Below are 57671 nucleotides of genomic sequence, written 5' to 3'. Positions count from 1 at the left end.
CTGGCTGATATCGGCATACAAATAGAACGCGCCTTCCGGCTCTACGGCAATGTTGAAACCCAGTTCACGCAATGCCGGCAGCAGGAAGTCGCGACGACGGCCGAATTCGGCGCGGCGCTCTTCAAGAATCGCGATGGTGTCCGGCTCGAAACAGGCCAGCGCCGCATGCTGGGCCATGCTTGGCGCGCTGATGTAGAGGTTCTGCGCGAGTTTTTCCAGCTCACTGACCGCCGCATCCGGCGCCACCAGCCAGCCAAGACGCCATCCGGTCATGCCGAAATATTTGGAGAAACTGTTGAGGACAAATGCACTGTCGTCCACTTCCAGCACACTGGCTGCGTCGGTGCCATAAGTCAGGCCGTGGTAGATCTCGTCCACCACCAGATGCCCGTGACGCGCCTTGATGGCTGTGGATAACCCGGCCAGTTCATCGCGGGTCAGAATCGTACCGGTCGGATTGGCCGGCGAGGCGACCAGCGCACCGACGCTGTCTTGGTCCCAGTGGCGCGCTACCAGATCCGGCGTCAGTTGATAGCGAACGTCCGGGCCCACCGGTACAAGCTGCGCCGCGCCCTCGACCAGTCGCAGAAAGTGCCGGTTGCAAGGATAGCCCGGGTCGGCCAGCAGCCAGTGTTTGCCCGGATCCACCAGCAACGCGCTGGCCAGCAGCAGCGCGCCGGAACCGCCGGGCGTGATGAGAATCCGGCGAGGATCGATGCTCAGGCCGTAGCGCGTTTGATAGAAGCCGGAAATCGCCTCGCGCAGCTCGGGAATGCCACGGGCCGCGGTGTAGCGGGTTTTGCCCGCCGTCAGGGCTTGTTGCCCGGCGCGGATGATCGGCTCGGCGGTGGTGAAGTCCGGTTCGCCGATTTCCAGGTGGATCACGTCGTGGCCAGCGGCCTGCAATTCATTGGCCCGCGCCAGCAGCGCCATCACATGGAACGGTTCGATCGCACGACTGCGCGCACTGTAGGGCTGAGCCATTGGCCTTCCTTCAACGAGGGAAAAGAAACGATTCTACCCATCTGCCGGAACGAGCGAGAACCCGCAGCGGTCACAGCCTCAAGAACACTGGACTGTAACGACCCGAGCGTACATTCCAGGATTGACTAAAATCAGTGATTGAGCAGGTCTGCAACATTGCCCGACATGGCTTGGCAAACATTTGCAAGCCCCACCGGCCGCACCCTCGACATCCGGGAGTAGCGCGGGCCGAATTGATCTGGTAAGTTCGCCCGCTTGCAGCCGCAGGGCCGGCAGGTGTCGGTGATGGAGCAATCCTGCGCAATGGATTACAAGAGTAGAGGCGGTCCATTTCATGCCCACCCAAGCAAAGCAACAGGCAAGTCAGACACTCAGCGGTTTCGAACCCTACGTCCCGGAAGCGGGCGAAGAGTACATGGGCGCTCCAATGCGCGCGCACTTCACCAAGATCCTGACCAAGTGGAAACTGGACTTGATGCAGGAAGTCGACCGCACTGTTGATCACATGAAAGACGAAGCGGCCAACTTTCCTGATCCGGCCGACCGTGCCAGCCAGGAAGAAGAGTTCGCCCTCGAGCTGCGCGCCCGTGATCGCGAGCGCAAACTGATCAAGAAGATCGACAAGACCCTGCAACTGATCGAAGACGAAGAGTACGGCTGGTGCGACTCTTGCGGCATCGAGATCGGCGTCAAGCGCCTTGAGGCCCGTCCGACTGCCGACATGTGCGTCGACTGCAAGAATCTGGCGGAAATCAAGGAAAAGCAGGTCGGCAAATAATCCCGGCCTGAACGAAAAACGGAGCGTGCGAACGCTCCGTTTTTGTTTCTGCTGTTTTTGGACTCTCAAGTAACATCGCCCTCATGACTGCCAACACCTCCCCCGCCTACATTGGCCGCTTCGCCCCGACCCCCAGCGGGCACCTGCATTTCGGTTCGCTGGTTGCCGCCCTGGCCTCTTATCTGGACGCACGCTCGGTGGGCGGCCGCTGGCTGGTGCGCATGGAAGACCTCGATCCGCCCCGCGAAGAGCCGGGCGCGCAAGCGGCGATTCTCAAGGCACTGGAAAGCTATGGCTTCGAATGGGACGGCGAAATGGTCCGCCAGAGCGATCGGCACGAGGCCTACGCTCAAGTGCTCGACAGCCTGTTCAATCACGGCCTGGCCTACGCCTGCACCTGTTCGCGCAAGCAACTGGAGCCGTACCACGGCATTTACCCGGGACTGTGCCGCAACGCCGGCCATGGTCAGGAAGACGCGGCGATTCGCCTGCGCGTGCCGGAGCTGGAATATCACTTCATCGACCGGGTGCAGGGCGAATACCGTCAGCATCTGGGCCGCGACGTGGGGGATTTCGTGATCCGCCGCCGCGACGGTCTTTACGCCTATCAACTGGCGGTGGTACTGGACGACGCCTGGCAGGGCATCACCGACATCGTGCGCGGTGCCGATCTGCTCGACTCCACACCGCGCCAGCTCTATCTGCAGGAATTGCTGGGCCTGCGCCAACCGCGCTATCTGCATCTGCCACTGATTACTCAGCCGGACGGCCACAAGCTCGGCAAGTCCTATCGCTCGCCACCGCTGGAAGCCGATCAGGCCACACCGCTGTTGCTGCGGGCCCTGCGCGCACTGGGGCAAAACCCTGGGCCCGAACTGGCCCACGCCTCGCCGCAGGAACTGTTGAACTGGGGCAGCGGCCACTGGGATGCCTTGAAAATCCCGCGCACACTGACCCTGCCCGAAGCGCAACTGCTGTGACGACACTTGCAGTGGCGCGCCCATCCGTTACCATCGCCGCACGTTTTCGGGCACGCGCATAAAAAAGAGAGGCCGGGATGTACATCTATCGCTTGGTCCTGCTTCTGGTCGTGGGGATCTACCTGTTTTCTCCCGCCATCATGGATTGGTGGATCGACGCTACGGGCGCCTGGTATCGCCCTTATCTGCTCTGGCTGATCCTGATTGTCGTGACCTTCATCCTGCAGAGCCAAAAAGATGCCGATGAGCTTTAGCCTGACCCAGATGCTGCTGATCAGCGCCGCCTACCTGGCCGCGCTGTTCGGCGTGGCGTGGATCAGTGAACGAGGCATGATCCCGCGGGCGATCATTCGCCATCCGTTGACCTACACCCTGTCGCTGGGGGTCTACGCCAGTGCGTGGGCGTTTTATGGCACGGTGGGGCTGGCCTATCAGTACGGCTACGGCTTCCTGTCCAGTTATCTCGGGGTATCCGGCGCGTTTTTGCTGGCGCCGGTGCTGCTGTATCCGATCCTCAAGATCACCCGCACTTATCAACTGTCGTCGCTGGCGGACCTGTTCGCCTTCCGCTTCCGCAGCACCTGGGCCGGTGCGCTGACCACGATATTCATGCTGATCGGCGTCTTGCCGTTACTGGCGTTGCAGATCCAGGCCGTGGCCGACTCGATCGGCATCCTCACCGGCGAGCCGGTGCAGAATCGCGTGGCCCTGGCGTTTTGTGCGCTGATCATTCTGTTCACGATTTTCTTCGGCTCCCGGCACATCGCCACCCGTGAAAAGCACGAAGGACTCGTGTTCGCGATTGCTTTCGAATCGGTGATCAAACTGGTGGCCCTTGGCGGCGTCGGCCTCTACGCGCTGTACGGCGTATTCGACGGCCCGCAACAGCTTGAACTGTGGCTGTTGCAGAACCAGACCGCACTCGCCGCCCTGCACACGCCATTGCAGGAAGGCCCGTGGCGCACGTTGCTGTTGGTGTTTTTCGCCTCGGCGATCGTGATGCCGCACATGTATCACATGACCTTCACCGAAAACCTCAACCCGCGCTCGCTGGTCAGCGCGAGCTGGGGCCTGCCGCTGTTCCTGCTGTTGATGAGCCTGGCGGTGCCGCTGATTCTCTGGGCCGGCCTGAAACTCGGCGCCACCACCAATCCGGAATACTTCACCCTCGGCATCGGCATCGCCGCCAACAGCAAATCGCTGGCATTGCTGGCGTATGTCGGCGGCCTGTCGGCGGCCAGCGGCCTGATCATCGTCACCACGCTGGCCCTGTCGGGCATGGCCCTGAACCATCTGGTGCTGCCGCTCTACCAGCCGCCGGCCGAAGGCAATATCTATCGCTGGCTGAAATGGACCCGCCGGGCGCTGATCGTCGCGATCATCATGGCCGGCTTCTGCTTCTACCTGATGCTCGGCGCCGAGCAGGACCTGGCCAACCTCGGCATCGTCGCCTTCGTAGCGACCCTGCAATTCCTGCCGGGTGTACTGTCGGTGCTGTACTGGCCGACCGCCAATCGCCGCGGCTTTATCGCCGGTCTCCTGGCGGGAATTGTGGTGTGGGTCGTGACCATGCTGTTGCCGCTGGTCGGTAATCTGCAGGGTTTCTATATTCCGCTGCTGAACATGATCTACGTGCTGGACGATACGAGCTGGCACATGGCGGCCATCGCCTCGCTGGCGGCCAACGTCCTGATGTTCACGCTGATTTCGCTGTTCACCAATGCCAGCCCGGAAGAGGCCAGCGCTGCCGAAGCCTGTGCTGTGGATAACGTGCGCCGTCCGCAGCGCCGCGAATTGCACGCCGCCTCTCCGCAGGAATTCGCCACGCAACTGGCCAAGCCGCTGGGCGCCAAGGCTGCGCAGAAAGAAGTCGAACAGGCCCTGCGCGACCTTTATCTGCCGTTCGACGAGCGCCGCCCTTACGCCTTGCGCCGCCTGCGCGACCGGATCGAAGCCAACCTCTCCGGCCTGATGGGACCGAGCGTCGCCCAGGACATGGTGGAAACCTTCCTGCCGTACAAGGCCGGCGGAGAAAACTACGTCACCGAAGACATCCACTTCATTGAAAGCCGCCTGGAGGACTACCACTCGCGCCTGACCGGTCTGGCCGCCGAACTCGATGCACTGCGCCGCTACCACCGCCAGACCCTGCAGGAATTGCCAATGGGCGTCTGCTCGCTGGCCAAGGATCAGGAGATCCTGATGTGGAACAAGGCCATGGAAGAATTGACCGGGATTGCTGCGCAACGGGTGGTCGGCTCGCGCCTGAGCACCATCGCCAATCCGTGGAAAGACCTGCTGCAAGGCTTCATTCACCTGCCCGACGAGCACTTGCACAAACAGCATCTGGCCCTTGACGGCCAGACCCGTTGGCTGAACCTGCACAAAGCCGCGATCGACGAACCGCTGGCACCGGGCAACAGCGGCCTGGTGCTGCTGGTGGAAGACCTGACCGAAACCCAGATGCTCGAAGACAAGCTGGTGCACTCCGAGCGTCTGGCCAGCATTGGCCGGCTCGCGGCCGGTGTGGCCCACGAAATCGGCAACCCGATCACCGGCATCGCCTGCCTCGCACAAAACCTGCGGGAAGAGCGCGAAGAAGATGGTGAGCTGACGGAAATCAGCGGTCAGATCCTCGAACAGACCAAACGCGTGTCACGCATCGTCCAGTCGCTGATGAGTTTTGCCCATGCCGGCAGTCATCAGCACAGTGACGAGCCCGTCTGTCTGGCGGAAGTGGCTCAGGACGCCATCGGCCTGCTGGCCCTGAACCGGCGCAATTTCGAAGTCCAGTTCTACAACCTGTGCGATCCCGATCACTGGGTCGAAGGCGACCCGCAGCGGCTCGCCCAGGTGCTGATCAATCTGCTCTCCAACGCCCGTGACGCCTCGCCTGCCGGCAGTGCAGTGCGGGTCAAGAGCGAAGCCGGCGAACACACGGTCGATCTGATCGTCGAAGACGAAGGCAGCGGTATTCCGTCGAGCATCATGGACCGATTGTTCGAACCCTTCTTCACCACCAAGGATCCTGGCGAAGGCACCGGTCTGGGCCTTGCACTGGTCTATTCCATCGTTGAAGAGCATTATGGACAAATCACCATCGACAGCCCGGCTGATGTTCAGAGCCAGCGCGGCACCCGTATCCGGGTGACATTGCCGCGCCATGTCGAAGCGACGTCCGCTGTGAACTGAGACCGTCGAGAGTATCGAATCAATGCCGCACATTTTGATCGTCGAAGACGAAACCATTATCCGCTCCGCCTTGCGCCGCCTGCTGGAACGTAACCAGTACCAGGTCAGCGAAGCCGGTTCAGTGCAGGAAGCACAAGAACGCTTCAGTATTCCCACGTTCGATCTGATCGTCAGCGACCTGCGACTGCCGGGCGCTCCGGGCACCGAGCTGATCAAGCTCGGCGAGGGCACGCCGGTGTTGATCATGACCAGCTACGCCAGTCTGCGCTCGGCGGTCGACTCGATGAAGATGGGCGCGGTGGATTACATCGCCAAGCCCTTCGACCACGACGAAATGCTTCAGGCTGTCGCGCGGATCCTGCGTGATCGCCAGTCGGCGCCTGCCGCCGGCGAAGCAGCTCCCGCCAAATCGGCCAATGGCAGCGGTAAATCCGCCATCGACAACAGCAACGGCGAAATCGGCATCATCGGCTCGTGTCCGCCGATGCAGGACCTTTACGGCAAGATCCGTAAAGTCGCGCCAACCGATTCCAACGTGCTGATCCAGGGCGAGTCCGGTACCGGTAAAGAACTGGTGGCCCGCGCTCTGCACAATCTGTCGAAACGCGCCAAAGCACCGATGATCTCGGTGAACTGCGCAGCCATTCCGGAAAGCCTGATCGAGTCCGAACTGTTCGGTCACGAAAAAGGCGCGTTCACCGGCGCCAGCGCGGGTCGCGCCGGCCTGGTGGAAGCGGCGGACGGCGGCACGCTGTTCCTCGACGAGATCGGCGAATTGCCACTGGAAGCCCAGGCCCGGTTGCTGCGCGTACTGCAGGAAGGCGAGATTCGCCGGGTGGGCTCGGTTCAGTCGCAGAAAGTCGATGTCCGGTTGATCGCCGCGACCCACCGGGATCTCAAGAGTCTGGCGAAAATCGGCCAGTTCCGCGAAGACTTGTACTACCGCCTCCACGTGATCGCGCTGAAACTGCCCGCCCTGCGCGAGCGCGGCGCCGACGTCAACGAAATCGCCAATGCGTTCCTCGCTCGTCAAAGCGCCCGCATCAACCGCACCGACCTGAAATTTGCCGCCGATGCCGAGCAGGCAATCCGTCACTATTCCTGGCCGGGTAACGTGCGGGAGCTGGAAAACGCCGTTGAGCGCGCGGTAATTCTGAGCGAAAGCCCGGAAATCTCTGCCGACCTGCTGGGCATCGACATCGAACTGGGCGATCTGGAGGACGACGAATTCATCGGCCTGCCGGCGCAAACGCCCGGTAACGCCAGCAGCAGCCACGAGCCGACCGAAGACCTGTCGCTGGAAGACTACTTCCAGCACTTCGTGCTCGAACATCAGGACCACATGACCGAGACCGAACTGGCGCGCAAACTGGGCGTCAGCCGCAAATGCCTGTGGGAACGCCGTCAGCGTCTGGGCATTCCACGGCGCAAGACCGGGGTCGCCAGCGAGAGCTGAACGTGACCTGTCGAGTGTGCGGGTTACCGTTGAAGATGTGAAAAAACTGTTACCTCAGTCTTTTCACGTAACAGAAGCCGGGGTTATCGGTAACGAAACCCCGGCTTTTTTTCGCCCTGCGAAAACGGTCATATCGACCTAACCCCTTGTTTTATTGGGGTTCACAAAAGTTGGCACGGCACCTGCTATATGTTTGGTACAAGAACAATAACAAGCAATGCACAAGACAATAAAAATAAGACGAATCGACTCACGCACAATAAAAACAAGACGGCGAGAGGCGCAGCTAACTGATTCTTTTGGAGAGGCGTTGTATTTGGGGCCAGCCCCACGACCAGGCCGAGAACAACAAAAACTGTCTTAAGACAGAGCCTGTACTGGTTGGATCGCAAGATCACTGCAACACAGCGACCAAAGCAATCCGTTTGCTCTTGGCTCCCGATTGGGAGGGTCATGAAGAAAAAGCTTCATGGCGAGGGCACTCAACAAAAACAAAAAGCCCGAATCAATAATAAAAAGAGCACGCAACTACTTCTTGGGGAGCTTCGGCTCCCCTTGTAGTTTCTCCTTCACGGAAAATCTTCCTTCCGATACATCTTCCCCCCCTCTAGCCTGCGGCTTGCAGCGCAAATCGGCAGCGTCCTACACCATCCCTCGACTAAATGCTAGAATCCCGGCCCATCATGCGGTCATTCTCTGGTATGGCCGAACATTCCTTCAAACAGTGCATCCCATGCTGAAGAAGCTGTTCCAGTCATTCCGAACTCCCCTGCGTCGTACGCAACACATCCGTAGCACGCCTGAAGTCCTCAACAGCGGCCAACATTCGCTGCAGAAGGCGCAATTCAGCCGTTATGCGGTCAACATCGTCGAACGTCTGCAGGGCGCCGGCTACCAGGCCTACCTGGTTGGCGGTTGCGTGCGAGACATGCTGCTGGGCATCACGCCCAAAGACTTCGACGTCGCCACCAGCGCCACCCCCGAGCAGGTGCGTGCCGAATTCCGCAATGCGCGAATCATCGGTCGCCGCTTCAAGCTGGTACACATCCATTTCGGTCGCGAAATCATTGAAGTCGCGACCTTCCGCGCCAATCACCCGCAAAACGAAGACGACGAAGACAGCAACCAGTCTTCGCGCAACGAGAGCGGGCGCATTCTGCGTGACAACGTTTACGGCACCCTGGAAGAGGACGCGCAACGCCGCGACTTCACCATCAATGCTCTGTATTACGATCCGGTCAGCGAGCGCATCCTCGACTACGCCAACGGCGTGCACGACATCCGTAACCAGTTGATCCGTCTGATCGGCGATCCGACGCAGCGTTATCAGGAAGACCCGGTGCGGATGCTGCGGGCCGTGCGTTTCGCCGCCAAGCTCAATTTCGGCATCGAGAAGCACACCGTCCAGCCGATCCGCGAACTGGCGCCGATGCTGCGCGAGATCCCGTCGGCCCGCCTGTTCGAGGAAGTGCTCAAGCTGTTCCTCTCCGGTCATGGCGCCATCACCTTCGAGATGCTGGTCGACCTGCAACTGTTCGCGCCGCTGTTCCCGGCCAGTGCCGATGCGCTGGAACACAACCCGGAATACACCCACACGCTGATCAGCGAAGCGCTGACCAACACCGACCTGCGGATCAAGCAGAACAAACCGGTGACCCCGGCGTTCCTGTTCGCCGCCCTGTTGTGGCCAGCCCTTCCCGCTCGCGTGTTGCGTCTGCAGGAACGTGGCATGCCGCCGATTCCGGCCATGCAGGAAGCCGCTCACGAACTGATCGCCGAACAGTGCCAGCGCATCGCGATCCCAAAACGCTTCACCATGCCGATCCGCGAGATCTGGGACATGCAGGAACGCCTGCCACGCCGCAGCGGCAAACGCGCCGACCTGCTGCTGGACAATCCGCGCTTTCGCGCCGGCTACGATTTCCTGCTGCTGCGTGAGAGCGCCGGTGAACAGACTGATGGCCTGGGCGACTGGTGGACCGATTATCAGGACGCCAACGACAGCGAACGCCGCGACATGATCCGTGACCTCAGCGGTAAGGGTGATGACGCCAGTGGTGCACCGCGCAAGCGTCGCCGCAGCAGCGGTTCCAAGCGCAAGCGCGCCGGCGCACCGAGTGCTACGGGCGAATAAGCGATGGAACGCATCTACATCGGCATGGGCAGCAACCTGGCTGACCCGGCCGAACAACTGCGCAACGCGGTCGACGCGCTGGGGCAATTGCCCGACACCAAACTGGTCGGCGTGTCTGCCTTCTACCAAAGCGACTCGTTGCTGCCGGGCCAACCGCGTTACACCAACGCGGTCGCCGCACTCGACAGCGCGCTCGCCCCGCTGGATCTGCTCGATGCCTTGCAGGCGATCGAAAACGATCAAGGCCGCGAACGCCTGGAACGCTGGGGCCCGCGCACACTGGATCTGGACATTCTGCTGTTCGGTGATCGACTGATCGACGAGCCGCGCCTGAAAGTCCCGCATTACCACATGCAGGAGCGCGCGTTCGTTCTCTATCCCTTGGCCGAACTGGCTGCCGAGGATCTGCGCCTGGCCGATGGCCGCACCCTTGCCGATCTTCTCGCATCATGCCCGTTCGTCGGCCTGGAACGCATTACCTCAAACTGATACCACACCCTGTGGGAGCGAGCTTGCTCGCGAAGGCAATCTAACCGTCAATGTCTGCATTGGCTGACTGACCGCTTTCGCGAGCAAGCTCGTTCCCACAAGTGTTTTTGTAGGACAAAAAAGCGCGAATCTCCCGGCCCGGCCCGCTGAATCGCATCAGTAACGCAGGTAACACTCCCCTCGTAACAATGCGGTAACACACGCAATTGACTTCCTGAGGCCTCATCACGACTATAGGCGTCCCGCTGCCGCCAACCCGGCATACAAGGGCGCAATCCAGGCCTTATAAGCACGACAAAAGAGCGTGCGCCTGAATAGATGACGAATCACGCGCGTTACTCGCAGTAGTTTCCAGAGCGCCTGAACGAGGATTTCTTACATGCCAGCCATCACCCTGACCACGCTCCAGAGCCTCAAGCAGAAAGGTGAAAAGATCACCATGCTGACCTGCTATGACGCGACCTTCGCCCACGCCTGCAACGAGGCCGGTGTCGAAGTGCTGCTGGTGGGCGACTCCCTCGGCATGGTTCTGCAGGGTCATGACAGCACCCTGCCGGTGACCACCGCAGAAATGGCCTACCACGTTGCCAGCGTCAAACGCGGCAACTCTGATGCACTGATCCTGGCGGACCTGCCGTTCATGGCCAACGCCACCCTCGAGCAAACCATGGCCAACAGCGCTCTGCTGATGCAGGCCGGCGCGCACATGGTCAAGGTCGAAGGCGCCTTGTGGCTGGCGGATTCGATCCGCCTGCTGGCCGAGCGCGGTGTGCCGGTCTGCGCCCACATGGGCCTGACCCCGCAAGCCGTGAACATTCTTGGTGGCTATAAAGTGCAAGGTCGCAACGAGAACCAGGCACGCCAGATGCGCGCCGACGCGATCTCCCTGGAGCAGGCCGGTGCAGCCATGCTGTTGCTCGAATGCGTGCCGAGCGAACTGGCGGCTGAAATCAGCCAGGCGGTGAAGATTCCGGTGATCGGCATTGGTGCCGGCAACGCCACCGACGGTCAGGTGCTGGTACTGCACGACATGCTCGGCCTGTCGATCAGCGGCCGTGTGCCGAAGTTCGTGAAGAACTTCATGCAGGGTCAGGACAGCATCCAGTCCGCGCTGAAGGCTTACGTCAGTGAAGTCAAAGCCACCACTTTCCCCGGAATCGAACACGGATTCTCTGCATGAACACCGTCAAAACCGTACGTGAACTGCGCGCCGCCGTGGCGCGCGCCCGCAGCGAAGGCAAACGCATCGGCTTCGTGCCGACCATGGGCAACCTGCACAGCGGCCATATTGCCCTGATCACCAAGGCCACCCAGCGCGTGGACTTCGTGGTCGCGAGCATTTTCGTCAACCCGCTGCAGTTCGGCGCAGGCGAAGACCTCGACAAGTACCCGCGCACCCTGGCGGCGGATCAGGAAAAACTGCTGGAAGCCGGATGCGATCTGCTGTTCGCCCCGACCGTCGAAGAGATGTACCCCGACGGCATGGCCGGTCAGACCCGGGTCAGCGTGCCGCAACTTTCCGAAGGCCTTTGCGGCGCCAGCCGTCCGGGGCACTTCGAAGGCGTGGCGACGGTGGTCAGCAAGCTGTTCAACATGGTCCAGCCGGACCTGGCGATCTTCGGCCAGAAAGACTTCCAGCAACTGGCGGTAATCCGCGCACTCGTGCATGACCTGAACATGCCGATCCAGATCATCGGCGAGCCGACCGTACGCGCCGCCGACGGCCTGGCGCTGTCCTCGCGCAACGGCTTCCTCAGTGAAGAGCAACGCGCCGTGGCGCCGGTGGTCTATCGCACCCTGAACAGCATTGCCGAGTCTATCAAGCAGGGTGAACGCGACTTCCCTGCCCTGATTCAGGCGCAACGCCAGCAACTGGAAGCCGCCGGCCTGCGTCCGGACTACCTGGAAATCCGCCACGCCCTGACCCTGCGTCCGGCCACGGCGGAAGATCGTGATCTGGTGATTCTGGTTGCAGCATTCCTCGGCACCACCCGGTTGATCGACAACCTGCACCTGAACCTCGATACCCCCGCCTGAACACTGCAACAGCAGCATGTGGGAGCGCGCCTGTTCGCTCCCACATTCGTGCCAACTCCCCTTCCTGATCGCATTGCTGAGCACCTGACCATCGGGCAAACTGCCCGCCGGTCCACTGCGCGCGAACGCAGGAACTTGCTCGCATGACTTGCCGTCCGTCGGCCCCCGTCTGTTATCAATGTTAAAAAAGTACCGAAAACAGGTCAGACAAAGCCAAGACAGATCGCGGCGCTGGGTTTACTGTATTCGCCCTGCGCCAAAGTAATCGTGTCGACGCAGTTGCCCCCTCGCCCAAACCTGGCGGGGAGGTCTTTTCAGTGTTCAAAAGGCCGTTCAAGTAAAAAGGAAAACCGCAGCGATGGCGTACTACCGCACTCCTCATGACGTTACCGCTCTGCCTGCCTGGCAAGCGTTGAAAGATCACCGCCAAGCCATGCAGGATTTCAGCATGCGCGAAGCCTTCAACGCCGATCCGCAGCGCTTCAATCAGTTCACTCTCAGCAGCTGCGGACTGTTTCTCGACTATTCGAAGAATCTGATCAACGCCGAGACCCGCAACCTGCTGGTGGGTCTGGCCAATGAAGTCGATCTCAAGGGCGCGATCAAGGCGCTGTTCGACGGCGAAATCGTCAATTCCTCCGAAGGCCGCCCGGCGCTGCACACCGCCCTGCGTCGCCCGGTCGGCGACAAGCTGTCGGTCAACGGCGTCAACGTGATGCCTGAAGTACACAAGGTGCTGAACCAGATCACCGATCTGGTGGGCCGCATCCACGACGGTCTGTGGCGTGGTTACACCGAGAAGCCGATCACTGACGTTGTGAATATCGGCATCGGTGGCTCGTTCCTCGGCCCCGAGCTGGTCTCCGAAGCCCTGCTGTCCTACGCCCAGAAAGGCGTGCGTTGCCACTATCTGGCGAATATCGACGGCAGCGAGTTCCACGAGCTGACGCAAAAACTGCGCGCCGAGACCACGCTGTTCATCGTGTCGTCGAAGTCGTTCAACACCCTCGAAACCCTGAAAAACGCCCAGGCCGCCCGTGCCTGGTACCTGGCCCAGGGTGGTTCGGAAGCCGAGCTGTATCGCCACTTCATCGCCGTATCGAGCAACAACGCGGCAGCCGTGGCCTTCGGTATCCGCGAAGAAAACATCTTCCCGATGTGGGACTGGGTCGGCGGTCGTTACTCGCTGTGGTCGGCCATCGGCCTGCCAATTGCGCTGGCCATCGGCATGTCCAACTTCAAGGAACTGCTGTCCGGTGCGTACACCATGGACCAGCATTTCCAGAGCGCGCCGTTCGAACAGAACATGCCGGTGCTGCTGGCGCTGCTCGGCGTGTGGTACGGCAACTTCTGGGGCGCGCAAAGCCACGCGATCCTGCCGTACGACCACTACCTGCGTAACATCACCAAGCACTTGCAACAGCTGGACATGGAATCCAACGGCAAGAGCGTGCGTCAGGACGGCACCGCCGTATCGACCGACACTGGCCCGGTGATCTGGGGTGGCGTCGGCTGCAACGGTCAGCACGCTTACCACCAGTTGCTGCACCAGGGCACCCAACTGATTCCGGCCGACTTCATCGTGCCGATCGTCAGCTTCAACCCGGTCTCCGACCACCATCAGTGGCTCTACGCCAACTGCCTGTCGCAGAGCCAGGCACTGATGCTCGGCAAGACCCTGCCGGAAGCCGAAGCGGAACTGCGCGACAAGGGCATGAGCGAAGACCAGGTGCAGAAACTCGCGCCGCACAAGGTGATCCCGGGCAACCGTCCGAGCAACACCCTGGTGGTCGAGCGAATCAGCCCGCGTCGTCTCGGCGCACTGGTGGCGATGTACGAACACAAAGTCTTCGTGCAAAGCGTGGTCTGGGGCATCAACGCCTTCGACCAATGGGGCGTGGAGCTGGGCAAGGAACTGGGCAAGGGCGTCTACAACCGCCTGGTCGGCAGCGAGGAAACCGCCGCCGAAGATGCATCCACCCAAGGCCTGATCAACTACTTCCGCGGCCGTCACCGCGGCTGATTTGATCGCTCTGCAGTCACCCTGTGGGAGCGAGCTTGCTCGCGATTGCGGTTATTCACTCAACATCCACGTTGACTGACATTCCGCCTTCGCGAGCAAGCTCGTTCCCACAGTCGTTTGTGGATGACTTGAACCTGTTGGACTCTCGGCGCATCTTTATCCTTGTCGCACAACAAGAATAAGGAACCGTCATGTTCGATATCAGCACGTTCCCCAAAGCCGATGCCGTCCGCCGGGCTGCACAGTTGAGTCAGGACGACTACCAGCGCCTGTACCGCGAATCCATTGAACACCCCGGCACCTTCTGGGCCGAACAGGCCACCCGCTTCCTCGACTGGAGCACACCGTGGCAGACCGTCCAGCGCTATGACCTGAAGACCGGTGAAGCCGCCTGGTTTGCCGGCGGCAAGCTGAACGTCAGCTACAACTGCATCGACCGCCATCTGGAAACGCGCGGCGATCAGACCGCCATCCTCTGGGAAGGCGACGACCCTGCCGAATCGACGCAAATCACCTACAGCAAACTCCATCACCACGTCTGCCGCCTGGCCAATGTGCTGAAAAGCCGTGGCGTGAAGAAAGGTGACCGAGTGTGCATCTACATGCCGATGATCCCCGAAGCGGCCTACGCCATGCTCGCCTGCGCGCGGATCGGCGCGATTCACTCGGTGGTGTTTGGTGGTTTCTCCCCGGACTCCCTGCGCGACCGCATTCTCGATGCCGACTGCCGCACCGTGATCACCGCCGACGAAGGCGTGCGCGGTGGCAAGTTCGTGCCGCTGAAACAGAACGTCGACAAGGCCCTGCAGAGTTGCCCGAATGTCAGCACCGTCGTGGTGGTCGAGCGCACTCAGAACAAAGTTGACTGGGTCGAAGGCCGCGACCTCTGGTATCACCAGGCCGTGCGTGATGTCAGCGACGATTGCCCGCCGGAACCGATGGACGCCGAAGACCCGCTGTTCATCCTCTACACCTCCGGCAGCACCGGCAAACCCAAGGGCGTGCTCCACACCACCGGCGGTTACCTGTTGCAAGCGGCGATGACCTTCAAGTACGTGCTCGACTACCGCGACGGCGAAGTGTTCTGGTGCACCGCCGACGTCGGCTGGGTCACCGGCCACAGCTACATCGTCTACGGCCCGCTGGCCAACGGCGCAACCACGCTGATCTTCGAAGGCGTACCGAGTTACCCGAGCACTTCGCGATTCTGGCAGGTGATCGACAAACACAAGGTCAACATCTTCTACACCGCGCCGACAGCGTTGAGGGCGTTGATGCGTGAAGGCGCCGGCCCCTTGCAGGAAACGTCACGCGAAAGCCTCAGATTGCTCGGCAGCGTCGGTGAGCCGATCAACCCGGAAGCGTGGGAATGGTATTTCAACGTGGTCGGCGAACAGCGCTGCCCGATCGTCGATACGTGGTGGCAGACCGAAACCGGCGGCATCATGCTCAGCCCGCTGGTCAGCGCCCAGCGAATCAAACCGGGCTGCGCCACCCAACCGATGTTCGGCGTGCAACCGGTGCTGCTCGATGAACACGGCAAGGAAATCAAGGGCGCCGGCAGCGGCGTATTGGCGATCAAGTCGAGCTGGCCGGCGCAGATCCGCAGCGTCTACGGCGATCCGCAGCGCATGGTCGACACCTACTTCAAGCCCTACCCCGGTTACTACTTCACCGGCGACGGCGCCCGCCGCGACGAGGATGGCGATTACTGGATCACCGGGCGCATCGATGACGTCATCAATGTCTCCGGCCATCGCATCGGCACCGCCGAGGTGGAAAGTGCGCTGGTACTGCACGACAGCATCGCCGAGGCCGCCGTGGTCGGTTATCCCCACGACGTCAAAGGCCAGGGGATATACGCGTTCGTTACACCGATGAACGGCACCGAGCCCACCGATGAACTGAAGAAAGAACTGCTGGCCCACGTCAGCAAGGAAATCGGCAGCTTCGCCAAACCGGACCTGATCCAGTGGGCCCCGGCCCTGCCGAAGACCCGCTCGGGCAAAATCATGCGGCGGATCCTGCGCAAGATCGCGTGCAACGAACTCGACAGCCTCGGAGACACCTCGACGCTGGCGGATCCGAGCGTGGTGCAGGGCTTGATCGATAAACGCTTGAACCGGTAAGGGCGCAAAAGCATCGCGGGCAAGCTTGCTCCCACCAGGACTTTTGATCGTCTGCGGGAGCGAGTCTGCTCGCGATGGCTACCCTCGACTGCCTGCCAAACTGCTAAACTCCCGCGCCCCGATTCCCTCCAGCAAGGCGCCCGCATGTCTTCCTTGAACCTGGCGCTGCGCGCCGCACTCGATCAACGCCAGGATCTGCTCGCCGAGCTGCACCGCCAGGGCACCGACTGCTATCGGCTGTTCCACGGCAGCCAGGAAGGCGCCGGCGGCCTGACCATCGATCGCTACGGCCCGCAACTGATGGTGCAAAGTTTCCACCAGACGCTGGCGCGCGAAGACCTGCTGCAACTGCACGCCATGGTCAACCAGACCCTGGGACTGGAAACGCTGCTGGTCTACAACGACCGCTCCCGTGGCAACTCGCGGATCGACCGTGAAGACAGCGTCTACCGCGCCGAAGACGCGGCGCTGGTCGATCTGGTCGGCCACGAATGGGGCCTGAACTATCGTGTACGCGGACGCCATGCCGGGCAGGATCCGCTGCTGTTCCTCGACCTGCGCAACACCCGCGGCTGGGTCAAGGATCACGCCAAGGGCAAAAGCGTGCTCAACCTGTTCGCCTACACCTGCGGCGTCGGTCTCAGCGCAGCGGCCGGCGGTGCGCGCGAGGTGTGCAACCTGGATTTCGCCGAGGGCAATCTGGCGGTCGGCCGCGAGAACGGTCAGCTCAACCCGCACCTGCCGACCATGGAATTCATCCAGTCCGACTACTTCCCGGCGATCCGCCAACTGGCCGGCCTGCCGATCAGCCAGCGTCGCGGGCAGAAACTGCCGAGCTATCAACGCCTGGAACAGCGCCAGTACGATCTGGTGCTCCTCGACCCGCCCGCGTGGGCCAAGAGTGCGTTCGGCACCGTCGACCTGCTGCGTGATTATCAAAGCCTGCTCAAGCCCGCCCTGCTGACCACCGCCGAGCATGGCGTGCTGATCTGCTGCAACAATCTGGCGAAAGTCAGCATGGACGACTGGCGCGAACAAGTGCTGCGCTGCGCTGAAAAAGCCGGGCGGCCGGTGCGCGAATGGAGCGTGATGACCCCGGGCCGGGACTTCCCGTCGATGGATCAGCAGCCACCGCTGAAGACCCTGATTCTTCAGCTCTGATTGCTGCGAAGGAAATTTCCCACGGAAAAATCTGAACAATCCTGAGCATGGGCATTTGCTTCGGAACCGGAATCGCGTGCCATACTCCAAGGCACTCCGATTCAGACAGATGAAGCCGCACATGCCCAAAGGATTGATTCGCGCGATTGGCGCCCTGTTGACTGCTCTGGCCCTCTACAGCCTGCTGGGCTTCCTGATTTTGCCGGGCATTGCGCTCAGGGTGGTGAATCAGCAACTGGCCAACTACGCCACGGTGCCCGCGCATCTGCAGCGCATCGAGCTCAACCCGTTCAGTCTTGAGCTCACGCTATGGGGCCTGGTGATCGGCGAGCCGGGCAAGGAACAGGTCGGATTCGAACGTCTGTACGCCAACCTGCAACTCGACAGCCTGTGGACCAAAGCCCTGCATCTGTCGGACATCGAACTGGAAAAATCCAAGACCGAGATCCTGTTCGCCAAGGACGGCCAGCTCAATCTGCTGGGCCTGTTCAAGCTCCCGGCCAGCGAACCCGCCCCGGCCGATCCGGACGCCAAACCATTTCCGCTGCGCATCGACCGGATCCAGCTGGCCGGCGGCAACCTGCATTTCGTGGATGCACGCCCCAGCGAGCCGATCGAATTTCTTTACGACAAACTCGATTTCGAACTGAAAAACCTCAGCACTCTGCCCGAAGACAACGCCGACATGACCCTCGTCGCGATCGGACCGGCCGGTGGACAGATCGACTGGAAAGGCAACTTCAGCCTGGTTCCGATCGCCTCTGAAGGCACTCTCAAGATCACCGACGGCCAGATGAAAGCGTTCTGGCCTTACGTGCGCGACGCCGTGCCACTGGTGCTGGAAAACGGGGTGGTCAGCCTGAGCACCGATTACAAGCTCAACCTGTCCAAGGAAACCGAACTGCTGCTGAGCAACGTGGCGGTCAACATCGCGCCGTTCGCCATCAAGGCGCCGGACGGGCGTCAACTGGCGAAACTCGAGCGCCTCGACGTCAGCGACACCACCGTGGATCTGGCCAAACAGCAAGTGGTGGTCGGCAAGATCCGCAGTCAGAAACTGGAGACCTGGGCAGCGCTGGAAGCGGACGGACAGCTGGACTGGCAAAAACTGTTCGCCAGCCAGCCATCGAAACCCGCCGCCAAAGCTGCGGCAGAACCGAAAAGCGCTCCAGCGGCCGCCGACTCGCCGAAACCCGAGCCGACCGCGCCGAGCAAACCGTGGCAAGTGCTGCTCAAGGACGTGCAACTGCGTGACTATAAGGTGCATCTGGCCGATCGCTCGGCGAAGCCGGAAGTGACTCTGGATGTCACCCCGCTGAACGTCGATCTGCAGAATTTCGACAGCCTCAATGGCTCGCCCTTCAACCTCAGGCTCGACACCGGGCTGGGCAAGCAAGGCAAGATCAGCGCCGACGGCGTGGTCAATCTGGCCCCTGTCACCGCGCAGCTCAACGTGAAAACCCAGGACATCGACCTGCGGGTCGCGCAGTCCTACATCAACCCGTTCATTCGCCTCGAACTGCGCAGCGGCATGCTCGGCAGCGACCTGAAAGTGAACCTGAAAAGCACCGCCCCCCTGGCCCTCAGCGTCACCGGTCGTGCTCAGGTCGATCAGTTGCACACCCTCGACACCCTGAAAACCCGCGACTTCCTCAAGTGGCAGCAAGTGGTGGTCGAAGGCCTCAACTATCAGCACGGCGACAGCCTGTCGATCGACAGGATCAACCTGTTCCAGCCGTACGCACGGTTCATGATCAACGATGACCGCACCACCAACATCGACGACCTGCTGATCCCGCAGCCAGCCGATTCCGGGGCGAAGACCGCTGCGGCGAAACCGGCGAGCAATGACAAACCTCTGGGCATTCACATTGGTGGCATCGCGATCAATGACGGCTCGGCCAACTTCGCCGACTTCAGCCTGACCCCGAACTTTGCCACCGCAATCCAGCAGCTCAACGGCCAGATCGGCACCATCGACAGCCGTCAGGCGAAACCGGCCAGCGTCGACGTCAAGGGCAAGGTCGACCGCTATGCGCCGGTAACCATCAAGGGCGCGGTCAATCCGTTCGACCCGATGGCCAGCCTCGACATCGCCACCAGTTTCAAACGCGTCGAACTGACCACCCTGACCCCCTACTCCGGCAAGTTCGCCGGCTACCGGATCCGCAAGGGCCGGCTCAACCTCGACCTGCATTACCTGATCACCAAAGGCCAGCTCAAGGCCGAGAACAAAGTGGTGGTCGAACAGCTGCAACTCGGTGAGAAAGTCGACAGTCCGGATGCCGTGAGCCTGCCGCTGAAACTGGCGATCGCGCTGCTCAAGGATGTCGACGGCAAGATTTCCATCGAGCTGCCGGTGACCGGCGACCTGAACAATCCGCAATTCAGCGTGATGCCGATTGTCTGGCAGACCCTGCGCAACCTGATCGTCAAAGCCGCCGCCGCACCGTTCAAGCTGATTGGCGGTCTGGTCAGCGGTGGTGGTTCCGAAGACCTCGGCACCGTGTCCTTCGCACCGGGTTCCAGTGACCTGAGCAAAGACGCCGAAGCGGCGCTGGTGAAACTGTCGCAAGCGCTGAAAGAGCGTCCGGCCCTGCGTCTGGAAATCGAAGGCACCGCTGCGAAAAGCAGTGACGGCCCGTTACTCGCCGAACAGCGTCTGGAACGTGAATACCAGTACAACTACTACAAGATGCTCCAGCGCCGGGGCGACAAGGTGCCGGCTCAGGCTTCGCTGATCCAGGTACCGGATAACGAAAAAGGTCCGCTGCTCGAGGGCATCTACCGTACCCGTCTGAAAACCCAGCCACCGGCCGAATGGAAGGATCTTGGCAAGGAAGAACGCACGGCGAAAATGCGCGCCGACGTGATCAAGTTCTGGAGTTCCAGCGACGTGCTGTTGCGCCAGCTCGGTCAGGACCGGGCCAGCAGCATCAAGGATTACCTGGTGGACAAGGGCCAACTGGCCGACGATCGCGTGTATTTCATCGACGCCAATCTCGGCGAAGCGGAGAGCGACGGCCGCGTGGTGACACAAATGCATCTGGATGCCGAGTGATGAACGGCAAATGGTTGACGGCACTGGGGCTGGCGTTGATCGCCAGCCAGGCTGCGGCGTCCGATACCTTGCGCTGCGGCAGCCAGCTTGTAAGCCTCGGCGACCGCGCCAGCGAGGTGCTGCAAAAATGTGGAGAGCCGGTCAGTCGCGATCTGCTCGGCTACAAGCGCAGCGCCAACCGCCGGGAAGAGTTTCAGGTCGAGGAATGGACCTATGGCCCGAGCAACGGCATGTATCAGTACCTGCGCTTTGAAGGCAATCGTCTGAAACAGATCAACAGCAAACGCGGCAACTGACCTTCCACTTTTTCTGCCCCTGAAATAGAACAGGCCCCGACATGAATGCCGGGGCCTGTAATGGCCACAATCCGTGTGGCCGTTCGCATGAACTCTAAAGTGCGGCAGACGTATTGCTCGGCCCGCCTGTCGCGTCTTCTCCCGGTCCAGGCGAGAAGTCTTGCCTTACTCGGCTTTCAGGCCGTCAGCGGAGACCGCTTTAACGCCTTTGATTTTCTTGGCGATGGCAACGGCCATTTCTTTTTGCGAGTCGGTCACGGCAACCGTGGAGGACAGCGACACGACGCCTTTGTTGGTTTCTACTTTGATATCAGTGCCTGGAATACCTTTTTCGGTGACCAGATCCGCTTTTACTTTGGTCGTGATCCAGGTATCGGAAGTAGCTTCTTTCGCTTTGGTGACTTCACCGGCAGCCAGGGTCATCGGCGCCTGAGTGGTTTGAGTCGATTGAGCAAATGCACCGGAAGCCATGGTCAGGGTCAGCGCGGTAGCAGCAGCGGCAGTGATAGCGAACTTCTTCATACGAGTAACTCCTGTTTTTTCTGGAAAGTCTGCTGGTTGTCTTGTCAGCAGGGTTACTGGAGATATTGCGAACGCTGTGCCAACTTTGAAGTACAGAATAAAACTATATAAATCAAATAGTTATGAAATAAAGATTTTTTCGAAATCATGCATATTGCATGACTGGTGATTTAACTGCATGCAACTTGCAGACAATAGCTGGCGGCTTAAGACCATGAATCCAGTAGATATTTTCGTGCAAAGAAAAACCCCGCCGGTTTGGCGGGGCGTGATGTCACATTGATTGGATCAAGCTCCTGTGCATTGTTTAGGCAGGTATTCCTGCGCAGCAGTGCTGGTGCAAGTCCAACCTGTAGTCGCGTCACGGGTCAAGGTAATGGTCTTACTCAGCACGGGAGCCGGCGCGTTGATCAATGTGCACACAATTGTCCCGGCACCAGTTGATGCAGTACCAGTTACAGCCAACGTGCAGTTACTAGTGGCAGCAGCACCGCCAGGCCCGGTGTTTGCCGTAGTAGGTGCAGTACCGGCATTGATGACGTCCTCATACGGGACCTTCATCGCCGAGATTTCCGCCAGCCCCGCCGTTACCTTCGACCGCGCCTGATATTTGGAGTACTGCGGCAAGGCAATCGTCGCCAGAATCCCGATGATCGCCACAACGATCAGCAGCTCGATCAGAGTGAAACCTTGTTGTTTCTTCATAGACACGCTCCATGCATGAGTCGGAATCTCATGATCTGAACAGGTCTCAGCACAGCCCGTGCCAAGCGCTCGCAGCCCCCGCCCACGGGGCGCCATCCGGCTGACGTGCCGATTCCTACAACCCGAAACCGCACTATCTGACACTTTTTGTCACCTGCACCCCGCGTGTTTGGCGCTGTCACTTGACTAGGCTATAAGTCATGAACGGCAAGCACGTGGAAACCCCATGAATGACATCGCTCTGAGCGGTCTGGCCAAACAGCTGGTCAAGGCCGAATTGCTCACGGAAAAGAGTGCCCAGCAAGCCTGGCAACAGGCGCAGCGCAATCGGCTGTCGCTGGTCAGTTACCTGGTGCAGAACAAACTGGTGAAGAGCTGGCAGGTCGCCGAGATTGCCTCGGAGCATTTCGGCATGGCATTTCTCGACCTCAATTGCCTCGACAAGGAAACCCAGCCCAAGGGCCTGGTCAGTGAAAAACTGGTGCGCCAGCACCACGCCCTGCCCCTCTGGCGGCGCGGCAACAAACTGTTCGTGGGGATTTCCGACCCGAGCAATCATCAGGCGATCAATGACATTCAGTTCAGCACCGGGCTGAGCACCGAAGCCATTCTGGTCGAGGACGACAAGCTCACCGACGCTATCGAAAAGTTCTTCGACACCCACGCCACCGGCCTGGAGGAGATGGCCGATGTCGATCTCGACGGGCTGGACATCGAGTCGGTCGACGACAGCAAGCAGGACACGCTCGGCGGAATCGACGCGGACGATGCCCCGGTGGTGCGCTTCGTTCACAAGATGCTGCTCGATGCGATCAAGAGCGGCTCGTCCGACCTGCACTTCGAGCCTTACGAAAAGAACTACCGCGTGCGGGTGCGCACCGACGGCATTCTGCGGGAGGTGGCCAAGCCGCCGATTCAACTGGCCGGGCGCATTGCCGCACGCCTGAAAGTCATGGCCAGCCTGGACATTTCGGAACGGCGCAAACCCCAGGACGGGCGGATCAAGATGCGTCTGTCGAAGAGCAAATCGATCGATTTCCGGGTCAACACCCTGCCCACCCTATGGGGCGAGAAAGTGGTGATGCGGATCCTCGACCCGTCCAGCGCCCAGATCGGCATCGATGCCCTCGGCTACGAGCCGGAGCAGAAAGACCTGTACATGGCCGCCCTCAAGCAGCCGCAAGGCATGATTCTGGTGACCGGCCCCACGGGGTCGGGCAAGACCGTTTCGCTGTACACCGGGCTGAATATCCTCAATACCGTCGACATCAACATCTCCACTGCTGAAGACCCGGTGGAGATCAACATGGAAGGCATCAACCAGGTCAACGTCAACCCACGTCAGGGGATGGACTTTGCCCAAGCCCTGCGCTCGTTCCTGCGCCAGGACCCGGACGTGATCATGGTCGGCGAGATCCGCGACCTCGAGACCGCCGAAATTGCGATCAAGGCTGCCCAGACCGGGCACCTCGTGTTGTCCACCCTACACACCAACAGCGCGGCGGAAACGCTGACCCGCCTGCACAACATGGGCATTCCCGGCTTCAACATCGCAACGTCGGTGAGCCTGATCATTGCCCAGCGGCTGGCGCGAAAACTCTGCAGCCATTGCAAGAAACCCATCGAGATCCCCCGCGAGACACTGATCAAGGAAGGCTTCCCCGAGGAACGCGTCGGCCATTTCACGATCTATGAGCCCTCCGGTTGCGATCACTGCAACGGCGGGTACAAGGGTCGCGTGGGGATTTATGAAGTGGTGAAGAACACTCCCGAGCTGCAACGGCTGATCATGGCCGAAGGCAACTCACTGGAAATCGATACCCAGATGCGCCGGGACGGCTTCAACGACCTGCGCACCTCGGGCCTGATCAAGGCCATGCAAGGCATTACCAGCCTTGAAGAAATCAACCGGGTCACCAAGGACTGAACATGGCGGTCAAGGCAGCGAAAATCAGCGTCTACGCCTGGGAAGGCACGGACCGCAAAGGCAGCAAGGTGACCGGCGAGTTGAGCGGCCAGAACCCCGCACTGGTCAAGGCCCAATTGCGCAAGCAGGGCATCAACCCCGGCAAGGTGCGCAAGAAATCCGCCTCGCTGCTGAGCTTCGGCAAACGCATCAAGGCCCAGGACATTGCCCTGTTCACCCGGCAGATGGCGACCATGATGAAGGCCGGCGTACCACTGTTGCAGTCGTTCGACATCATTGGCGAAGGCTTCGAAAACCCGGCCATGCGCAAACTGGTGGACGAGGTGAAACAGGAGGTCGCCGCCGGTAACAGCTTTGCCGCCGCACTGCGCAGGAAGCCGCAACATTTCGACGAGTTGTACTGCAACCTGGTGGATGCCGGCGAGCAGTCCGGCGCCCTCGACACCCTGCTGGAACGGGTTGCGACCTACAAGGAAAAGAGCGAAAGCCTCAAGGCCAAGATCAAGAAGGCCATGACCTACCCCACGGCCGTAGTGCTGGTGGCGGCGGTGGTCACCGGGATTCTGCTGATCAAGGTGGTGCCTCAGTTTCAGTCGGTGTTCTCCGGCTTCGGTGCCGAGCTGCCGGCGTTCACGCTGATGGTCATCAGCCTGTCCGAATTCATGCAGCAATGGTGGTGGGCGATTCTCGGTTTGCTGGTGGCCGTTTTTTTCGGCACCCGCCATGCCCTGAAAAAATCCCAGGCCTTGCGCGACCGGCGCGACGCCTGGTTTCTCAAGCTGCCGCTGGTGGGCACCCTGATGTACAAGTCCGCCGTGGCGCGGTTCGCCCGGACCCTGTCGACCACCTTCGCGGCCGGCGTGCCGTTGGTGGAAGCGCTGGATTCGGTGGCCGGGGCCACCGGCAACGTGGTGTTCAAGCGCGCCGTGCTGCGCATCCGCCAGGACGTTTCCACCGGCATGCAACTGAATTTCTCGATGCGCGCCACCGGCATCTTTCCGAACATGGCGGTGCAGATGACCGCCATCGGCGAGGAATCCGGCGCACTGGACGAGATGCTCGACAAGGTCGCGGGCTTCTATGAGGACGAAGTGGACAATATGGTCGACAACCTCACCAGCCTGATGGAGCCGTTCATCATGGTGGTGCTGGGGGTGATCGTCGGCGGTCTGGTGGTGGCGATGTACCTGCCGATCTTCCAACTCGGCTCAGCGATCTGACATGCCTATCGACGAACTCTTCAGTCTGTATCCGCTGGCCTTTGTTTTCACCGCCTTGCTGCTCGGGCTGGTGGTCGGCAGTTTTCTCAACGTGTTGGTCTGGCGCCTGCCAAAAATGCTTGAACGCGAATGGCGCCAGCAGGCTCACGATGTTCTGGGACTGCCCGGCGAAACGTCGTTGCCCACCTACAATCTGATGCTGCCGCACTCGCAATGCCCCCATTGCGGCCACCGGATCCGCGCATGGGAAAACATTCCTGTATTGAGTTACGTGTTCCTGCGCGGGCGCTGCTCGAGTTGCAGCACACCGATCAGCAAGCGTTACCCGCTGACCGAACTGGCCTGCGGCCTGCTCTCGGCATTCATCGCCTGGCACCTGGATTTCGGCTGGCCGGCGTGCCTGCTGATCGTGCTGACCTGGGGCCTGTTGGCCATGAGCCTGATCGATATCGAGCACCAGTTGCTGCCTGACGTACTGGTGCTGCCACTGCTGTGGCTGGGGCTGATCGTCAACAGCTTCGAGCTGTTCGTATCGCTGCACGACGCACTCTGGGGGGCGGTGCTGGGCTATATGGCGCTGTGGTCGGTGTTCTGGCTGTTCAAGCTGATTACCGGCAAGGACGGCATCGGCCACGGCGATTTCAAGTTGCTGGCACTGCTCGGAGCGTGGGGCGGCTGGCAGATTCTGCCGCTGACCATCCTCCTGTCCTCACTAGTGGGCGCCGTGCTCGGGGTGATTTTGCTCAAACTGCGCGACCAGAAAACCTCGACCCCGATCCCCTTCGGCCCGTATCTGGCAATTGCCGGCTGGATTGCCTTGCTCTGGGGTGGTCAAATAACCGGCTTCTATTGGCAGTTTGTCGGTTTGAAATGAATAGCCCTGTGGAAAAACCCTGGATTCTCGGCCTGACCGGTGGCATCGGCAGCGGCAAAAGCGCCGCCGCCCAGCACTTCATCGATCTTGGTGTTCACGTGGTGGACGCCGATCACGCGGCGCGCTGGGTGGTCGAACCGGGCCGCCCGGCGTTGGCGAAGATCGCCGAGCACTTCGGCCCGGAGGTGTTGCAGGCCGACGGCACGCTGGATCGTGCGGCCCTGCGCAAATTGATTTTTGAAGTGCCGGAGCAACGACGCTGGCTCGAAGCCCTGCTGCATCCGCTGATCGCCGAGGAAATCGCCCATCATCTGGCGCAGGCACAATCGCCTTACTCGATTCTGGTCTCGCCGCTGCTGATCGAATCCGGGCAATACGCGATGACCCAGCGAATCCTGGTCATCGACGCCCCGCAACAATTGCAGATCGAACGGACCTTGCAGCGTGACCAGACCAGCGAACAGCAGGTCCAGGCGATCCTCAAGGCCCAATTAAGCCGCGAAGACCGCGTCAGCCGTGCCGATGACGTGGTGGTCAACGACCGCGACCTCGCCTGGCTGCACAGCGAGGTCGAGCGCCTGCATCACTTTTACCTGACTTTATCCGGAGGCCAATCATGAGCCAGACCCCAACCGTCAACTGCCCGACTTGCGGCGCGCCCGTGGAATTCACCCCGCAAAACCAATACCGTCCGTTCTGCTCGGACCGCTGCAAGCTGATCGACCTCGGCGCCTGGGCGTCGGAAGAACACAAGATTCCGGTGGCCCCGGATGCCGAGGACGAACTGTTTTCCGGCGATTTCGACCCGCGTCACTGATCCCGTTCAGGGCCGCATGAAGCCATAGTCCTGATCGTCGTCGAGGTTTTCCGCCAGAAAACGCAACTCGTCGGCCAGGTCTTCGGCGTTACGCACCGCCTTGCTCTGCTGCACCACCGCACTGAGCAAGGCGCGCAGGCTCAGGCCCGGATCGAACCCCACCTCCTGCGCCATCTCCAGACTCTGCCGGGTTTCCTGCCTCGCCCACTCGTACACGCTCATGCCGCTGCTCCTGAAGGAATTTGGCCGAGCATGAAATGCCGCGCACCGGGTGGATTTGATGTGGATCAAGACTTGGGATCGTCGTCCTTCCAGGGCGCCGAAAGGTAGCGGGTGCGGTTGAAGGTCTCCAGCCATTCCGGGCAGAACACCACCAGCGCGCTGACCACCATGCCGTTGATGAAGGCTTCGGGAAAAATCAGCAACCACAGGTAACCGATGAAGTCTTCCAGCCATTCGGGCATCGCAAACAGGCCGTCGTACCAGAGCAGCGTCAGGCTCAGCGACAGGCAGAACAACGCCGACAGCGCGGCGGCGAAAAAGCCGGAACAAAAGATGTACACGAACGGATTGCGCGGCTGGGCGCGCTCGACCAGGATCGCCACGCATTCGGTAATCAACACCGGGAGCAGAATCAGCAAGGCACCGTTGACCCCGACGGCCACCAGATCCTGACGCCCCAACAGCACCAGCCCCAGCTGCGCCACCAGTGCCCCGACAATTGCCAGCGGCCAGTCCAGCAGCAGCGTCACTGCCGTCATGCCAATGAAGTGGTAAGACACGCCGGTATCGAAATCCCTGCGCACCAGCCACAGCAGAAACAACGCGAACACCGTACCGAACAGCAAATGCTGACGTCGGTTGTCACTGAACAACTCGACCCACGGTGCGCGTGCAATCGCCCAGAGCAGCACCGGCAGGTAAATCAGCCATCCCAGCAGCAGGCTCGCAGACGACAGCAGCTCGGCGCCGATCATGGGCGAGCCTGCTCCAGTGCCTCACGCAGTTCAGCCGCCTGGGTGTATTCATGCCGGGCCAGCAAGCGTCCGTCCTTGAGTTGCAACCAGAGCACCGCGCCTTCAGCCCCGGGGTAGCGCGAGGCCACGCGACTTTCGCGATCAAGCAACACTCGATAGCTGTAGTCACGCATGGCCGGAACGGCGAACATCTTCGCGATCAGCGCCGGCATGCGCTGGATATCGGCGACAAACACCGCATGCCGCGCTTCCAGATAGCCCTTGGGCTGATCGGCCATGGCTTGCTTGAGCAGTTTCGCGCCGTCCATGTCCCGCGCCACCAACAGCGTCGTAGTGCGGTTATCGAGAGTAAACGGCTGATCGTACTGATCCAGCAACGTCCAGGGTGCCAGTCGCTCACCGATTTCCAGCGCATGGGCCCACAACGGAACGACAGCGAACAACAACAGCCAGCGAAATTTCACATTCAGCCCCTTTCATTCGACGTTGATAAACGGAGCCATCAGTCTACACCGCCCCTACCGAGTGCCCACTGATGCACTTTGCTGCGCGAACGCTTTCTGCTTGTCGCAATTGAACGCTAAGCTTGGGCTTATGGATGACTCAGATTATTTACGCCTGCTGACCATCGCGGCCGAGCAAGCCAACGCTTTCCTGTCCAATGCCCGCAAATGGGAGCGTGAGCGTTGGGTCTGCCAGCGCCTGCTGCAAGGCTTGAACATTCCCTATCGCGCAGACGAGTTCGCGCCTGCCGGGGAACCGCCGGACGTTTTGTTTCGCGACGCCAACTTCGAGGTATTTTTCGTCCTCGACGAGGGCCGTCGGCTCAACGACGAATGGCGCGATGAGCTGCAACGTCGGCGCAGTGCGTTTTCCCTCAGCCAACTGGTGCGGCGTGAAGCCAAGCCGCGGCGGATTCCGGCCAATGAATTTCTGCTGAGACTGGCGCCGACCTTGCGCAAGAAAGCGCACAACTACAAGGAACGCGGCATGGACCTGGGCGAGCTGGACATCATTGCCTTCGCCAGCCTCAAACGCGAAGTGCTCGACCTGAACAGCCACTTTCCGCCGCCCACCGAATATTTGCGTCAGGGCTGGCGCTCGCTGTCGCTGGTCGGGCCGACATTTGCCCGGGTGCTGTTCGCCCACCCCGATGCCCCGGATTTTCTGCGCGGTAACCTGGGGCGCAGCATCGTGTTCGATGTCGGGATCAGCCTGTGACGCCACTTCAACAATTGATTGCCGATGTCCCGCAGACCGGTTGCGTGCGCTGGATTGGCGTGCGCCCCGAGTCACGGGGGCCGATGCTCGCACTCGATGCGGTGGAGGCGCGGCTTGAAGCCGGGCTCACTGGCGATCACGCTCGTCCCGGGGTGCGCAATGCGCGGCAGGTGACGCTGATTCAGTGGGAGCATCTGGCCGTGATCAGCGCCCTGATGGGCCGGTCGGCCGAACAACCGGTCACGCCTGAAGATCTGCGGCGCAATCTCGTTATAAGCGGGATCAACCTGTTCAGCCTCAAGGGGCGGCGCTTTCGCATCGGTCAGGCGATTTTCGAAACCACGGGCTGGTGCCAGCCGTGCGCGCGCCTGCAGAACAACCTCGGCCCGGGGACGTTCCAGGCCGTGCGCGGGCATGGCGGAATCACCGCGCGAGTGTTACAAAGCGGGATCATTCGCCTCGGGGACGGTGTGTCTGTCGAACCGGTTCCGGACAGTGGCTATGCTGCGTTCAATCCCGGTTGAAAACCGCTGTAGCGTGTTCTCATTCAGTAACGTCTACCTGACGAGGCCTTTATGACCAGCCGCCTGAACCCCGAAGACCAGAAGCATGTCGAAGAGTACCTGCAGTTGTCCCAACACCGTGTCGAGCGCCGGCCATTCCGGCCATGGATGCTCCTGGTGCTGGTGCTGGCAGTGACCATTGGTCTGGGCCTGTTGAGCCGATTTATCAGTTACCTGACGCTATGAGCAGCATCGCGCTCGCTCGGGTAACCGCACCGATTTCCTTTAAAAACCTTGCGAGCTATCCCCATGTCCCATCGTATTGTCATTGTCGGCGGCGGCGCCGGCGGTCTGGAGTTGGCTACCCGTCTGGGTAAGACTCTGGGCAAACGCGGCACTGCCAGCATCATGCTGGTCGACGCGAACCTCACGCACATCTGGAAACCGCTGCTGCACGAAGTGGCCGCCGGATCGCTGAACTCTTCCGAAGACGAACTCAACTATGTCGCCCAGGCCAAATGGAACCACTTCGAGTTCCAGCTGGGGCGCATGAGCGGGCTTGACCGTGAGCAGAAAAAGATCCAGCTCGCTGCCACGTACGACGAAAACGGCGTGGAACTGGTACCGGCGCGGGAAGTGCCGTATGACTCGCTGGTGATTTCGGTCGGCAGCACCACCAACGATTTCGGCACCCAGGGCGCTGCGCAACACTGCCTGTTCCTCGACACCCGCAAACAGGCCGAGCGTTTCCATCAGCAACTGCTCAATCACTATCTGCGTGCCCACGCCGGGCAGACCGATACGGTCCAGCAGATCAGCGTGGCCATCGTCGGCGCGGGCGCCACGGGCGTCGAACTGGCGGCCGAACTGCACAACGCTGCCCATGAACTGGCGGCTTATGGTCTTGACCGGATCAAACCGGAAAACATGCACATCACCCTGATCGAAGCCGGGCCGCGGGTGCTGCCAGCGTTGCCGGAGCGCATCAGTGGGCCGGTGCACAAGACTCTGGAGAAACTCGGGGTCAACGTGATGACCAACGCTTCGGTCAGCCAGGTCACTGCCGACAGCCTGATCACCGCCGATGGCAACGAGATCAAGGCGAGCCTGAAAGTCTGGGCCGCCGGGATCCGCGCACCGGGTTTCCTCAAGGACATCGACGGCCTGGAAACCAACCGCATCAATCAGCTGCAAGTGCTGCCGACACTGCAAACCACCCGTGACGAAAACATTTTCGCCTTCGGTGACTGCGCCGCCTGTCCGCAACCAGGCTCGGATCGCAACGTTCCGCCACGGGCCCAGGCTGCGCATCAACAGGCGTCGCTGTTGGCCAAATCGCTGAAACTGCGCATCGAAGGCAAGACCCTGCCGGAGTATAAGTACACCGACTACGGCTCGCTGATTTCGCTGTCGCGTTTTTCGGCTGTGGGTAACTTGATGGGCAACCTGACCGGCAGCGTAATGCTCGAAGGCTGGCTGGCGCGGATGTTTTACGTGTCGCTGTACCGCATGCACCAGATGGCGCTGTACGGGCCGTTCCGCACGGCGATGCTGATGCTGGGCAGCAAGATCGGACGCGGCACCGAGCCGCGCCTGAAGCTGCACTGATGTAAAAACACCGCGGGGGCTGACTCGCTCCCGCGGTGTTTTGTCTTTTACTGTATCTGCCCCCGCTTTCCCCACCTTCGCTTACAAACGCCCCGCTCCTCGACACAGACGCGATACACCGCCATCGCCTAATGGCCACACCCGAGCACACCTGCTCCGGCTTGATCGCCCTTAACGTGTGGTTGCGCTGTGCAACCGAAGGAGAATGCAATGTCCCGTACTTCGAAAATCGGCAAAAACTCCCTTGGCCTGGTCGGTGCCGTACTGGCCGGCGGCCTGATGCTGTCCGGCTCGGTGTTCGCTGCGCAACCGCTGGCTCAGGGCTACATGGTCGCCTCGGCCGAGACCTCGGTGAAAACCCCGGAAGGCAAATGCGGTGAAGGCAAATGCGGCGATGCGTCGATGGCCAAGACCGACACCGATGGCGACGGCAAGGTTTCGCGCGCCGAGTTCCTGAAAGTCGCGCCGAAGTCCGACTTCGACAAGATCGACACCAACCACGACGGCTTCATCGACGAGCAAGAGGCGTACAACAACGTCAAAGCCAACTTCGAAGCCAATGGCAAGAAAATGCCGAAAGGTCTGTTCGAACATCTGAAAGACCAGGACGGTGCCTGATTTTTCGAGTGCCCGACAAATCAAAGCCGCGCTTTCTCTGACGAGAAGCGCGGCTTTTTCACACCTGCATGATTACAACTGGAAGCGTCGCACCATGCCCTGCAACGCATTGGCCAGTTGCGACAGCTCATGGCTCGACGCGTTGGTTTGATCGGCGCCAGCCGCCGAACGCACCGACAGATCGCGAATGTTCACCAGATTGCGGTCCACTTCCCGCGCCACCTGCGCCTGTTCTTCAGCGGCGCTGGCGATCACCAGATTGCGCTCGTGGATTTCGTGTACCGAGGCGGTGATCGTCTGCAACGCTTGACCGGCCCGCTCGGCCAGCACCAGCGTGGTGGCAGCGCGCGAGGCACTGGCCTTCATTGACTCCAGCGCCAGGCTCGAGCCATTACGCATGCCCTGCACCATCTGCTCGATTTCCTGGGTCGATTGCTGAGTGCGATAAGCCAGCGCCCGGACTTCGTCGGCGACCACCGCAAACCCGCGCCCGCTCTCCCCGGCCCGCGCTGCTTCGATGGCGGCGTTGAGCGCCAGCAGGTTGGTCTGTTCGGCGATCGCCCGGATCACGTCCAGCACTTTGCCGATGTTCTGAGACTGATTGGCCAGTGATTGCACCAGCTCGCCAGTGTGTTCGACTTCGCTGGCCAAGGCGTTGATGGCGCCAGCAGTTTCACTGACCCGCTCCTGACCCAACTGCGCCGATTCGCTGGACTGACGGGTGGCGTCGGAGGTCGACACCGCATTGCGGGCAACTTCCTCGACCGCCGTGGTCATCTCGTTGACGGCGGTGGCGGCCTGTTCGATTTCGTTGTTCTGCTGTTGCAACCCTTGCGTGCTGTCATGGGTGACCGCGCTCAGTTCGTCGGAAGCTGTCGCCAATTGCGTGGCCGAACCGCTGATGCCCTGCAGGGTTTCGCGCAGGTTCTGCTGCATGGTCGCCAACGCCTTGAGCAGACGGCTGACTTCATCGTTACCGTGGGTTTCGATCGGACGGGTCAGATCGCCTCTGGCGACGTGTTCAGCAGCGTCGACAGCGGAGCTCAGGGGGTGAACGATACTGCGGGTGAGCAACATGGCCAGGGCGACGGTGGCCAATGCCGCCAGAGCGATGAATAAGCTCACGATGGTGCGCGAGGTTTCGTAGTGGGCGGCAGAGTTCTGGCTTTCGGCAGCGACCTGCCGGGTGAACAGGTCTGCCAGGTCATTAAGTTGTTTGCCAGAGCCGTCGACCACGGTTTTCATGTCGACCAGCAGCAACTTGGTCAGCTCATCGCGCTTGCCTTGCTCGGCCAGCGTGAACGACTGGGCGATCCCGGCACGGTAGGCGGCGAAGGTTTTCTTGAACTGATCGTATAACTGCTGGCCTTCCGGAGTAGTCACCAGTCGGTCGTAAGCGGCGATTTTCTCGCTCAGTTCCTTGTCGCGGGTGTCCATCTGGCTGCGGTACGTGGCGATGTTGGCCGGATCCTGATCCAGCGCCATGCGCAGAGAAATGGTGCGAATGCGCAACATGATCTCGCGAATCTCGTCGCCACCACGAATGCTCGGCAGCCACTGCGTCTCCACTGCCACTTCGCTGTCGCGGATGCTCGACATCTGCCCCAGCGCAAACACCCCGAGCAACGCCACCAGCACCGCGATCAGGGCAAAGCCCAGGGCGGCACGGGGAGCAATATTCAACTGACGAAGCAACATGACGAACGCCCTTTTTCTTGTCTTGGCCGGATTCAAGGGACGATCAATGGCAGCCCCCTTTTGTTAGCGGGCTATCGGCAAGTTGTACGATGACTTGAATGAAACATTTCCGGAGGCCAAAAAAAATCCCCGTATCTTTCGATACGAGGATTTTCAATATGGTCGGGGTAGGGGGATTCGAACTCCCGACATCCTGCTCCCAAAGCAGGCGCGCTACCGGACTGCGCTATACCCCGGTAAAAAAAAGGCGACCTTTCAAAGATCGCCTTCTTCGATCAGCGCTTTTGGCCTCTGATCTTAAGATTCGATCCCAGCGCAAACTGGTTTCAAAAATGGTGGGTCGTGTGGGATTCGAACCTACGACCAATTGGTTAAAAGCCAACTGCTCTACCAACTGAGCTAACGACCCAAAAATGGTCGGGGTAAGGGGATTCGAACTCCTGACATCCTGCTCCCAAAGCAGGCGCGCTACCGGACTGCGCTATACCCCGGTTTGAAATTGGCTCCGTGACCAGGACTCGAACCTGGGACCCAATGATTAACAGTCATTTGCTCTACCGACTGAGCTATCACGGAACTACATATTTCAATTTACAACGGTGAAACTTGCAGCTTCTCGACATCGTTTTCGCATCGCTGCGTTCGTGTGTCTGAGGCGCGCTATTCTACAACCTAGAACACCTCTGTCAACCCCCTAAATTGCTTTCAAGTTAATGATTTGCAACTTATTTCAGATTTCTGCCCAGTGAGCTGAAACCGTGTTGGTGACTGACTGCGGGGCGCACTTTACAAGCCTTTTCCTTTGAGTTCAACAGCCTGGCGAAAAAAAAGGCCTCGCTGTGCGAGGCCTTACTTACTTCACCACCGGCAGGTGTCAGTTGAACGTGATCTCGTCGTTCTCCACGACGCCGGTCGCGGTCTCCCCTGGCATGAAGCGTCCCGACAGAATCAACTGCGCCAACGGGTTCTCGATCCAGCGCTGGATCGCCCGCTTCAACGGCCGTGCGCCATAGACCGGGTCGTAACCGACCGCAATCAGCTTGTCCATCGCTTCCGGGCTCAGCTCCAGCTTCAGCTCGCGCTCGGCGAGACGACTGCGCAGACGGCCCAGCTGGATCTCGGTAATGCCCGCGATCTGATCCCGCGCCAATGGCTCGAAGATCACCACTTCGTCGACCCGGTTGATGAACTCCGGACGGAAGTGGGTGGAAATCGCATCCATCACTGCTGCCCGTTGTGCTTCACGATCGCCGACCAGCTCCTGAATCTGCATCGAACCGAGGTTGGAGGTCATGACGATCACGGTATTGCGGAAATCCACCGTACGACCGTGACTGTCGGTCAGACGACCATCCTCCAGCACTTGCAGCAGGATGTTGAACACATCCGGGTGCGCCTTCTCGACTTCGTCCAGCAGGATCACCGAGTAAGGCTTGCGCCGTACCGCTTCGGTCAGATAACCGCCCTCTTCGTAACCGACGTAGCCCGGTGGTGCACCGATCAGCCGTGCCACGGAATGTTTCTCCATGAACTCGGACATATCGATCCGCACCATCGCCTCTTCAGTATCGAAGAGGAATTCGGCCAGCGCCTTGCACAGCTCGGTTTTACCGACACCGGTCGGGCCGAGGAACATGAACGAGCCGCTCGGGCGGTTCGGGTCGGACAACCCGGCACGGGAACGCCGCACCGCGTTGGCCACCGCGACCACCGCTTCGTCCTGGCCGATCACGCGTTGGTGCAACAGGCTTTCCATCTTCATCAGCTTGTCGCGCTCGCCTTCGAGCATTTTCGACACGGGAATACCGGTCCACTTCGAAACGACTTCGGCGATTTCCTCTTCGGTCACCTTGCTGCGCAGCAACTGGTTCTCGCTCTTGCCGTGCTGGTCGACCATCTGCAGGCTGCGTTCCAGATCCGGGATCACCCCGTACTGCAACTCCGCCATGCGGTTCAGGTCGCCTTTGCGGCGCGCGGCTTCCAGTTCCTGACGGGCCTGTTCGATCTTCTGCTGAATCTGTGCAGAACCTTGTACCTCGGCTTTTTCCGAGTTCCAGATTTCTTCCAGATCCGAGTACTCACGCTCGTGGCGATCGATTTCTTCCTGAAGTTTCTCCAGACGTTTCTTCGCCGCGTCGTCGCTTTCTTTCTTCAGGGCCTGGGATTCCACCTTCAGCTGAATCAGGCGCCGCTCCAGACGATCCAGCACTTCCGGCTTGGAGTCGATCTCCATGCGGATGCGGCTGGCCGCTTCGTCGATCAGGTCGATCGCCTTGTCCGGCAACTGCCGGTCCGTGATGTAGCGATGGCTGAGCCTGGCTGCAGCAATGATCGCACCGTCGGTGATCGCCACTTTGTGGTGAACCTCGTAACGCTCCTTGAGGCCACGCAGGATCGCGATGGTGTCTTCTTCGCTCGGCTCGTCCACCAGCACTTTCTGGAAGCGTCGTTCGAGGGCTGCGTCCTTCTCTATATATTGGCGGTACTCGTTGAGCGTGGTCGCGCCGACGCAATGCAGCTCGCCACGGGCCAGGGCCGGTTTGAGCATATTGCCGGCATCCATCGAGCCTTCGCCCTTGCCGGCGCCGACCATGGTGTGCAGTTCGTCGATGAACAGAATGATCTGCCCTTCCTGCTTCGACAGCTCGTTGAGCAGCGCTTTCAGGCGTTCTTCAAACTCGCCGCGATACTTGGCACCGGCAATCAGCGCCCCCATATCCAGGGACAGCAGACGCTTGCCGCGCAGACCATCCGGCACTTCGCCGTTGATGATGCGCTGGGCCAGACCTTCGGCAATCGCGGTTTTACCCACGCCAGGTTCGCCGATCAGCACCGGGTTGTTCTTGGTGCGGCGTTGCAGAACCTGAATGGTGCGGCGGATCTCGTCGTCACGGCCGATCACCGGGTCAAGCTTGCCTTCCTCGGCGCGCTTGGTCAGGTCGACGGTGTACTTGTCCAGCGCCTGACGCGACTCTTCGTGGTTGGCGTCATTGACCGCTTCGCCACCGCGCAGGTTGTTGATTGCATTCTCCAGCGCTTTTTTGCTCACGCCCTGGCCGAGCAGCAACTTGCCGAGCTTGCTGTTCTCGTCCATCGCGGCGAGCAGCACCAGCTCGCTGGAAATGAACTGGTCGCCCTTCTGCTGAGCCAGGCGATCGGCCTGGTTGAGCAGGCGCGCCAAGTCCTGCGACATGTTGACGTCGCCGGTCGGATTCTGGATTTTCGGTAATTGATCGAGCTCTTTGGTCAGCTCTTTACGCAAGCTGTTGACGTCGAAGCCCACCTGCATCAACAGGGGTTTGATCGAACCACCCTGCTGTTCCAGCATCGCTTGCATCAAATGTGTCGGCTCAATGGCCGGATGATCGTGGCCGACAGCCAGGGATTGGGCATCGGACAACGCCAACTGTAACTTGCTGGTTAAACGGTCTATACGCATGGGTCACCTTCCTTTTGAGCAGGCCGGACCTAAAAAACCATCCTGAATAAAGAAACCTGCCAGATACCGCTATAGATGCGGTCGATTCTGGAAGATTCAAGCGCCAGGGAGTTGATGCAGATCAGACAAGCTTAGCGGGCGTCGGGCGACTCGAGCCAAACGAGGGAGGCGAAGCGACCAGTGCGCGATGCACGGCGATAAGAGAAGAAGCGCGGATCGGTCACGGTACAGAAACCGCCGCCATAAACAGCAGTGACACCGCGAACCGCCAGACGCAGCCGCGCCAGCTTATAGATGTCAGCCATGAACTTGCCGGCGTTGTGGCTCGGGACAAAGGCTGTCTCGGCTTCAGGCAATTGATTGATGAAGACTTCCCGGACTTCCGGGCCGACTTCGAAGGCTTGCGGGCCGATGGCCGGGCCGAGCCAGACCAGAATGTCCTCAGCGGCAACATCCAGACTGTCCAGTGTGGCTTCCAGCACGCCAGCCGCCAAACCACGCCAGCCCGCGTGCGCCGCCGCCACGCGAGTACCGGCACGATTGCAGAAAAGCGCCGGCAGGCAATCGGCAGTCATCGCTGCACAAGCGATGCCGGGTGTTGCGGTCCAGCTGGCATCCGCCGTGGCCACCACGGACGGGTCCGCATGCGCCACGACAATCCCGTGCACTTGCTGCAACCAGGCAGGTTTTATGGAGAAGTGTTCGGTCAGGCGCCGACGGTTTTCGGCGACGGCCTCCGGGCGGTCATCGACGTGATCGCCCAGGTTGAGGCTGTCGAACGGCGCCTCGCTGACGCCGCCCTCGCGGGTGGTGACACAGGCCTTGACGCTGGCCGGCGCGGGCCAGTCCGGCGTCAGCCAGTTCATCCGACGAATGCCTCGCGATCCTGCTTGAGCAGGGTCAGCAACCACACCAGATCTTCCGGAAGCGGCGATTCCCAGCTCATGCGTTCACCGGTGGTCGGGTGATCCAGCTCGAGGAACCGCGCGTGCAGGGCCTGACGCGGGAAGTGCTTTAGGGATTCGACCATGGTCTGGCTCGCAGCCGGCGGAATGCGGAAACGACCGCCGTACGCCGGGTCACCGACCAACGGGAAGTTGATGTGTGCCATATGTACGCGAATCTGGTGAGTACGACCGGTTTCCAGCTTCACCCGTACATGAGTGTGGGAACGGAAGCGCTCCAGCACGCGGTAGTGGCTGACGGCAGGCTTGCCGCCTTCCATCACCGCCATGCGCTGACGCTGCTGGCCGTGACGGCCGATCGGGGCATTGATCTTGCCGCCGGCGGTGACCACGCCGATCACGATGCACTCGTAGATCCGGCTGACGCTGCGGTTTTGCAGCTGGGCGACCAGTTTGGTCTGCGCCTGAATGGTCTTGGCCACCACCATCAGACCGGTGGTGTCCTTGTCCAGACGATGCACGATACCGGCGCGCGGGACATTGATGATGTCCGGCACGTGGTGCAGCAAGGCGTTGAGCAAGGTGCCATCAGCGTGACCGGCGGCCGGGTGCACCACCAGGCCGGCAGGCTTGTTGATCACCAGAATGTCGTCGTCTTCATAGACGATGTCGAGTTCGATGTCCTGAGCGACCCATTCACCCTGGGCCTCCTGCTCGGCAGTCAGCTCAAGGATGGCACCGCCATGAACGATGTCGCGCGGGCGGATGACCGCCCCGTCCACAGTCAGGCGACCTTCTTTGATCCAGGCGGAAAGGCGCGAGCGCGAGTGCTCGGCGAAGAGTTGGGCGGCGACTTGATCGAGGCGTTGGCCGCCCAATTCGGACGGCACCTCTGCGCGAAGTTCAATTTTATCGGACATGCTCGGACTGGGCGTCGGCTACAGCCTTTGGTTTCGGCTGCGCGCTTGTGGTTAAATACGGCGTCTTTTGCCCCGGGGCTTTTCAACGGGGCGCTCATCATAACAGGACGGCCCCGCCCAAGACAGCGGCCGTCATAGGGACGCAAGCCGCCATGCAAGTGAAACACCTGCTGCTGATCGCCATCCTCGCATTGACCGCTGCTTGCTCATCGAAGGAAGTCGTAGACGAAAACCTGAGTGAAGCCGAGCTGTACCAGCAGGCTCAACAGGACCTGGATAACAACAGCTACACCAGCGCCACAGCCAAGCTGAAGGCCCTGGAGTCGCGTTATCCGTTCGGTCGCTATGCCGATCAGGCGCAGTTGGAGCTGATCTACGCCAACTACAAGAACGCCGAGCCGGAAGCTGCAAAGTCCGCTGCCGAGCGTTTCATTCGTCTGCATCCGCAGCACCCGAACGTGGATTACGCCTACTACCTGAAGGGCCTGACTTCGTTCGACCAGGACGTCGGCCTGCTGGCGCGCTTCCTGCCGCTGGACATGACCAAGCGTGACCCGGGTGCCGCCCGTGACTCCTACAACGAGTTCGCCCAGCTGACCAGCCGCTACCCGAACAGCCGCTACGCGCCGGACGCCAAGCAGCGCATGATCTACCTGCGCAACCTGCTGGCCGCCTACGAAATCCACGTGGCCGACTACTATCTGACCCGTCAGGCCTATGTCGCCGCTGCCAACCGTGGTCGTTATGTAGTGGAAAACTTCCAGGAAACCCCATCGGTCGGTGACGGCCTGGCGGTGATGACCGAAGCCTATCAGCGTCTGCATCTGGACGAACTGGCGGCCACCAGCCTGGAAACCCTGAAGCTCAACTACCCGAACCATCCGAGCCTGCAGGACGGCCAGTTCGTACCTCGCGTTGCCGAAGCAGACAACCGCTCGTTCCTGAGCAAGGCCACGCTGGGCCTGATCGAATCCCGTCCGCCGCTGCCGCCGGGAGAAACCCGCGCCAACCAGGACGTGCAGAAGCAGTTCCAGGATGCGAAAGACGCGATCCCGAACGAGCTCAAGCCGAAAGACGAAAACGGCGACGTGATCGAAGAGCCGGAACCGGAGTCGAGCGACAGCGACCGTTCCATCTTCAGCTACCTGACCTTCGGTCTGTTCGACTGATCACGTCGTTGATGCCAAAAAGGGAGATCTTCGGATCTCCCTTTTTATTGCGGCGTGTGATTGGGCTGTGCGCTCGTCGGGTCCTTGGCTAAACTGCCGAATCATTAGCCGAAAAGCCGCCCATCATGCTTCGTTTACTGTTCTGGATTGCCTTGATCGCCGCCGCTGTCTGGTTGTGGCGCAAATTCAATGCCCCCGCCTCGTCCGCCCGATCACCTCGCGAACAGGATGCCGCGCCGATGGTGCGTTGCGCCCATTGCGGCGTGCACCTGCCCCGCGACCGCGCGCTGAATCTTCAACAACAGTGGTATTGCAGCCAGGCTCACCTTGAGCAAGGCCCAGGCTCCAGTGATCGCTGAGGCCGACAACGCCGACAGCAAACAGGCCCAGCGACTGCTGCGCCTCTATCATCTGTACCGTTTGAGTGTCGGCATCACCCTGGTGTTGCTGATCTCCAGCAACATGGACAACCGCCTGCTGAACTCGACCAACGACGAGTGGCTGCGCAATGGCAGCTGGTTGTACCTGGTGCTGAACATCCTGCTGGTGGTGTTCCTCGAGAACATCCGCCGCCCCGCCCAGTTGTTCGGCCTGGCACTGGTCGACATCCTGCTGCTGTGCGGCGTGTTCTATGCGGCGGGCGGCGTGGCCAGCGCGATCGGTAATTTGCTGATTGTCTCGGTGGCGATCAGCAATACCTTACTGCGACGACGCATTGGTTTGCTGATCGCCGCCATCGCCACCCTCGGCATCGTCGGGCTCAGCTTTCTGCTGAGTTTCAGCCATCCCCTGAGCGCCAACGATTATCTCCAGGCCGGCACACTCGGCGCCCTGTGCTTCGCGGCGTCATTGCTGGTGCAAGGATTGATGCGCCGTCTGGAGGTCAGCGAGAACCTGGCCGAACAGCGCGCCAGCGAAGTCGTGGGGCTGGAAGCCCTCAACGCATTGATCCTGCAACGCATGCGCACCGGCATTCTGGTGCTCGACGAACAGCGCCGGGTGCAACTGGCCAACCACAGCGCCAAGACCCTGCTGGGCCAGGCACACCTTGAAGGCGAGTTGATCGACGAGTACTCGAGCGCATTGGTCGAGCGCCTGCAACTGTGGCTGAACAACCCGACGCTGCGCCCGCAAAGCCTGAAGATCGGCGGCAACGGCGTGGAGCTGCAACCGAGCTTCATTGCTCTGGAACAGAGTCCGAACCGCCAGACCCTGGTATTTCTCGAAGACCTCGCACAGATCGCCCAGCAGGCCCAGCAATTGAAACTCGCCGCGCTGGGCCGGCTGACCGCCGGTATCGCCCATGAAATCCGCAATCCGCTGGGGGCCATCAGTCATGCCGCGCAGCTGTTGCGGGAATCCGAGGAACTCGACGGCGCGGATCGGCGTCTGACGCAGATCATTCAAGACCACTCCCAACGCATGAACCGAGTCATCGAAAACGTCCTGCAACTGTCCCGCCGCCAGCAGAGCGCACCGCAACGGCTGGATCTCAAGCCGTGGCTGGAGCAGTTCGTCAACGAGAGCCGCGAACAGGCCGGCGAGCGCCAGCACATTCACCTGCACATCGGTCCGGGGGATTTTCGCACGCTGATGGATCCTGGCCAGCTCATGCAGATTCTCGACAATCTGTTACGCAACGGCTGGCGCCACAGCGCCCTTTTGCACGATCCGGCCGAGGTCTGGCTGACGCTGCTGATCGACCCCGAAAGCACGCTGGCCGTGCTCGAGGTGCAGGACAATGGCCCTGGCGTGCCGCTGGATCAGCAGGCTCACCTGTTCGAACCGTTTTTTACCACCAGCAGCCAGGGCACCGGCCTTGGGCTTTATCTGTCCCGTGAGCTGTGCGAAAGCAATCAAGCGCGCCTAGACTTCAAATCACGCCAAGGCGGCGGCTGCTTTCGCATCACCTTTGCTCACGGACGGAAACAAAGTTGAACACGAGCCCACGGCAAAAAATCCTCATCGTCGACGACGAGCCGGATATCCGCGAACTCCTGGAAATCACCCTGGGACGGATGAAACTCGACACCTTCAGCGCACGCAATCTCGCAGAAGCTCAGGCGCTGCTGCACCGCGAAACCTTCGCTCTGTGCCTGACCGACATGCGCCTGCCCGACGGCACCGGCCTGGAGCTGGTGCAGCACATTCAGCAACGTTATCCACAACTGCCGGTCGCGATGATCACCGCCTACGGCAGCCTGGAAACGGCGATCAACGCTCTGAAGGCCGGGGCCTTCGACTTCCTGACCAAACCGGTGGACCTGACGCGCCTGCGCGAGCTGGTCGGCTCGGCGTTGCGCATGCCGGCGCCAGGCAATGTCTGCACTTCGATCGACCGGCGGTTGCTTGGCGACTCACCGCCGATGCGCAACTTGCGCAAACAGATCGACAAACTGGCCCGCAGCCAGGCACCGGTCTATATCAGCGGCGAGTCCGGCAGCGGCAAGGAGCTGGTGGCCCGTCTGATTCATGAACAGGGCCCGCGCGCCAGCCAGCCGTTTGTGCCGGTGAACTGTGGGGCGATTCCTTCAGAGTTGATGGAAAGCGAATTTTTCGGCCATCGCAAAGGCAGTTTCAGCGGCGCAGTGGAGGATAAACCGGGGCTGTTCCAGGCGGCCCATGGCGGCACGCTGTTTCTCGATGAAGTGGCGGATCTGCCGCTGCCGATGCAGGTCAAGCTGCTGCGGGCGATCCAGGAAAAAGCCGTGCGCAGCGTCGGCGGCCAGCAGGAAACCGTGGTCGATGTGCGCATCCTCTGTGCGACGCACAAGGACCTCGACGCGGAAGTGGCTGCCGAGCGTTTCCGTCAGGACCTGTATTACCGGCTGAACGTGATCGAGTTGCGTGTACCGTCTCTGCGCGAGCGTCGCGAGGACATCGAAGCGCTGGCCGGCCATATGCTCAAGCGCCTGGCCAGTGGCACCGGGCAACCGGCGGCACGGCTCCATCCTCATGCCCTTGAAGCGCTGAAAAACTACCGTTTCCCTGGCAACGTGAGGGAACTGGAGAACGTGCTTGAGCGGGCGCACACCCTGTGTGAAAACCGCATGATCGAGGCCGAAGATCTACGTCTGATCGAAGGCAACGGCACCGCCGAAGGCGGTATTGCCGATCTCACCCAGATCGACAACCTCGAAGACTATCTTGAGAGCGTAGAGCGCAAACTGATTTTGCAGGCGCTGGAGGAAACCCGCTGGAATCGCACGGCGGCGGCGCAGCGGTTGAGTCTGTCGTTTCGGTCGATGCGCTACAGGCTCAAGAAGCTGGGCCTGGACTGAAGCCCGCTCCCACAGGTGTGGGAGCGGGTTTGCCCGCGAAGGCGATTATCAGTCGCCGGAAGAAAAACCGACTAGATCCGTCCGGCCGGTGCATACGGCGCTGGATCAATGATCGGCGCACGGCCCAGCATTACGTCGGCAAACAACTGACAGGACGCCGGCGCCAGCACCAGCCCATTGCGGTAATGCCCGCAGTTCAGCCACAGACCGTCAAACCCCGGAACCCGGCCAATGTATGGAATCCCTTCGGGTGAACCCGGTCGCAGCCCGGCCCAATGCCCCACCACTTCAGCCTCCACCAGCGCCGGCAACAACTCGACTGCCGATGCCTTTAGGCTTTCCAGCGCGTTGTCAGTCGGGGTCTTGTCGAAGCCTTCGTGCTCCAGCGTGCTGCCGATCAGAATGTGTCCGTCACGGCGCGGAATCGCGTAGCGCCCCTTGGCCAGCACCATGCTCGGCAGGAAATCCGCCGCACACTTGTAGAGAATCATCTGGCCCTTGACCGGCTCCACTGGCAGCGAAAGATTCAGAGTCTTGAGCAATTCGCCGCTCCACGCGCCCGCCGTCAACACGATCTGATCGCCAGCGATCACACCGGTGGAAGTCTGCACGCCCACCACCCGTTCGCCTTCACGGACAAACCCGCTGACTTCGCACTGCTCGTGAATCGTTACATTCGGCAGCGCCTGCAACGCCGCTTTCAAAGACTTCACCAGTCGTGGATTGCGCACGTTGGCCACATCGGCCATATAGATCGCCCGGGAAAAACCACCACCGAGCACCGGCACCGCATCATGCGCCGCCGAGATATCCACAGCCCGCAACGGGCGGTTTTCCCGCGCAGCCCACGCCAACGCTTCGGCTTCGTCATCCAGATCCAGCCAGTACAGGCCGGTGGTGTGCACTTCGGGATCGACCCCGGTATCGGCAAAAAGTCGCTCGCCCAGCTGTGGATAAAAATCCTGCGACCAGTGCGCCAGTGCGGTGACGGCCGGGCTGTAGCGCCACGGGTACAGCGGAGACACGATACCGCCGCCGGCCCAGGACGATTCCTGGCCGACGTTCGAACGATCCAGCAGCACCACGCTGCCGACCTCGGAGGCGAGGTTGTACGCAGTGAGCAGGCCAATCACCCCGCCACCGACAATCACCACTTGCTGTTGCCTGGTCATGTTTGATCCAACCGTAAAAAAGACAGTGGGCGCAAAAGGCGCCCGAAATAATGCGGCTCAGCGGCCCCAGCAATCCTTGGTGGTCAGCCCGGTGGTCGCGTTGTTCATGCTTCTGACGCCAGTGTTGGTGAGGGTGAAATCCCCGCACTTGTCAGTGGCCATCGCCGTGCCGGTCTTGCGGGTCGCCGTCAGCAGGAAGGTCTGATCGGTGATCGTCGGCGTGATGGTGTAGAAATCGTTGCCGGTGCTCAACCCGGTGACACCGGTGTAGACGTTGTTCTTCGAATAGAAGCGCTCGAGGATCTGTGCCTGTTCCGACAAGTTGCTGACCACGTCGGCGCGGCGGCCCTTCTTCACATATTCGGTGAGGCTCGGATAGCCGATGGTGATGACGATACCGATGATCGCAATCACGATCATGATTTCGATCAGGGTGAAACCTCGGTTGGATCTGCGCATGCCTCGAACTCTCACTTACTGTATTTGTCGCCACATTATGCGACGGCTGCCGCCGCCGCCCTTTTCCACCAGGGTGGTGATGCCGCCACTGGAGTCGGTCTCGATCTTGCGTGTTGCACCGTTGACGATGGCGTTCAGGGTCGGGATACCGCCGGTGAACACCACGCCACTGGAGATCGTGTCGTTGCTGTCGACCACGCCATCGGCGTTGGTGTCGAGCACGGCGTAGTTGAGCATCTTACCGCTGAACGCATCGAGTTCGATCAGTTTGCCGGTACCGAAACTGGAACACGGGTCAGTGGTATCGACACTGGCCGTGGTGAACACAATACGCCCAAGCACCAGACTGGCCTGATTGATCACCCGTTCGCCGGTCAATGCGTTGTTGTACACCAGTGGCAGGTACCAGCCCTTCTCCGCCGGATAAGTCGTGTCGTTCTGGCTGGTGGTGACAAACTGCCCGGAACTGCCGGAGAACACGCCGGTAATCGCCTGAGCCTGCAAACTGCTGACCGTGATCTGGCCCGATCCGCCATCGGCATCCCACACCGAATAGAACGCCTGCAAATCCTTGTTGGTCTTGTCGGCGGTTTCGTTGAATTTACCGGTGCCGACGAAAATCTGTTTGCCGCCCAGAGCGTTGTCCGCCAGCAACGGCTGCGCGGTGATCGGCTGAGTTGCCCCGCCGGCCGTGGTGAACAGCGGCTTGCCGGAAAACGCCACGCCCCAACTGTCGGAAGCAGTGGCGCTCAGGTCGAACTTCCACAACCGTCCCTTCAAGTCACCGCCATACGCGGCTTGCACCACGTTCTGCGAATTGACCCGCAGCTTCACCGAGGACAAGCCATTGTTGGTTTCCGTACTGTCGATGACGATTTTCCTGATCAGCGAACCATCGCGAACATCCAGCACATACAGCGCCGCCACCCCGGAGTTGCTGCCGTAACCGTTGGCAATGAACGCCGCCCAGCGACCATCGGCCAAGCGTGCCACTTCCGGACGGGCATAGGCGTAACCCAGATCATTGAAAGCGTTGGAAGTGCTGGCGGCTGCCGGCGCGCTGACCTCCCACAAGGCGCGGATCACGTTGCCCGCCGAGGCGTCGAACAGCTGAAGCCCGTAGAAAGTCTTGCCACCGGCACCCGTACCGCCTATGGCCAGGGTTTTCCAGACCGTGCCGAATTGGGCATCGAATACACCGAGCTGACCATCCACCAGAAACTTGTGGCTGACGCCGTTGACGTAGTTCGGATCGGCAATCAGACGCAACGAGGGCAATACGCTGGACGGCATGTAGGCATAGCGCCGGGTACCGTTGGCCGAGTTGATGACGCTGACAAAACCGTCGTTGGCGTTCACCACCAGGCTGGCGTTCATGTTCGCAGCCTTGGTGGTCAGATAGGTGCTGTAGGTGGTGTCGCCGGCCAGATCGGAAGCGGTTTTTTCCGTGGGCGAAGCCAGTACAAGTGGCGAGTTGATGATGTCCCCAAGCAACACACTGCGCACTTTGAGCCCGGTCTTGTTGGTGCCCTTGCTCCATTCGACCAGGTCGATACCGCTGATGCCGGTGGGCAAACCCTGACTGAGAACAGTCTGCTGGGCCGGGGAGAAGTTGCCATAGGCCAGCGTTATCGCCGTGTTGCTCAGGGAATTCCACGACTGGTAGGTCGGCGCGGTGGCGCCAGGCACGATGGCGGTATCGGTGGTCCACTGCACGGCCGAGGTATTGACCGCCCCGGCGGAGGTAAAGCCAAACGACTTGATCGTGCCGCGCCAATCCTTCGGGTCATAGGTGGTCTGGTAAAAACTGCTGCTACTGGTCAGCGTGGTGCCGCTGGTCACACCCGCACCGCCGGAACCCGCCTTGGAGGTGATATCACTCAACGCCGAAGACAATGCGGCATTCAAACCGGCGCTGTCGGTCGCCTGGTAGTAGCGGCCCTGTCCGTAATCGGCGGCGTCCGAGAGCATGTCGTTGGAAGCGGTAAAACCCACGATGTAGGTATTCATGTACTGCCGGGGAAAATCCACCGCATTCCAGCTCTTGCCCGCCGCGTCGGTTCCGGAGAAACGCATATCGATGTCGAAGGCGAACTTGGCGATATCGTCCAGATACAGCGTATCGCCCTCCCCGTCCCCGTTCAGATTGTTCCCGTCATTGTTGATGCCGTCCCAGTTCGGCAGGCGACTGCCGCCGAGCGGGTCGTTGCTCGGAAAGGTGCGGTCGTAAGTCGGCAGGCCGTCGGTGATAACCACCCCGTAGTTTTTCTGGCAGCGGTACTGGATCGGGCTGGTGTAAGTGCTCGGCGTGCTGTTGTAGTACGGCGCCATCCCGCGCATGTAGCGGGTGATTTCGTAATAGGTCTCGGCCAGAGGCGTGTTGGCCACCGCGTTCAGGCCGTTGATCGAGGAAATCAGTGCGTTGTAGTTGGTGTCAGCCTGAGCCTGGGTCACGCTACCGCTGACCGGTGACAGGTCGCTGATGGAGCGCGCAATGAAACCACCATTGCCGGGGTTGTTGCTGGTGGCCGGGTTGAAGGTCGCCAGCCCCATGCGCAGGTTGCGGTTGCTGGTGACCAGTGCAGTGGAAACATTGCGCGCCACGTTGATCCGGTAATCGTTGGGAATCGCCCCGGTGGTGAAGTCGCGCGTGCCGTTGCTGATCGCCAGCCCGACCACATAGGAAATGTAATCGGCCGAATAGCGGGTGTTGCCGCTGCCTACCGGATCCGGCAATTTCAGGCAGAGTGGCGTCAGGCTGTTGTTGTAGAAGGCATAGGCGCCGCCGGAGCAGCCGGAGGTCGGCAGGCTCGACAGGAAGATCGTATCGCCGGTGATGGCAGTTGAGCTCAGGCACAGGCCGATGACCGCGTTGCACTGCCGGGCTGCCGTGCGATCCACGGTCGGATCAAAACCCGTCGCATAGATGATGCTGTTCATGCTGCCCGAGTCGTCGATCATCAACATCACGTTCGGTGGCACAGCCGCCGCGCTCAACAGCGGCGAATCGGACGGTGTAAAGGCATACGCCGGTGCAGTCAGATAAAGCCCGGTCAGCATGCCGAGCAACAGCGACAGCCATTTGAAGCGTCGCTCAGTACTTCGCATAGACACTCTCCACCACACTGCGCGAAGTGCCGGCGATGCCGACGGCCGTGACCCGGTACAAGGTCGCCGAAGTGTTGCTCGGCACGTTTACCGCCGTCAGGGTCGTGCCGATGTTCTGTACTCCGTAAAACCCGCTGCCAGCGGCGATCCAGGTCACGCCCGACGTGGAGTTGAGCCCCGCCGCAGTGACCACCGAGGATTCCGCCGGTGGCGCACATTGGGTGGTGCTGGCGCACACTGCGAGCGTGTAGCCGTCCAGTTGCACCGCACTTTCGCCGATGCGCAGCGCCGCCTCGGCAGTCTGGAACGATTGATTGCGCAGGCTTACGCTGCCGGCCATTTTTTCCTGCAGGTTGGCACTCTGCATCGATGACAGGCCGATCACCGTCAGGAGCAGCAGAAACACCAGGCTGACCAGCAACACCATGCCGTCCTGGGACCGTCGCCGATGGAGAGAAACGTTCATCGCTCGCCCCTCACTGCAACCGGTTGCGCAAGGCGGCAACCACGTTGAAGGTTTGATTGCGGACCCGATTGTTCGGATCAGTGAGGGTCAGGCTCAGGCGCACGCTGCGGATCCGCGCCGGATCACCGGGGTTGGCACTGTAGGTGGACGCCGCGACATCGGTTGCGGAACTTGCCAGACCGAACATCACAGTGAACGCACTGACGTTATTCACCAGCACTTGCTGGGCCGGATTACCGCTGCCGGTGCCCATCAGAATCTGGTTGTTGCTGAAGCTGTAGATCAACCGACGGATCGGAAACGCGATCTGCCCCGTCGCCGCAGCCCGTGCGCCGGTATAAGCGGTGGCGCTGTTGCGGCAATCGGACACCACGGTCCAGGTCGGCGTCCCGCCTGCACTGCCGACATCAGCCGTGACCAGGGTCAGCTTGAGATTGGCGTTGTCCCAGCTGATCGGCGCGATCTGGGCCGCCGTGAAATCCCCCGCCGAGCTGGAATCGGTAATCGTGCCCAGGCAACCGAACATGCCCACCATGCGCAGTTCCTGAATCATCTTGCTCAGCACGAACCGCGCATCTTCCTGCATGGCGGCCGCGCTGTTCTGGCTGACGTAGGTGTTTTTCGCCGCCAGAAAGATCTGCACCACGCCGAGCACCACGATCAGCCCCAGCGCCAGGGCCACCAGCATTTCGATCAGACCGAAACCCAGATTATGACGTTTCATGGTGCGCCCACCGGATCTACCGCGGCGCGACTGGTCAGGACAAAGCTGCGGGGCGCACTGGACGTATTGGCGGCGCGCGCGTCATTCCAGGTGATGGTGATGGTGTACACACGTTGATTGAGGGTGATGCTGCCGGTGGCGGTCGGGCCGCCGAAATTGACGATGTTGGTGGTGAAGTCGTAGAGATCCTGATCCCGGGCGACACTCAGGTTGCCCGTGGTGGGGGGTGTGACGGTGTAGTCGGCGCCCGAGTTGGCGCGGATCCGGTCCATCATGTCGTAGGCGATGAAACTCGCCTGGCTGGTCATCCGCGAGCTGTCGGTGTACTTCAGCGCATTGAGCTGAACCGCTGCCGCGCCCAGCAAACCGACCGTCAGAATCAACAACGCGACCAGCACTTCGATCAGCGTCATGCCCTCCTGTGCGTGCTTGCTCCCTGCCCTCATCCGCAACTTCCACCCAATTGAATTCTTCCGTTCAGACACACGTTCAGCGTCCTGCTTTGCGTTCCCAGCACGTAACTGATGAGCACCGCCGTGGACGGCGCCGCCAGCCCGCCCAGATTGTTGAAATCCAGCGCGGTCACTCCAGAGGGTAGCGTCAGAGTCGCGCCGCTGCTCATCGCTGGAACAACCCGCAATACATTGGCCGAAGTGCCAGTACTGTCGTAGACCGCCAGCTCGCCGGTCCAGACGTTGCCGCCGGCACTCGGTCGCAAGCGGGTGGTGGTACCCCGGTTGATCGCCTCGAGCCTCGCGTAATTGAGGGCCCGTTGCAGGTCGCCGACTTCGGTGTCGGCCTTGCTGCCCTGCACCGAACGGGTGAACGCCGGCACCGCCATCGTGATCAGGATTACAAACACCGCGAGCGCCACCAGCAGCTCGATCAGCGTGAAACCTTTTGTACGATGATCCATCGATGCCCTCCGTTGCCGTCGGCTATACCTGTACAAACCTAGAACATTCGACCGGCATGCGCCGGTTGATTTACCGCGAACGGCGCACGGACTGCGTCGCTGTGCACAATCCAGGGAGGGCGCGCACATGCCGCAACAGGGGTTCAGTCTGGTCGAGCTGCTTATGGGACTGGCGATCGGCGCAATTGTTCTGTCGCTGGTCGGTCCGGCGCTGGCGGACTTCACCGAATCAAACCGGCGCCAGCAGGCCGCACAGTCTTTGCTCGACGGCATCCGTAATGCCCGGACAATGGCCATCACGCGCAATCAGAGTGTGGTGATTCACGGCATCAACGGTGATTGGGGCCAGGGCTGGCGGATCATTCTGGATATCAGCGGAAAGGGAGCCGAGGACACCGATAATCCATTGCTGATCGAGCAGGCGAGTGATGGAAAGATACCGATTGTCGGCAACTGGCTGGTGAGCCGGTACATACGTTTCAGTAGCCTGGGCCAGCCACTGGTGCCGGACCGGAAGTTTCAGGCGGGGACATTGCACCTGTGCTCGGCTCGCGAGCCGGTCAGCCAGCTCCAGGTGGTGCTGGCGGCAACCGGTCGCGTTCGCCTGACCAGCCAAAAGGCCGAACAGGCGCTGTGCCGAAAGGATAAAGCGATCAGATCGAGCGAACGCGCAGCTCTTTAGGCATCGAGAACGTGATGTTCTCCTCACGCCCGGCCAGCTCGTCGGCACCGGTGGCGCCCCAGGCCTGCAACTGCTGGATCACGCCACGCACCAGGACTTCCGGGGCAGAGGCGCCGGCGGTGATGCCGATGCGCTCGACACCGTCGAACCAGCTCTTTTGCAGGTCTTCGGCGCCATCGATCAGATAGGCCGGCGTGGCCATGCGTTCGGCCAGCTCACGCAGGCGGTTGGAGTTGGAGCTGTTCGGGCTGCCCACGACCAACACCACGTCGCATTCGTCAGCCAGTTGCTTGACTGCATCCTGACGGTTTTGAGTGGCGTAGCAGATATCGTCCTTGCGCGGCCCGCCAATGGCAGGGAAACGCGTACGCAATGCGTCGATCACTCGGCTGGTGTCATCCATGGACAGCGTGGTCTGGGTGACAAAGGCGAGTTTTTCGGGATTGCGCACCTGCAATTCGGCGACATCCTTCTCGTCTTCAACGAGGTAGATCGCGCCGCCATTGCTGGCGTCGTACTGGCCCATGGTGCCTTCGACTTCCGGGTGACCGGCGTGGCCGATCAGGATGCATTCACGGCCGTCGCGGCTGTATTTCGCGACTTCGATGTGCACCTTGGTCACCAGCGGACAGGTGGCGTCGAACACTTTCAGGCCACGGCCGGCAGCTTCGCTACGCACGGCTTGCGAGACGCCGTGGGCACTGAAGATCACGATGACGTCGTCCGGTACCTGATCCAGTTCCTCGACGAAGATCGCGCCACGACTGCGCAGGTCCTCGACCACAAACTTGTTGTGCACCACTTCATGACGCACATAGATCGGCGGCCCGAACACCTCAAGGGCGCGGTTGACGATTTCGATCGCCCGGTCCACGCCGGCGCAGAAGCCACGGGGGTTGGCGAGTTTGATTTGCATGCTGTGCCTCGTGTCTTGCGCGCAAGAAATAGCGAAAACGTTGAAAAGCTAATGGGGTAGCGACGATTCGATTTGCTCGCGAAAGCGGTGTTTCAGACAACGTTTATGTTGAATGTCAGTCAGCATTCGCGAGCAAGCCGGCCCCACAGGGATTCTGCTGTGTGACTCAGAGCGCTTTGACGTTGATGATCTCGACGTCAAAGGTCAGCTTCTTGCCAGCCAGCGGATGATTGAAGTCAACGGTCACTTGCGCGTCGTCGAACTCTTTCACCACACCCGGCAGCTCAGTATTGGCCGCATCGTTGAAGATCACCAGCAGCCCCGGCGACAGCTCCATGTCCACGAACTGCGAACGCGGGATGATCTGTACGTTTTGCGGGTTCGGCTGGCCGAAGGCGTTTTCCGGCTCGACGGTCAGCGTACGCTTGTCGCCGGCCTTGAAACCGAACAGCGCCGCCTCGAAGCCCGGCAGCAGGTTGCCATCGCCGACCTTGAAGGTCGCCGGAGCCTTGTCGAAGGTGCTGTCGACCGTGTCGCCGTTCTCCAGGCGCAATGCAAAGTGCAAAGTGACTTCCGTGTTCTGGCCGATGCGTTGCTCAGCCAATACCTGTTCAGTCATGAACGGCTTCTCCGGTTTTTTTACTTTTGAACATGTCCAGTGCCAGCATCACCGCGCCAACGGTAATCGCGCTGTCGGCGAAGTTGAACGCCGGGAAGTACCAGCGGTTCTGCCAATGCACCAGAATGAAGTCGATCACATGGCCCAGGGCAATGCGGTCATACAGGTTGCCCAGGGCGCCGCCCAGCACCAGCGCCAGCGCAATGGCCAGCCAGGTTTCGTTGCGGCCCAGGCGCTTGAGCCAGACCACCAGCACCGCACTGACCACCACCGCGATCAGGGCAAACAACCAGCGCTGCCAGCCGGAGCTGTCAGCCAGAAAGCTGAACGCAGCGCCGGTGTTGTAGGCCAGTGTCCAGCTGAAGTAATCAGGGATGATCACGATCTGCTGGAACATCTCGAGCTTGCCTTCGAAGTAAAACTTGCTGGCCTGGTCGATGACCAGAACCAGCAAGCTCAACCAGAGCCAGCTCAGCCGTCCGAAACGGCCAACGGCATTAGGCATAGTGACGAACCTCGCCGGCGCCATCGATGTTGTCCACGCAACGGCCGCAGATTTCCGGATGCTCCGGGTTCACGCCGACATCTTCACGGCAGTGCCAGCATCGGGCGCATTTCGGGAAGGCGGATTTGACAATCTTCAGTTTCAGGCCGCTGACTTCGGTGGCCACAGCATCGGCCGGAGCCTGCACGAACGGCGCGACAGTGGCCGTCGAGGTGATCAGGACAAAGCGCAGCTCGTTGCTCAGCTTGGCCAGGTCGGCGGTCAGCGCGTCTTCGGCGAACAGCGTCACTTCGGCTTGCAGGTTGCCACCGACGGCCTTGGCCGCGCGCTGGATTTCCATCTCTTTGTTGACCGCCACCTTCACTTCCATGATGCGATCCCAGTACTCGCGACCCAGCTCGAAGCCTTCCGGCAGCTCGGTCAGGCCTTCGTACCAGGTGTTGAGCATCACCGACTCGTTGCGCTCGCCCGGCAGGTATTGCCACAGTTCGTCGGCGGTGAAGGCCAGGATCGGTGCGATCCAGCGCACCAGCGCTTCGGAGATGTGGAACAGCGCGGTCTGGCAAGAACGACGGGCCTTGCTGTCGGCGCCGGTGGTGTACTGGCGGTCCTTGATGATGTCCAGATAGAAACCACCCAGCTCCTGCACGCAGAAGTTGTGGATCTTCGAGTAGACGTTCCAGAAACGGTATTCGCCGTAGTGCTCTTGCAGCTCGCGCTGCAGCAGCAGGGTACGGTCCACGGCCCAGCGATCCAGTGCCAGCATGTCTTCGGCCGGCAGCAGGTCAGTGGCCGGGTTGAACCCGGTCAGGTTGGAAAGCAGGAAACGCGCGGTGTTACGGATACGACGATAGGCGTCCGCGCTGCGCTGCAGGATCTGCTCGGACACGGCCATTTCGCCCGAGTAATCGGTCGAAGCGACCCACAGACGCATGATGTCGGCGCCCAGGGTGTCGTTGACTTTCTGCGGCGCGATCACGTTGCCCAGGGACTTGGACATCTTGCGACCGGACTCGTCCACGGTGAAGCCGTGGGTCAGCAGCTCGCGATACGGCGCGTGGTTGTCGATGGCGCAACCGGTCAGCAGGGACGAGTGGAACCAGCCACGGTGCTGGTCCGAACCTTCCAGATACAGGTCGGCACGCGGGCCGGTCTCGTGGCCCATCGGGTGTGAACCGCGCAGGACGTGCCAGTGCGTGGTGCCCGAGTCGAACCAGACGTCGAGGGTGTCGCTGATCTTGTCGTACTGCGGCGCTTCATCGCCCAGCAGTTCGGCAGCGTCGAGTTTGAACCAGGCTTCGATGCCTTCGACTTCAACGCGCTTGGCGACCTCTTCCATCAGTTCGACGGTGCGTGGGTGCAGCTCGCCGCTTTCCTTGTTCAGGAAGAACGGGATCGGCACACCCCAGTTACGCTGACGGGAGATGCACCAGTCCGGACGGTTGGCGATCATCGAGTGCAGGCGCGCCTGGCCCCAGGCCGGCACGAACTTGGTGTCTTCGATGGCTTTGAGCGAGCGCTGGCGCAGGGTGTCGCCGGACACCGGCTCCTTGTCCATGCCGATGAACCACTGCGCGGTGGCGCGGTAGATCAGCGGGGTCTTGTGACGCCAGCAGTGCATGTAGCTGTGTTCGATGACGGTGGTGTGCATCAGCGCGCCGACTTCGGTCAGTTTGTCGACGATGGCCGGGTTGGCCTTCCAGATGAACTGACCGCCGAAGAACTCCAGCGACGGCACGTAAACGCCGTTGCTCTGTACCGGGTTGAGGATTTCGTCGTTGACCATGCCGTATTTCTTGCAAGTCACGAAGTCGTCCACACCGTAAGCCGGAGCGGAGTGAACCACGCCGGTGCCGGCGCCCAGTTCCACGTAGTCGGCCAGATACACTGGCGACAGACGGTCGTAGAACGGGTGACGGAAGTTGATCAGTTCCAACGCCGAACCCGGCGCAGTGGCCAGAATGGTGCCTTCGACGCCGTAACGGGTCAGGCAGGACTCGACCAGCGCTTCAGCCAGCACCAGCAGCTTGTCGCCGATGTCGACCAGCGCGTAGGTGAATTCCGGGTGAACGTTGAGTGCCTGGTTGGCCGGGATGGTCCACGGGGTGGTGGTCCAGATCACGATCGAGGCAGGTTTGCTCAGCGATGGCAGACCGAATGCGGCGGCCAGCTTGGCTTCGTCAGCGATCGGAAACGCCACGTCGATGGTCGAGGATTTCTTGTTCTCGTACTCGACTTCCGCTTCGGCCAGGGCCGATCCGCAATCGAAGCACCAGTTCACCGGCTTCAGACCCTTGAACACGAAACCGCCCTTGACGATTTCGGCGAGGGCACGGATTTCACCGGCCTCGTTCTTGAAGTCCATGGTCTTGTACGGGTTGGCGAAGTCGCCCAGCACGCCGAGACGGATGAATTCGGACTTTTGCCCTTCGATCTGCTCGGTGGCATAGGCACGGCACAGTTCGCGGGTCTTGTCCGCGCCCAGGTTCTTGCCGTGGGTCACTTCAACCTTGTGCTCGATCGGCAGGCCATGGCAGTCCCAGCCAGGGACATACGGCGCATCGAAGCCCGACAGGGTCTTCGAGCGGATGATCATGTCCTTGAGAATCTTGTTCAGTGCGTGACCGATATGGATCGTACCGTTGGCGTACGGAGGGCCGTCGTGCAGGACGAACTTCGGACGATCCTTGCCAATCTCGCGCAACTTTCCGTACAGGCCAATACTGTCCCAGCGCTGCAGGATCTGCGGTTCGCGCTGTGGCAGGCCGGCCTTCATTGGGAAGGCGGTGTCCGGAAGGTTTAACGTGGCTTTATAGTCGGTCATTTAAGGCTCTTCATTAGCGATGGGCGCTAGGTGCGGCTAGTGCACGGGCGGCGGCGACATCCGCGCTGATCGCCGTTTTCAATGCCTCCAGGGAGGCGAAACGCTGCTCTTCACGCAGCTTCTGGTGGAAAACCACCGTCAGACGCCGGTCATACAGATCGCCGGCAAAATCTAAAAGATGGACTTCAAGGTGGGCCTTGCCATCACCTTGCACCGTGGGCCGTACGCCGATATTGGCGACGCCGGGCCAGGTCTTGCCGTCGATATCCACATCGACCAGGTAAACCCCGGTGATCGGCACGCGACGGCGCTTCAGTTGAATGTTCGCCGTGGGCGTACCCAACTGGCGGGCCAGTTTCTGGCCATGCAGCACGCGACCGGCAATCCGGTACGGGCGGCCAAGCAAGCGTTCGGCCAGAGCAAAATCGGCGGCGGCCAACGCGTTGCGCACCTGGGTGCTGCTGACACGAATCCCGTCCAGCTCGACGGTTTGCGCGGCTTCCACGGTAAAACCGTGAACCTGCCCGGCCTGCAGCAGAAAATCGAAATCGCCGAGGCGGTCGCAACCGAAGCGGAAATCGTCGCCGACTTCCAGATGCTGCACGCCGAGACCATCAACGAGGATGGTGTCGACGAATTCACTGGCGCTGAGCTTGCTCAAGCGCTGGTTGAAAGCCAGGCACAAGACCCGGTCGACACCCTCGGCGGCCAGCAATTGCAGCTTGTCGCGCAACCGGGCCAGACGCGCCGGTGCGGTCTCCGGAGCAAAGAATTCCCGTGGCTGTGGCTCGAAAATCACCACGCAGCTGGGCACGCCCAACTCAAGCGCACGCTCACGCAGTCGGGCCAGAATGGCCTGGTGACCACGGTGAACACCGTCAAAGTTGCCAATAGTGGCGACGCAGCCCCGATGCTGGGGGCGCAGATTGTGGAGGCCTCGAACCAGCTGCATAACGCGCTTCTTGCTCATAAAGTGGCCGATTATAACCACACCCGACGGCCGACGACAGGCAACACCGTAACCCAAAGTGATCGAGCCGACAAAACTGCCGGCTCACGCCCGTCTTTCAAGGGTGCAACCTCAGCTCAACGCCTTGCGATTGAAGTCGCGCAGGCGGAAACCGAGCAGCAGCAACATGCCGAAATAAGCCACCACACCGGCAACCACCAAGGCACCCAGGCGCAGAAAGCGCTCCAGCATGTGGCCCTGATCCCACGCAGGCATGAAATGCATGCCGATCAACAGCACCACCGACATCACTGCCACCGCGACCAACAGCTTGAAACCGAATTTCAGCCAGCCCGGTTGCGGTAGATACATCTGCTGCTTGCGCAGTTGATAGAACAGCAGCCCGGCGTTCAGGCAGGCACCGGCGCTGATCGCCAGTGCCAGACCGGCATGGGCCAGCGGACCGATCAGCACCAGGTTGAACAGTTGAGTAACGACCAGGGTGAAGATTGCGATTTTTACCGGGGTACGGATGTTCTGTTGCGCATAAAAGCCCGGCGCCAGAACTTTGATCACGATAATCCCCAACAGACCGACAGAATAGGCAATGAGCGCCCGCTGGGTCATCTCCGCGTCAAACCCGCTGAACTGGCCGTACTGGAACAGCGAAACGGTCAACGGCTCGGCCAGAATCCCCAGCGCCAGCGCGCAAGGCAGCACCAGCACGAAGCACAGGCGCAGGCCCCAGTCGAGAATCCGCGAATATTCGTGGCGATCCTTGCTGGCGTAGGTCTTGGCCAGTGTCGGCAGCAGGATCGTGCCCAGCGCCACACCGAGCACACCGGACGGCAATTCCATCAAACGGTCGGCGTAATACATCCACGATACCGAGCCGGCTACCAGGAAAGAGGCGAAGATGGTGTTGATGATCAGTGAAATCTGGCTGACCGAGACGCCGATGATCGCCGGCAACATCTGTTTCATCACCCGCCAGACGCCGGTATCACGCAGGTTCAGGCGCGGCAGCACCAACATGCCGATTTTTTTCAGGTGCGGCAGTTGATAGAGCAACTGCGCCAGACCACCGACCAGCACCGCCCAGCCAAGGGCCATGACCGGCGGATCGAAATAAGGTGTCAGAAACAGCGAAAACACGATCATGCTGACGTTGAGCAGGGTCGGCACGAACGCCGGCACCGAGAAACGG

52 protein-coding genes and 4 tRNA genes (2 of these 56 running past the window's edge) are annotated in these 57671 nt (G+C 60.8%); 29 read left to right on the top strand and 27 right to left on the bottom strand.

Annotated features, from left to right (window positions below; translation table 11 throughout):
* Positions 1-984 carry the 5' portion of a pyridoxal phosphate-dependent aminotransferase gene (locus CAF73_RS15655; RefSeq protein ID WP_085703184.1) on the bottom strand. The gene continues 189 nt to the left of window position 1, outside the view, so the window shows 984 of its 1173 coding nt (coding positions 1-984); the start codon lies at positions 982-984; its stop codon lies beyond the left edge, outside the window.
* A gap of 334 nt (positions 985-1318) precedes the next feature.
* On the opposite strand from CAF73_RS15655, the gene dksA reads away from it, so the two are divergent.
* The 14 genes from dksA (at position 1319) to CAF73_RS15590 (ending at position 20720) form a co-directional block, all read left to right on the top strand.
* Complete coding sequence (dksA, locus tag CAF73_RS15650; RefSeq protein ID WP_085697495.1) at positions 1319-1762, top strand: RNA polymerase-binding protein DksA; 444 nt, start codon at positions 1319-1321, stop codon at positions 1760-1762.
* 83 nt (positions 1763-1845) lie between these two features.
* Complete coding sequence (gene gluQRS, locus CAF73_RS15645; protein ID WP_085703183.1) at positions 1846-2742, top strand: tRNA glutamyl-Q(34) synthetase GluQRS; 897 nt, start codon at positions 1846-1848, stop codon at positions 2740-2742.
* 77 nt (positions 2743-2819) lie between these two features.
* Positions 2820-2996 carry a hypothetical protein gene (locus CAF73_RS29845; RefSeq protein WP_003176118.1) on the top strand — a complete coding sequence of 59 codons (177 nt, stop codon included), beginning with the start codon at positions 2820-2822 and terminating at the stop codon, positions 2994-2996.
* Positions 2980-5934 (top strand): sensor histidine kinase, encoded by a 2955-nt coding sequence (locus tag CAF73_RS15640; RefSeq protein ID WP_166742304.1) that lies wholly within the window; start codon positions 2980-2982, stop codon positions 5932-5934. Before CAF73_RS29845 ends, CAF73_RS15640 begins: the two co-directional genes overlap by 17 nt.
* 22 nt (positions 5935-5956) lie before the next feature.
* On the top strand, positions 5957-7390 hold the full coding sequence (locus CAF73_RS15635; protein WP_085697497.1) for a sigma-54 dependent transcriptional regulator: 1434 nt from the start codon (positions 5957-5959) through the stop codon (positions 7388-7390).
* Between the two features lie 733 nt (positions 7391-8123).
* The gene (locus CAF73_RS15630) at positions 8124-9524 is read left to right on the top strand and encodes a polynucleotide adenylyltransferase PcnB (RefSeq protein WP_085697498.1); all 1401 of its coding nucleotides are present in this window, start codon (positions 8124-8126) and stop codon (positions 9522-9524) included.
* 3 nt (positions 9525-9527) lie between these two features.
* Positions 9528-10013 (top strand): 2-amino-4-hydroxy-6-hydroxymethyldihydropteridine diphosphokinase, encoded by a 486-nt coding sequence (gene folK / locus CAF73_RS15625; protein WP_085697499.1) that lies wholly within the window; start codon positions 9528-9530, stop codon positions 10011-10013.
* 379 nt (positions 10014-10392) lie between these two features.
* On the top strand, positions 10393-11193 hold the full coding sequence (panB, locus tag CAF73_RS15620; RefSeq protein WP_085697500.1) for a 3-methyl-2-oxobutanoate hydroxymethyltransferase: 801 nt from the start codon (positions 10393-10395) through the stop codon (positions 11191-11193).
* Entirely contained in the window at positions 11190-12050 is an 861-nt protein-coding gene (panC, locus tag CAF73_RS15615) for a pantoate--beta-alanine ligase (protein ID WP_085703182.1), read from the top strand. Before panB ends, panC begins: the two co-directional genes overlap by 4 nt.
* A 358-nt stretch (positions 12051-12408) precedes the next feature.
* The gene (gene pgi, locus CAF73_RS15610; protein WP_085612637.1) at positions 12409-14073 is read left to right on the top strand and encodes a glucose-6-phosphate isomerase; all 1665 of its coding nucleotides are present in this window, start codon (positions 12409-12411) and stop codon (positions 14071-14073) included.
* Positions 14074-14264: 191 nt separating this feature from the next.
* Complete coding sequence (gene acs / locus CAF73_RS15605; protein WP_085697501.1) at positions 14265-16202, top strand: acetate--CoA ligase; 1938 nt, start codon at positions 14265-14267, stop codon at positions 16200-16202.
* Between the two features lie 144 nt (positions 16203-16346).
* Positions 16347-17363 (top strand): class I SAM-dependent rRNA methyltransferase, encoded by a 1017-nt coding sequence (locus CAF73_RS15600; protein WP_085703181.1) that lies wholly within the window; start codon positions 16347-16349, stop codon positions 17361-17363.
* Between the two features lie 109 nt (positions 17364-17472).
* Positions 17473-20424, top strand: a complete 2952-nt coding sequence (locus CAF73_RS15595; protein ID WP_085703180.1) for a DUF748 domain-containing protein — start codon at positions 17473-17475, stop codon at positions 20422-20424.
* Positions 20424-20720 (top strand): DUF2845 domain-containing protein, encoded by a 297-nt coding sequence (locus tag CAF73_RS15590; protein ID WP_085697504.1) that lies wholly within the window; start codon positions 20424-20426, stop codon positions 20718-20720. The genes CAF73_RS15595 and CAF73_RS15590 overlap by 1 nt, the downstream gene beginning before the upstream one ends.
* A 165-nt stretch (positions 20721-20885) precedes the next feature.
* Here CAF73_RS15590 and CAF73_RS15585 read toward each other — a convergent pair whose 3' ends face one another.
* Positions 20886-21242 (bottom strand): BON domain-containing protein, encoded by a 357-nt coding sequence (locus tag CAF73_RS15585; protein WP_085697505.1) that lies wholly within the window; start codon positions 21240-21242, stop codon positions 20886-20888.
* A 288-nt stretch (positions 21243-21530) separates the two neighbouring features.
* Entirely contained in the window at positions 21531-21947 is a 417-nt protein-coding gene (locus tag CAF73_RS15580; protein WP_085703179.1) for a pilin, read from the bottom strand.
* A gap of 226 nt (positions 21948-22173) precedes the next feature.
* Between CAF73_RS15580 and pilB the strand changes: the two genes are divergently transcribed.
* From pilB to yacG, 5 genes are read left to right on the top strand one after another with little or no spacing between them, the layout of a single operon-like run.
* Complete coding sequence (gene pilB / locus CAF73_RS15575) at positions 22174-23874, top strand: type IV-A pilus assembly ATPase PilB (protein ID WP_085697507.1); 1701 nt, start codon at positions 22174-22176, stop codon at positions 23872-23874.
* A gap of 2 nt (positions 23875-23876) precedes the next feature.
* Positions 23877-25094, top strand: a complete 1218-nt coding sequence (locus CAF73_RS15570) for a type II secretion system F family protein (protein ID WP_085703178.1) — start codon at positions 23877-23879, stop codon at positions 25092-25094.
* A 1-nt stretch (position 25095) separates the two neighbouring features.
* Positions 25096-25968, top strand: a complete 873-nt coding sequence (locus CAF73_RS15565; protein ID WP_085703177.1) for an A24 family peptidase — start codon at positions 25096-25098, stop codon at positions 25966-25968.
* Positions 25965-26588, top strand: a complete 624-nt coding sequence (gene coaE / locus CAF73_RS15560; RefSeq protein WP_085703176.1) for a dephospho-CoA kinase — start codon at positions 25965-25967, stop codon at positions 26586-26588. The genes CAF73_RS15565 and coaE overlap by 4 nt, the downstream gene beginning before the upstream one ends.
* Positions 26585-26785: a DNA gyrase inhibitor YacG gene (gene yacG, locus CAF73_RS15555; RefSeq protein ID WP_085703175.1), complete on the top strand. Its 201-nt coding sequence runs from the start codon at positions 26585-26587 to the stop codon at positions 26783-26785. The genes coaE and yacG overlap by 4 nt, the downstream gene beginning before the upstream one ends.
* 6 nt (positions 26786-26791) lie before the next feature.
* Here the strand turns inward: yacG and CAF73_RS15550 are convergent, their stop codons facing one another.
* The 3 genes from CAF73_RS15550 to CAF73_RS15540 form a co-directional block, all read right to left on the bottom strand.
* Positions 26792-27007, bottom strand: a complete 216-nt coding sequence (locus tag CAF73_RS15550) for a hypothetical protein (RefSeq protein ID WP_007959584.1) — start codon at positions 27005-27007, stop codon at positions 26792-26794.
* A 65-nt stretch (positions 27008-27072) separates the two neighbouring features.
* The gene (locus CAF73_RS15545) at positions 27073-27762 is read right to left on the bottom strand and encodes an energy-coupling factor ABC transporter permease (RefSeq protein WP_085703174.1); all 690 of its coding nucleotides are present in this window, start codon (positions 27760-27762) and stop codon (positions 27073-27075) included.
* Positions 27759-28226 carry an FAD/FMN-containing dehydrogenase gene (locus tag CAF73_RS15540; protein ID WP_085697513.1) on the bottom strand — a complete coding sequence of 156 codons (468 nt, stop codon included), beginning with the start codon at positions 28224-28226 and terminating at the stop codon, positions 27759-27761. Before CAF73_RS15540 ends, CAF73_RS15545 begins: the two co-directional genes overlap by 4 nt.
* A gap of 130 nt (positions 28227-28356) precedes the next feature.
* Here CAF73_RS15540 and CAF73_RS15535 point away from each other — a divergent pair, with 130 nt between their 5' ends.
* The 5 genes from CAF73_RS15535 to CAF73_RS15515 all read left to right on the top strand — a co-directional run bounded on the left by CAF73_RS15535 (position 28357) and on the right by CAF73_RS15515 (position 31712).
* Positions 28357-28983, top strand: a complete 627-nt coding sequence (locus tag CAF73_RS15535; RefSeq protein WP_007959580.1) for a DUF1780 domain-containing protein — start codon at positions 28357-28359, stop codon at positions 28981-28983.
* Positions 28980-29507, top strand: a complete 528-nt coding sequence (locus CAF73_RS15530; protein WP_085703173.1) for an MOSC domain-containing protein — start codon at positions 28980-28982, stop codon at positions 29505-29507. Before CAF73_RS15535 ends, CAF73_RS15530 begins: the two co-directional genes overlap by 4 nt.
* Positions 29508-29558: 51 nt before the next feature.
* Positions 29559-29732: a DUF3094 domain-containing protein gene (locus CAF73_RS15525; RefSeq protein ID WP_007909875.1), complete on the top strand. Its 174-nt coding sequence runs from the start codon at positions 29559-29561 to the stop codon at positions 29730-29732.
* 63 nt (positions 29733-29795) lie between these two features.
* Positions 29796-31094 carry an NAD(P)/FAD-dependent oxidoreductase gene (locus CAF73_RS15520; RefSeq protein ID WP_085703172.1) on the top strand — a complete coding sequence of 433 codons (1299 nt, stop codon included), beginning with the start codon at positions 29796-29798 and terminating at the stop codon, positions 31092-31094.
* A 210-nt stretch (positions 31095-31304) separates the two neighbouring features.
* Positions 31305-31712: a hypothetical protein gene (locus CAF73_RS15515; RefSeq protein WP_007959573.1), complete on the top strand. Its 408-nt coding sequence runs from the start codon at positions 31305-31307 to the stop codon at positions 31710-31712.
* A gap of 72 nt (positions 31713-31784) precedes the next feature.
* On the opposite strand, the gene CAF73_RS15510 is transcribed toward CAF73_RS15515, so the two are convergent.
* The 8 genes from CAF73_RS15510 to rluD all read right to left on the bottom strand — a co-directional run bounded on the left by CAF73_RS15510 (position 31785) and on the right by rluD (position 38674).
* Positions 31785-33410 (bottom strand): methyl-accepting chemotaxis protein, encoded by a 1626-nt coding sequence (locus CAF73_RS15510; RefSeq protein ID WP_085703171.1) that lies wholly within the window; start codon positions 33408-33410, stop codon positions 31785-31787.
* A 159-nt stretch (positions 33411-33569) separates the two neighbouring features.
* Positions 33570-33646 (bottom strand) — tRNA-Pro (locus tag CAF73_RS15505).
* A gap of 97 nt (positions 33647-33743) precedes the next feature.
* A tRNA-Lys gene (locus tag CAF73_RS15500) sits at positions 33744-33819 on the bottom strand.
* Positions 33820-33824: 5 nt separating this feature from the next.
* Positions 33825-33901, bottom strand: a tRNA-Pro gene (locus CAF73_RS15495).
* 9 nt (positions 33902-33910) lie between these two features.
* Positions 33911-33986 (bottom strand) — tRNA-Asn (locus CAF73_RS15490).
* A gap of 298 nt (positions 33987-34284) precedes the next feature.
* Positions 34285-36849: an ATP-dependent chaperone ClpB gene (gene clpB, locus CAF73_RS15485; protein ID WP_085697517.1), complete on the bottom strand. Its 2565-nt coding sequence runs from the start codon at positions 36847-36849 to the stop codon at positions 34285-34287.
* 131 nt (positions 36850-36980) lie between these two features.
* Positions 36981-37715: a peptidoglycan editing factor PgeF gene (gene pgeF / locus CAF73_RS15480; RefSeq protein WP_085703170.1), complete on the bottom strand. Its 735-nt coding sequence runs from the start codon at positions 37713-37715 to the stop codon at positions 36981-36983.
* Positions 37712-38674, bottom strand: a complete 963-nt coding sequence (gene rluD / locus CAF73_RS15475; RefSeq protein ID WP_085703169.1) for a 23S rRNA pseudouridine(1911/1915/1917) synthase RluD — start codon at positions 38672-38674, stop codon at positions 37712-37714. The genes pgeF and rluD overlap by 4 nt, the downstream gene beginning before the upstream one ends.
* Before the next feature lie 152 nt (positions 38675-38826).
* Between rluD and CAF73_RS15470 the strand changes: the two genes are divergently transcribed.
* From CAF73_RS15470 to CAF73_RS15455, 4 genes are all read left to right on the top strand, one after another.
* Positions 38827-39843 (top strand): outer membrane protein assembly factor BamD, encoded by a 1017-nt coding sequence (locus CAF73_RS15470; protein ID WP_085697519.1) that lies wholly within the window; start codon positions 38827-38829, stop codon positions 39841-39843.
* Positions 39844-39968: 125 nt separating this feature from the next.
* On the top strand, positions 39969-40202 hold the full coding sequence (locus CAF73_RS15465) for a PP0621 family protein (protein WP_085703168.1): 234 nt from the start codon (positions 39969-39971) through the stop codon (positions 40200-40202).
* Complete coding sequence (locus CAF73_RS15460; RefSeq protein ID WP_085703167.1) at positions 40192-41781, top strand: ATP-binding protein; 1590 nt, start codon at positions 40192-40194, stop codon at positions 41779-41781. Before CAF73_RS15465 ends, CAF73_RS15460 begins: the two co-directional genes overlap by 11 nt.
* A complete protein-coding gene (locus CAF73_RS15455; protein ID WP_085697522.1) occupies positions 41778-43124 on the top strand; it encodes a sigma-54 dependent transcriptional regulator in 1347 nt (448 codons plus the stop codon). Before CAF73_RS15460 ends, CAF73_RS15455 begins: the two co-directional genes overlap by 4 nt.
* Positions 43125-43195: 71 nt before the next feature.
* Here CAF73_RS15455 and thiO read toward each other — a convergent pair whose 3' ends face one another.
* Genes thiO through CAF73_RS15420 form a run of 7 tightly spaced genes read right to left on the bottom strand, consistent with a single transcriptional unit; the run spans position 43196 to position 49969 of the window.
* The gene (gene thiO / locus CAF73_RS15450) at positions 43196-44296 is read right to left on the bottom strand and encodes a glycine oxidase ThiO (protein ID WP_085703166.1); all 1101 of its coding nucleotides are present in this window, start codon (positions 44294-44296) and stop codon (positions 43196-43198) included.
* A 57-nt stretch (positions 44297-44353) separates the two neighbouring features.
* Complete coding sequence (locus CAF73_RS15445; protein ID WP_039771691.1) at positions 44354-44755, bottom strand: type IV pilin protein; 402 nt, start codon at positions 44753-44755, stop codon at positions 44354-44356.
* 15 nt (positions 44756-44770) lie between these two features.
* Positions 44771-47863 carry a pilus assembly protein gene (locus CAF73_RS15440; RefSeq protein ID WP_085703165.1) on the bottom strand — a complete coding sequence of 1031 codons (3093 nt, stop codon included), beginning with the start codon at positions 47861-47863 and terminating at the stop codon, positions 44771-44773.
* On the bottom strand, positions 47850-48329 hold the full coding sequence (locus tag CAF73_RS15435; protein WP_085703164.1) for a PilX N-terminal domain-containing pilus assembly protein: 480 nt from the start codon (positions 48327-48329) through the stop codon (positions 47850-47852). Before CAF73_RS15435 ends, CAF73_RS15440 begins: the two co-directional genes overlap by 14 nt.
* A 10-nt stretch (positions 48330-48339) precedes the next feature.
* Complete coding sequence (locus CAF73_RS15430; RefSeq protein ID WP_085703163.1) at positions 48340-49053, bottom strand: PilW family protein; 714 nt, start codon at positions 49051-49053, stop codon at positions 48340-48342.
* Positions 49050-49499, bottom strand: a complete 450-nt coding sequence (pilV, locus tag CAF73_RS15425) for a type IV pilus modification protein PilV (RefSeq protein WP_085697527.1) — start codon at positions 49497-49499, stop codon at positions 49050-49052. The genes CAF73_RS15430 and pilV overlap by 4 nt, the downstream gene beginning before the upstream one ends.
* On the bottom strand, positions 49496-49969 hold the full coding sequence (locus tag CAF73_RS15420) for a GspH/FimT family pseudopilin (RefSeq protein WP_085703162.1): 474 nt from the start codon (positions 49967-49969) through the stop codon (positions 49496-49498). Before CAF73_RS15420 ends, pilV begins: the two co-directional genes overlap by 4 nt.
* A 127-nt stretch (positions 49970-50096) precedes the next feature.
* On the opposite strand from CAF73_RS15420, the gene CAF73_RS15415 reads away from it, so the two are divergent.
* The gene (locus CAF73_RS15415; RefSeq protein WP_085703161.1) at positions 50097-50651 is read left to right on the top strand and encodes a GspH/FimT family pseudopilin; all 555 of its coding nucleotides are present in this window, start codon (positions 50097-50099) and stop codon (positions 50649-50651) included.
* On the opposite strand, the gene ispH is transcribed toward CAF73_RS15415, so the two are convergent.
* The 6 genes from ispH to murJ form a co-directional block, all read right to left on the bottom strand.
* Positions 50623-51567, bottom strand: coding sequence for a 4-hydroxy-3-methylbut-2-enyl diphosphate reductase (ispH, locus tag CAF73_RS15410; RefSeq protein ID WP_007963828.1), 945 nt, complete (start codon positions 51565-51567; stop codon positions 50623-50625). The genes CAF73_RS15415 and ispH overlap by 29 nt on opposite strands.
* 166 nt (positions 51568-51733) lie before the next feature.
* Positions 51734-52171, bottom strand: coding sequence for an FKBP-type peptidyl-prolyl cis-trans isomerase (fkpB, locus tag CAF73_RS15405; RefSeq protein WP_176247739.1), 438 nt, complete (start codon positions 52169-52171; stop codon positions 51734-51736).
* Between the two features lie 7 nt (positions 52172-52178).
* Positions 52179-52691 carry a signal peptidase II gene (gene lspA / locus CAF73_RS15400; protein WP_085697531.1) on the bottom strand — a complete coding sequence of 171 codons (513 nt, stop codon included), beginning with the start codon at positions 52689-52691 and terminating at the stop codon, positions 52179-52181.
* On the bottom strand, positions 52684-55515 hold the full coding sequence (gene ileS / locus CAF73_RS15395) for an isoleucine--tRNA ligase (protein ID WP_085703159.1): 2832 nt from the start codon (positions 55513-55515) through the stop codon (positions 52684-52686). The genes lspA and ileS overlap by 8 nt, the downstream gene beginning before the upstream one ends.
* A 13-nt stretch (positions 55516-55528) precedes the next feature.
* Positions 55529-56467, bottom strand: a complete 939-nt coding sequence (gene ribF / locus CAF73_RS15390) for a bifunctional riboflavin kinase/FAD synthetase (RefSeq protein WP_085697533.1) — start codon at positions 56465-56467, stop codon at positions 55529-55531.
* 129 nt (positions 56468-56596) lie between these two features.
* Positions 56597-57671, bottom strand: the 3' portion of a protein-coding gene (murJ, locus tag CAF73_RS15385) for a murein biosynthesis integral membrane protein MurJ (protein ID WP_085697534.1). The gene runs 464 nt beyond the window's last position; 1075 of the gene's 1539 nt are visible here — the last part of the coding sequence; its start codon lies off the right edge, out of view; the stop codon is at positions 56597-56599.

Source organism: Pseudomonas sp. B15(2017) (assembly GCF_002113215.1).
Lineage (GTDB): Bacteria > Pseudomonadota > Gammaproteobacteria > Pseudomonadales > Pseudomonadaceae > Aquipseudomonas.
The sequence above is the reverse complement of the archived record's forward strand: the minus strand, read 5'-3'. Positions and strand labels throughout refer to the sequence as shown.

Excerpts from the sequence above, each read along its gene's own strand:
- CAF73_RS29845 (WP_003176118.1), top strand. The coding sequence starts at position 2,820 with ATGTACATCTATCGCTTGGTCCTGCTTCTGGTCGTGGGGATCTACCTG.
- CAF73_RS15600 (WP_085703181.1), top strand. The coding sequence starts at position 16,347 with ATGTCTTCCTTGAACCTGGCGCTGCGCGCCGCACTCGATCAACGCCAG.
- CAF73_RS15565 (WP_085703177.1), top strand. The coding sequence starts at position 25,096 with ATGCCTATCGACGAACTCTTCAGTCTGTATCCGCTGGCCTTTGTTTTC.
- CAF73_RS15640 (WP_166742304.1), top strand. The coding sequence starts at position 2,980 with ATGCCGATGAGCTTTAGCCTGACCCAGATGCTGCTGATCAGCGCCGCC.
- folK (WP_085697499.1), top strand. The coding sequence starts at position 9,528 with ATGGAACGCATCTACATCGGCATGGGCAGCAACCTGGCTGACCCGGCC.
- CAF73_RS15585 (WP_085697505.1), bottom strand. The coding sequence starts at position 21,242 with ATGAAGAAGTTCGCTATCACTGCCGCTGCTGCTACCGCGCTGACCCTG.
- pgeF (WP_085703170.1), bottom strand. The coding sequence starts at position 37,715 with ATGAACTGGCTGACGCCGGACTGGCCCGCGCCGGCCAGCGTCAAGGCC.
- CAF73_RS15630 (WP_085697498.1), top strand. The coding sequence starts at position 8,124 with ATGCTGAAGAAGCTGTTCCAGTCATTCCGAACTCCCCTGCGTCGTACG.
- CAF73_RS15445 (WP_039771691.1), bottom strand. The coding sequence starts at position 44,755 with ATGCGCAGATCCAACCGAGGTTTCACCCTGATCGAAATCATGATCGTG.
- CAF73_RS15420 (WP_085703162.1), bottom strand. The coding sequence starts at position 49,969 with ATGGATCATCGTACAAAAGGTTTCACGCTGATCGAGCTGCTGGTGGCG.
- CAF73_RS15525 (WP_007909875.1), top strand. The coding sequence starts at position 29,559 with ATGACCAGCCGCCTGAACCCCGAAGACCAGAAGCATGTCGAAGAGTAC.
- panB (WP_085697500.1), top strand. The coding sequence starts at position 10,393 with ATGCCAGCCATCACCCTGACCACGCTCCAGAGCCTCAAGCAGAAAGGT.
- ispH (WP_007963828.1), bottom strand. The coding sequence starts at position 51,567 with ATGCAAATCAAACTCGCCAACCCCCGTGGCTTCTGCGCCGGCGTGGAC.
- thiO (WP_085703166.1), bottom strand. The coding sequence starts at position 44,296 with ATGACCAGGCAACAGCAAGTGGTGATTGTCGGTGGCGGGGTGATTGGC.
- CAF73_RS15550 (WP_007959584.1), bottom strand. The coding sequence starts at position 27,007 with ATGAGCGTGTACGAGTGGGCGAGGCAGGAAACCCGGCAGAGTCTGGAG.
- gluQRS (WP_085703183.1), top strand. The coding sequence starts at position 1,846 with ATGACTGCCAACACCTCCCCCGCCTACATTGGCCGCTTCGCCCCGACC.
- CAF73_RS15415 (WP_085703161.1), top strand. The coding sequence starts at position 50,097 with ATGCCGCAACAGGGGTTCAGTCTGGTCGAGCTGCTTATGGGACTGGCG.
- clpB (WP_085697517.1), bottom strand. The coding sequence starts at position 36,849 with ATGCGTATAGACCGTTTAACCAGCAAGTTACAGTTGGCGTTGTCCGAT.
- CAF73_RS15430 (WP_085703163.1), bottom strand. The coding sequence starts at position 49,053 with ATGAAACGTCATAATCTGGGTTTCGGTCTGATCGAAATGCTGGTGGCC.
- CAF73_RS15465 (WP_085703168.1), top strand. The coding sequence starts at position 39,969 with ATGCTTCGTTTACTGTTCTGGATTGCCTTGATCGCCGCCGCTGTCTGG.
- coaE (WP_085703176.1), top strand. The coding sequence starts at position 25,965 with ATGAATAGCCCTGTGGAAAAACCCTGGATTCTCGGCCTGACCGGTGGC.
- pilV (WP_085697527.1), bottom strand. The coding sequence starts at position 49,499 with ATGAGGGCAGGGAGCAAGCACGCACAGGAGGGCATGACGCTGATCGAA.
- pilB (WP_085697507.1), top strand. The coding sequence starts at position 22,174 with ATGAATGACATCGCTCTGAGCGGTCTGGCCAAACAGCTGGTCAAGGCC.
- rluD (WP_085703169.1), bottom strand. The coding sequence starts at position 38,674 with ATGTCCGATAAAATTGAACTTCGCGCAGAGGTGCCGTCCGAATTGGGC.
- yacG (WP_085703175.1), top strand. The coding sequence starts at position 26,585 with ATGAGCCAGACCCCAACCGTCAACTGCCCGACTTGCGGCGCGCCCGTG.
- CAF73_RS15635 (WP_085697497.1), top strand. The coding sequence starts at position 5,957 with ATGCCGCACATTTTGATCGTCGAAGACGAAACCATTATCCGCTCCGCC.
- panC (WP_085703182.1), top strand. The coding sequence starts at position 11,190 with ATGAACACCGTCAAAACCGTACGTGAACTGCGCGCCGCCGTGGCGCGC.
- CAF73_RS15515 (WP_007959573.1), top strand. The coding sequence starts at position 31,305 with ATGTCCCGTACTTCGAAAATCGGCAAAAACTCCCTTGGCCTGGTCGGT.
- CAF73_RS15590 (WP_085697504.1), top strand. The coding sequence starts at position 20,424 with ATGAACGGCAAATGGTTGACGGCACTGGGGCTGGCGTTGATCGCCAGC.
- CAF73_RS15545 (WP_085703174.1), bottom strand. The coding sequence starts at position 27,762 with ATGATCGGCGCCGAGCTGCTGTCGTCTGCGAGCCTGCTGCTGGGATGG.
- pgi (WP_085612637.1), top strand. The coding sequence starts at position 12,409 with ATGGCGTACTACCGCACTCCTCATGACGTTACCGCTCTGCCTGCCTGG.
- CAF73_RS15440 (WP_085703165.1), bottom strand. The coding sequence starts at position 47,863 with ATGCGAAGTACTGAGCGACGCTTCAAATGGCTGTCGCTGTTGCTCGGC.
- CAF73_RS15535 (WP_007959580.1), top strand. The coding sequence starts at position 28,357 with ATGGATGACTCAGATTATTTACGCCTGCTGACCATCGCGGCCGAGCAA.
- lspA (WP_085697531.1), bottom strand. The coding sequence starts at position 52,691 with ATGCCTAATGCCGTTGGCCGTTTCGGACGGCTGAGCTGGCTCTGGTTG.
- acs (WP_085697501.1), top strand. The coding sequence starts at position 14,265 with ATGTTCGATATCAGCACGTTCCCCAAAGCCGATGCCGTCCGCCGGGCT.
- ribF (WP_085697533.1), bottom strand. The coding sequence starts at position 56,467 with ATGCAGCTGGTTCGAGGCCTCCACAATCTGCGCCCCCAGCATCGGGGC.
- CAF73_RS15570 (WP_085703178.1), top strand. The coding sequence starts at position 23,877 with ATGGCGGTCAAGGCAGCGAAAATCAGCGTCTACGCCTGGGAAGGCACG.
- CAF73_RS15520 (WP_085703172.1), top strand. The coding sequence starts at position 29,796 with ATGTCCCATCGTATTGTCATTGTCGGCGGCGGCGCCGGCGGTCTGGAG.
- CAF73_RS15510 (WP_085703171.1), bottom strand. The coding sequence starts at position 33,410 with ATGTTGCTTCGTCAGTTGAATATTGCTCCCCGTGCCGCCCTGGGCTTT.
- CAF73_RS15595 (WP_085703180.1), top strand. The coding sequence starts at position 17,473 with ATGAAGCCGCACATGCCCAAAGGATTGATTCGCGCGATTGGCGCCCTG.
- CAF73_RS15580 (WP_085703179.1), bottom strand. The coding sequence starts at position 21,947 with ATGAAGAAACAACAAGGTTTCACTCTGATCGAGCTGCTGATCGTTGTG.
- CAF73_RS15470 (WP_085697519.1), top strand. The coding sequence starts at position 38,827 with ATGCAAGTGAAACACCTGCTGCTGATCGCCATCCTCGCATTGACCGCT.
- ileS (WP_085703159.1), bottom strand. The coding sequence starts at position 55,515 with ATGACCGACTATAAAGCCACGTTAAACCTTCCGGACACCGCCTTCCCA.
- dksA (WP_085697495.1), top strand. The coding sequence starts at position 1,319 with ATGCCCACCCAAGCAAAGCAACAGGCAAGTCAGACACTCAGCGGTTTC.
- CAF73_RS15435 (WP_085703164.1), bottom strand. The coding sequence starts at position 48,329 with ATGAACGTTTCTCTCCATCGGCGACGGTCCCAGGACGGCATGGTGTTG.